This window comes from Paraburkholderia humisilvae (genome assembly GCF_902859855.1).
In the GTDB taxonomy this organism is placed as follows: domain Bacteria; phylum Pseudomonadota; class Gammaproteobacteria; order Burkholderiales; family Burkholderiaceae; genus Paraburkholderia; species Paraburkholderia humisilvae.
In genome coordinates, this window is the sequence record NZ_CADIKH010000010.1 from 1 (window position 1) to 57671 (window position 57671).

43 protein-coding genes (1 of these 43 running past the window's edge) are annotated in these 57671 nt (G+C 62.8%); 21 read left to right on the plus strand and 22 right to left on the minus strand.

The annotated features are described in order from the left end of the window. Both HV796_RS12310 and acnA read left to right on the plus strand, forming a co-directional pair. On the plus strand, positions 1-700 hold a 700-nt coding region (locus tag HV796_RS12310), incomplete at its 5' end, for an MmgE/PrpD family protein (protein WP_175226771.1). Positions 701-748: 48 nt separating this feature from the next. Then, positions 749-3466, plus strand: coding sequence for an aconitate hydratase AcnA (gene acnA / locus HV796_RS12315; protein ID WP_175226772.1), 2718 nt, complete (start codon positions 749-751; stop codon positions 3464-3466). Between the two features lie 82 nt (positions 3467-3548). Here acnA and HV796_RS12320 read toward each other — a convergent pair whose 3' ends face one another. After that, a complete protein-coding gene (locus HV796_RS12320; protein ID WP_175226773.1) occupies positions 3549-5750 on the minus strand; it encodes a response regulator in 2202 nt (733 codons plus the stop codon). Between the two features lie 21 nt (positions 5751-5771). Beyond that, on the minus strand, positions 5772-6380 hold the full coding sequence (locus HV796_RS12325) for a response regulator transcription factor (RefSeq protein ID WP_175226774.1): 609 nt from the start codon (positions 6378-6380) through the stop codon (positions 5772-5774). A gap of 208 nt (positions 6381-6588) precedes the next feature. Here HV796_RS12325 and HV796_RS12330 point away from each other — a divergent pair, with 208 nt between their 5' ends. Further along, entirely contained in the window at positions 6589-7173 is a 585-nt protein-coding gene (locus tag HV796_RS12330) for a response regulator (protein WP_175226934.1), read from the plus strand. Positions 7174-7315: 142 nt separating this feature from the next. Beyond that, positions 7316-7609: an Hpt domain-containing protein gene (locus HV796_RS12335; RefSeq protein ID WP_175226775.1), complete on the plus strand. Its 294-nt coding sequence runs from the start codon at positions 7316-7318 to the stop codon at positions 7607-7609. Between the two features lie 68 nt (positions 7610-7677). On the opposite strand, the gene HV796_RS12340 is transcribed toward HV796_RS12335, so the two are convergent. Both HV796_RS12340 and HV796_RS12345 read right to left on the minus strand, forming a co-directional pair. Continuing rightward, complete coding sequence (locus HV796_RS12340) at positions 7678-8754, minus strand: OmpA family protein (protein WP_175226776.1); 1077 nt, start codon at positions 8752-8754, stop codon at positions 7678-7680. A 98-nt stretch (positions 8755-8852) separates the two neighbouring features. Next, complete coding sequence (locus HV796_RS12345; protein ID WP_175226777.1) at positions 8853-16808, minus strand: ESPR-type extended signal peptide-containing protein; 7956 nt, start codon at positions 16806-16808, stop codon at positions 8853-8855. A 549-nt stretch (positions 16809-17357) separates the two neighbouring features. Between HV796_RS12345 and HV796_RS12350 the strand changes: the two genes are divergently transcribed. The 13 genes from HV796_RS12350 (at position 17358) to HV796_RS12410 (ending at position 29248) form a co-directional block, all read left to right on the plus strand. Continuing rightward, complete coding sequence (locus HV796_RS12350; protein ID WP_246355830.1) at positions 17358-17606, plus strand: pilus assembly protein; 249 nt, start codon at positions 17358-17360, stop codon at positions 17604-17606. A 22-nt stretch (positions 17607-17628) separates the two neighbouring features. Continuing rightward, entirely contained in the window at positions 17629-19155 is a 1527-nt protein-coding gene (locus HV796_RS12355) for a hypothetical protein (protein ID WP_175226779.1), read from the plus strand. 68 nt (positions 19156-19223) lie between these two features. Continuing rightward, positions 19224-20045 (plus strand): hypothetical protein, encoded by an 822-nt coding sequence (locus HV796_RS12360; RefSeq protein ID WP_175226780.1) that lies wholly within the window; start codon positions 19224-19226, stop codon positions 20043-20045. Then, positions 20042-20788, plus strand: a complete 747-nt coding sequence (locus HV796_RS12365) for a hypothetical protein (protein WP_246355831.1) — start codon at positions 20042-20044, stop codon at positions 20786-20788. Before HV796_RS12360 ends, HV796_RS12365 begins: the two co-directional genes overlap by 4 nt. A 1-nt stretch (position 20789) precedes the next feature. Continuing rightward, entirely contained in the window at positions 20790-20993 is a 204-nt protein-coding gene (locus HV796_RS12370) for a hypothetical protein (RefSeq protein ID WP_175226781.1), read from the plus strand. A gap of 25 nt (positions 20994-21018) precedes the next feature. Continuing rightward, positions 21019-22080 carry a Flp pilus assembly protein CpaB gene (gene cpaB / locus HV796_RS12375; RefSeq protein ID WP_175226782.1) on the plus strand — a complete coding sequence of 354 codons (1062 nt, stop codon included), beginning with the start codon at positions 21019-21021 and terminating at the stop codon, positions 22078-22080. Between the two features lie 21 nt (positions 22081-22101). Further along, positions 22102-23709: a type II and III secretion system protein family protein gene (locus HV796_RS12380; protein WP_175226783.1), complete on the plus strand. Its 1608-nt coding sequence runs from the start codon at positions 22102-22104 to the stop codon at positions 23707-23709. A 21-nt stretch (positions 23710-23730) separates the two neighbouring features. Beyond that, positions 23731-25659, plus strand: coding sequence for a TadA family conjugal transfer-associated ATPase (locus tag HV796_RS12385; protein WP_175226784.1), 1929 nt, complete (start codon positions 23731-23733; stop codon positions 25657-25659). 10 nt (positions 25660-25669) lie between these two features. Continuing rightward, entirely contained in the window at positions 25670-26518 is an 849-nt protein-coding gene (locus HV796_RS12390; protein ID WP_175226785.1) for a type II secretion system F family protein, read from the plus strand. Positions 26519-26521: 3 nt separating this feature from the next. After that, positions 26522-27400 carry a type II secretion system F family protein gene (locus HV796_RS12395; RefSeq protein WP_175226786.1) on the plus strand — a complete coding sequence of 293 codons (879 nt, stop codon included), beginning with the start codon at positions 26522-26524 and terminating at the stop codon, positions 27398-27400. Further along, a complete protein-coding gene (locus tag HV796_RS12400; RefSeq protein WP_175226787.1) occupies positions 27397-27747 on the plus strand; it encodes a DUF192 domain-containing protein in 351 nt (116 codons plus the stop codon). The genes HV796_RS12395 and HV796_RS12400 overlap by 4 nt, the downstream gene beginning before the upstream one ends. Next, a complete protein-coding gene (locus tag HV796_RS12405) occupies positions 27744-28565 on the plus strand; it encodes a TadE/TadG family type IV pilus assembly protein (protein ID WP_175226788.1) in 822 nt (273 codons plus the stop codon). The genes HV796_RS12400 and HV796_RS12405 overlap by 4 nt, the downstream gene beginning before the upstream one ends. Continuing rightward, positions 28562-29248, plus strand: coding sequence for a lytic transglycosylase domain-containing protein (locus tag HV796_RS12410; protein ID WP_217477900.1), 687 nt, complete (start codon positions 28562-28564; stop codon positions 29246-29248). Before HV796_RS12405 ends, HV796_RS12410 begins: the two co-directional genes overlap by 4 nt. A gap of 26 nt (positions 29249-29274) precedes the next feature. On the opposite strand, the gene HV796_RS12415 is transcribed toward HV796_RS12410, so the two are convergent. The 6 genes from HV796_RS12415 to HV796_RS12440 all read right to left on the minus strand — a co-directional run bounded on the left by HV796_RS12415 (position 29275) and on the right by HV796_RS12440 (position 35608). After that, positions 29275-29958 carry an Hpt domain-containing protein gene (locus HV796_RS12415; RefSeq protein WP_175226789.1) on the minus strand — a complete coding sequence of 228 codons (684 nt, stop codon included), beginning with the start codon at positions 29956-29958 and terminating at the stop codon, positions 29275-29277. 59 nt (positions 29959-30017) lie between these two features. Continuing rightward, a complete protein-coding gene (locus HV796_RS12420) occupies positions 30018-30659 on the minus strand; it encodes a response regulator transcription factor (RefSeq protein WP_175226790.1) in 642 nt (213 codons plus the stop codon). A 514-nt stretch (positions 30660-31173) separates the two neighbouring features. Beyond that, the gene (locus HV796_RS12425) at positions 31174-32013 is read right to left on the minus strand and encodes an ABC transporter permease (RefSeq protein WP_175226937.1); all 840 of its coding nucleotides are present in this window, start codon (positions 32011-32013) and stop codon (positions 31174-31176) included. 24 nt (positions 32014-32037) lie between these two features. Then, positions 32038-33300 carry an ABC transporter permease gene (locus tag HV796_RS12430; protein ID WP_175226938.1) on the minus strand — a complete coding sequence of 421 codons (1263 nt, stop codon included), beginning with the start codon at positions 33298-33300 and terminating at the stop codon, positions 32038-32040. Between the two features lie 93 nt (positions 33301-33393). Continuing rightward, positions 33394-34446: an ABC transporter substrate-binding protein gene (locus HV796_RS12435; protein ID WP_175226791.1), complete on the minus strand. Its 1053-nt coding sequence runs from the start codon at positions 34444-34446 to the stop codon at positions 33394-33396. A gap of 70 nt (positions 34447-34516) precedes the next feature. After that, positions 34517-35608: an ABC transporter ATP-binding protein gene (locus HV796_RS12440; protein ID WP_175226792.1), complete on the minus strand. Its 1092-nt coding sequence runs from the start codon at positions 35606-35608 to the stop codon at positions 34517-34519. Between the two features lie 195 nt (positions 35609-35803). On the opposite strand from HV796_RS12440, the gene pdxR reads away from it, so the two are divergent. Further along, a complete protein-coding gene (pdxR, locus tag HV796_RS12445) occupies positions 35804-37402 on the plus strand; it encodes a MocR-like pyridoxine biosynthesis transcription factor PdxR (protein ID WP_175226793.1) in 1599 nt (532 codons plus the stop codon). A 114-nt stretch (positions 37403-37516) separates the two neighbouring features. Here pdxR and HV796_RS12450 read toward each other — a convergent pair whose 3' ends face one another. Further along, positions 37517-41446: a DUF748 domain-containing protein gene (locus HV796_RS12450; protein WP_175226794.1), complete on the minus strand. Its 3930-nt coding sequence runs from the start codon at positions 41444-41446 to the stop codon at positions 37517-37519. A gap of 235 nt (positions 41447-41681) precedes the next feature. Next, positions 41682-43118 (minus strand): DUF1254 domain-containing protein, encoded by a 1437-nt coding sequence (locus HV796_RS12455; RefSeq protein ID WP_175226795.1) that lies wholly within the window; start codon positions 43116-43118, stop codon positions 41682-41684. 237 nt (positions 43119-43355) lie between these two features. On the opposite strand from HV796_RS12455, the gene HV796_RS12460 reads away from it, so the two are divergent. Then, the gene (locus HV796_RS12460) at positions 43356-43997 is read left to right on the plus strand and encodes an FMN-binding negative transcriptional regulator (protein WP_175226796.1); all 642 of its coding nucleotides are present in this window, start codon (positions 43356-43358) and stop codon (positions 43995-43997) included. A 44-nt stretch (positions 43998-44041) separates the two neighbouring features. Here the strand turns inward: HV796_RS12460 and HV796_RS12465 are convergent, their stop codons facing one another. Then, positions 44042-45577, minus strand: coding sequence for a Fic family protein (locus HV796_RS12465; protein ID WP_175226797.1), 1536 nt, complete (start codon positions 45575-45577; stop codon positions 44042-44044). Positions 45578-45862: 285 nt separating this feature from the next. Between HV796_RS12465 and HV796_RS12470 the strand changes: the two genes are divergently transcribed. After that, complete coding sequence (locus tag HV796_RS12470; RefSeq protein ID WP_175226798.1) at positions 45863-48436, plus strand: heavy metal translocating P-type ATPase; 2574 nt, start codon at positions 45863-45865, stop codon at positions 48434-48436. Positions 48437-48686: 250 nt separating this feature from the next. Next, positions 48687-50663: a methyl-accepting chemotaxis protein gene (locus HV796_RS12475; RefSeq protein WP_175226799.1), complete on the plus strand. Its 1977-nt coding sequence runs from the start codon at positions 48687-48689 to the stop codon at positions 50661-50663. A gap of 42 nt (positions 50664-50705) precedes the next feature. On the opposite strand, the gene HV796_RS12480 is transcribed toward HV796_RS12475, so the two are convergent. From HV796_RS12480 to HV796_RS12520, 9 genes are all read right to left on the minus strand, one after another. After that, on the minus strand, positions 50706-51320 hold the full coding sequence (locus HV796_RS12480; RefSeq protein ID WP_175226800.1) for a flavin reductase family protein: 615 nt from the start codon (positions 51318-51320) through the stop codon (positions 50706-50708). A gap of 185 nt (positions 51321-51505) precedes the next feature. Next, positions 51506-51775, minus strand: coding sequence for a hypothetical protein (locus tag HV796_RS12485; RefSeq protein ID WP_175226801.1), 270 nt, complete (start codon positions 51773-51775; stop codon positions 51506-51508). 426 nt (positions 51776-52201) lie between these two features. Further along, entirely contained in the window at positions 52202-52360 is a 159-nt protein-coding gene (locus HV796_RS12490; protein WP_175226802.1) for a hypothetical protein, read from the minus strand. A gap of 219 nt (positions 52361-52579) precedes the next feature. Continuing rightward, the gene (locus tag HV796_RS12495; RefSeq protein ID WP_175226803.1) at positions 52580-53809 is read right to left on the minus strand and encodes a hypothetical protein; all 1230 of its coding nucleotides are present in this window, start codon (positions 53807-53809) and stop codon (positions 52580-52582) included. Between the two features lie 150 nt (positions 53810-53959). Then, on the minus strand, positions 53960-54484 hold the full coding sequence (locus tag HV796_RS12500) for a YbaB/EbfC family DNA-binding protein (RefSeq protein WP_175226804.1): 525 nt from the start codon (positions 54482-54484) through the stop codon (positions 53960-53962). Between the two features lie 77 nt (positions 54485-54561). Then, positions 54562-55998, minus strand: coding sequence for a Do family serine endopeptidase (locus HV796_RS12505; RefSeq protein WP_175226805.1), 1437 nt, complete (start codon positions 55996-55998; stop codon positions 54562-54564). Positions 55999-56047: 49 nt separating this feature from the next. Continuing rightward, positions 56048-56437 (minus strand): hypothetical protein, encoded by a 390-nt coding sequence (locus tag HV796_RS12510; protein WP_246355833.1) that lies wholly within the window; start codon positions 56435-56437, stop codon positions 56048-56050. A 12-nt stretch (positions 56438-56449) separates the two neighbouring features. Next, positions 56450-57229 (minus strand): hypothetical protein, encoded by a 780-nt coding sequence (locus tag HV796_RS12515; RefSeq protein ID WP_175226806.1) that lies wholly within the window; start codon positions 57227-57229, stop codon positions 56450-56452. A 23-nt stretch (positions 57230-57252) separates the two neighbouring features. Further along, positions 57253-57671 carry the 3' portion of a peptidylprolyl isomerase gene (locus tag HV796_RS12520; protein WP_246355834.1) on the minus strand. Its footprint extends 472 nt past the window's final position, so the window shows 419 of its 891 coding nt (coding positions 473-891); its start codon lies off the right edge, out of view; its stop codon occupies positions 57253-57255.

The following is a 57671-nucleotide window of genomic DNA, read 5'->3' on the forward strand; positions in this document are numbered from 1 at the left end:
CGCGAAAACATGGGGCTTCTACGATGTGCTGTTCAAGGGCAATGAATTCAGGTTCCAGCGTCCGTACGGCTCGTACGTGATGGAGAACGTGCTGTTCAAGATCTCGTTTCCGGCCGAGTTCCATTCGCAGACTGCGGTGGAAGCGGCCATGACGCTGCACCGGCAAGTTGCCACGCAGGGCAAACGCGCCGAAGACATCACGAAGATCACGATCCGCACGCATGAGGCGGCCATCCGCATCATCGACAAGAAGGGGCCGCTGGACAACCCGGCCGATCGCGACCACTGCATCCAGTACATGGTCGCGGTGCCGCTGATCTTCGGGCGCCTGACCGCGGCCGACTACGAGGATGCGATCGCGCAGGACCCGCGCATCGACGCATTGCGCGCGAAGATCGAATGCGTTGAGGACCCGCAGTACACGAAGGATTATCACGACCCCGAGAAGCGTTCGATCGCCAACGCGCTGACCATTGAATTCAGCGACGGCACGAAGCTCGACGAGGTGGCGGTCGAGTACCCGATCGGCCACAAGCGCCGCCGTGCCGATGGCATCCCGCTGCTGGTCGAGAAATTCCGCACGAACCTCGCGCGGCGTTTCCCGGTGAAACAGCAACAGGCGATTCTCGATGTGTCGCTCGATCAGGCCACGCTTGAAGCAATGCCTGTCAATGAATACGTCGATCTGTACGTTATTTAGTTCAGAAACGTAGCAACGTCATTTCCTCGAAAACCCCAGGAAAATACCATGGCCCACAACCTCCACAAAACGCTCAAGGAATTCGACAGCGGTTCCGGCAAAGGCAAGTACTATTCGCTGCCGCAGCTTGGCAAATCACTAAACATCAAGATCGAGCGACTGCCCGTCTCGATCCGTATCGTGCTGGAATCGGTGCTGCGTAACTACGACGGCAAGAAGATCGCCGACGAACACATCGAGCAACTGGTGAACTGGAAGCCGAACGCGGCGCGCGTCGACGAAATCCCGTTCGTCGTGTCGCGCGTCGTGCTGCAGGACTTCACCGGCGTGCCGCTGCTCGCCGATATCGCCGCGATGCGCGGCGTCGCCAAGCGGGCGGGCAAGAACCCGAAGTCGATCGAGCCGCTCGTGCCGGTCGACCTCGTCGTCGACCACTCGGTGCAGATCGACCACTTCCGCGAGAAGGGTGCGCTCGACCTGAACATGAAGCTGGAATTCCAGCGCAACAACGAGCGCTACCAGTTCATGAAGTGGGGCATGCAGGCATTCGACACGTTCAAGGTCGTGCCGCCGGGCGTCGGCATCGTGCACCAGGTGAACCTCGAGTACCTCGCACGCGGCGTGCACAAGAAGACCGATAACGGCGACACCGTGTACTACCCGGATTCGCTCGTCGGCACCGACAGCCACACGACGATGATCAACGGTATCGGCGTGGTCGGCTGGGGCGTGGGCGGCATCGAAGCGGAAGCCGGCATGCTCGGCCAGCCGGTGTACTTCCTGACGCCGGACGTGGTGGGCGTACACCTGACCGGCAAGCTGCGCGAAGGGGTGACCGCGACCGACCTGGTACTGACGATCACCGAACTGCTGCGCAAGGAAAAAGTGGTCGGCAAGTTCGTCGAATTCTTCGGCGATGGCACGCGCTCGCTGTCCGTGCCGGACCGTGCGACGATCGGCAACATGGCGCCGGAATACGGTGCGACGATGGGCTTTTTCCCGGTCGACGAAAAGACGATCTCTTTCTTCAAGGGCACCGGCCGCACCGACGCGGAAATCGCCGCGTTCGAAAACTACTTCAAGGCGCAGGAACTGTTCGGCGTGCCGGGCGAAGGCGAAATCGACTTCACGAAGATCGTCAAGCTCGATCTCGGCTCGGTCGCGCCGTCGCTCGCCGGTCCGAAGCGTCCGCAAGACCGCATCGAAATCGGCAATGTGAAGTCGACATTCAAGGACCTGTTCTCGAAGCCGGTCGGCGAAAACGGCTTCGCGAAGAAGGCTGCGGACCTCGACGCGCAATACACGACCAGTAACGGCGTGAACGTCAAGAACGGCGACATCCTGATCGCCGCGATCACGTCGTGCACGAACACGTCGAACCCGAGCGTGCTGCTCGCCGCTGGCCTGCTCGCGAAGAAGGCCGTGGAAGCCGGTTTGACCGTCGCACCGCACATCAAGACGTCGCTCGCCCCTGGCTCGCGTATCGTCACCGAGTACCTGACGAAGACGGGCCTGCTGCCGTACCTCGACAAGCTCGGCTTCACGCTCGCCGCGTACGGTTGCACGACCTGTATCGGCAACGCAGGCGACCTGACGCCGGAACTGAACGAGGCAATCACGAAGAACGACATCGTGGCGGCCGCGGTGCTGTCGGGCAACCGTAACTTCGAAGCACGTATCCATCCGAACCTCCGCGCGAACTTCCTCGCGTCGCCGCCGCTCGTCGTCGCGTACGCAATCGCCGGCAATATCACGCGCGACCTGATGACCGAGCCGGTCGGCAAGGGCTCGGGTGGCAAGGACATCTACCTTGGCGACATCTGGCCGTCGAGCGAAGAAGTCAACGCGCTGCTGAAGTACGCACTCGATGCCGACGCGTTCCGCACGAACTATGCGCAGCTCACGAAGAAGGGCGACCTGTGGAGCAAGATCGAAGGCGCCGAAGGCCAGGTCTATAACTGGCCGAAGTCGACCTATATCGCCGAGCCGCCGTTCTTCGGCGACGACTTCTCGATGCAGCCGTCGTCGAGCATCGCCGCGGTCAAGGGCGGCCGTGCGCTCGGTATCTTCGGCGACTCGGTGACGACCGACCACATCAGCCCGGCAGGCTCGATCAAGGAAGACTCGCCGGCCGGCAAGTGGCTGAAGGCCAACGGCGTGCAGAAAGCCGACTTCAACAGCTACGGCTCGCGCCGCGGCAATCACGACGTGATGATGCGCGGCACCTTCGCGAATGTGCGGATCAAGAACCTGATGATCCCGGCGAAGGCGGACGGAACGCGTGTTGAAGGCGGCCTGACGATCCATCAGCCGACTGGCGAACAGATGTTTATCTACGACGCCGCGATGAAGTACATCGGCGAAGATACGCCGACGTTCGTGTTCGCCGGCGAAGAGTACGGTACCGGTTCGTCGCGTGACTGGGCGGCGAAGGGCACGCAGTTGCTGGGCGTGAAGGTCGTTGTCGCGCGCAGCTTCGAGCGTATTCACCGTTCGAACCTGGTCGGGATGGGCGTGCTGCCGCTGCAGTTCAAGGGCTCGGACAGCATTCAGTCGCTTGGCATCACGGGTGACGAGACGTACGACGTCGAAGGCCTCACGGACGACTTCAAGCCGCAACAGGAAGTCACGCTGGTGATCCATCGGAAAGACGGCGAAACGAAACGCGTGCCGGTCCTGCTGCGCATCGATACGCCGATTGAAGTCGACTACTACAAGCACGGCGGGATTCTGCCGTTCGTGCTGCGCTCGCTGCTCGCTGCGTAAGCGCCAAGCCAGTGTTTTGCAGGTGCTGCGTCCCGCTAACGGGACGCAGTGACTTTCAAGCCCAGCCATCGCTGGGCTTTTTTTATCGTTCAACGGCAACGGCGCCGGACATCGGCATGGCCTGTTCAGCCTCCGCCTGGTCACTCGCTTGATTTCCGCGTCGCAGTTGAGCGATCAACACGCGAATCCGCGAGACAAGACTGTCGAGCAAGACCGCCGGCGGCTCCGGCCGCATTGCACCAGACTGTCGCAGCGCGTCCATCAGCCCGGCTGCGCCGACCAGCCCGACCGCGCCGCTCAGGCGATGCAACAACGCACGCAATCCATCAGCATCGCGTCGCTCGCGACACGCGTGCAGTTGCATCAGGTCTTCTTCCATCGCCTGTTGCCAGCCGCTCAACACTTCGGCAACGTCGATGCCATGCTCGGACAACGCATCGAGATGCCGTCGATCTAGCCGCTCCTCCTGTTCGGTCCCGAGGTTCCGCGCGTTCAACAGGGGTTCGACGAACAGCGCCTGCAAGCATGCGTTAAGCGCGTCGAGACTTGTCGGCTTTGGCAGCACGGAATCGAACAGGGTGGGAGGCACCTCGACGCGATCGCCAATATCTGTTTCGCCTGTCATCAGCACGACCGGCATCTTGGGTGACGCGAGACGATTCATCGCGCGCACCCGCTTTGCAAGCTCAATGCCATTGGCGCCGGGCATATGGAGGTCGGTAATCAACACATCAAAGCTTTGCCGCGCCATTGCGGCCACTGCCGCTTCGGCGCCCGGCACGGCGACACAGCGATATCCCAGCACATCGAGCTGCCGCGCCACCACTTTGCGGTTAATCTCGTTATCGTCGACGATCAGCACTGCGCGCTGTGCGACGGTGGACGCCGGTGCTTGCGTGTCGCATGCAGGCACCCTCTGTGCACGCACGCGTCGATTGATGCCTCGCAACATACAGACGCGCTCAACTGCGCTCCACGACAGCGGATTCACCGACAGCGTTAAATGGCCATCCATTTCGCTCAGACCACCTGGAATGAATGATTCGGTTACCAAAACGATCCGCGTGACACGCGACAACCCGGGAACCGGCGCGTGTTCATCGGCGAACCAGAGATCGACATGCCCGGGTACGGGCATACCTGCCGGCACGACATCCACGCCAAGCTTGTCAAGCAAATCGCACAACGCACGGCGTTCATGGCACGCGGACAGTTCGACCACCGCCCGTCGCCGGCCGTCACCCGACGACGGTGGACGGGCGAAACGCTCAACGGTAAACGGCGCGTGGAATGCCATGCATACGCCAAAGGCCGAGCTATTGCCGATTTCGATATCGCCGCCCATGCGCTGGGCCAGCAAGCGGCACAGCCCAAGATCCGGGACGTCCGGCGTGCCGATGTGGTTCGACGCCTGGTCGTCGACGACCACCACCCGATCGTATGGCGTTCCGGGCCGCGCGCCGCTCACGCCGATGAACACGCGCTGCGAACCCGCGTTCAATGTCTCGGTGTTGGCGGCGACCGTGAGTCGGCCGACTCGAGTGGCCGAGATAGCCGCGTCCAGCAGATTGAACACGATCTGCCCGATCCGCTCGCGGTCAGCCAGCACCCATGCCGCGACCGAGCGGTCTGTGCAAACGCGCAACTGCAACCCCTTCGCAATCGCGCGCGGCGCAAGCAACGCCACTGCGCCATCGATCACACATCGCAGGTCCACCGGCGATTCTTCGAGCACGATCGCACACCTATCGGCCGGAGATGGATCGAACACATCGTGAACGTTCTGCGCGAACGTCGCGAGCGCCGAGCGAATCAGGTGTCCAACGGGCGCTCCGATAAGCTGCACCGGGCGTTGCACACCTTGTGCGCCGACCGCGTTCAACATTTCAACAATGGCCCGCGCCGGGTCGCAAACGATGCGTCGCACAAGCTCTGCGACGCGCGAGCATTCACGTTCATGGTCGACTGCCGCCGCGGCGGATCGCCGCTGTGCTTCGAGTTGCATGTTCACTGCGTGAGCTTGTGCGGCAGATGCTGTGCGACGCAGTTGTGCCAGTTCATCCTCGGCGGTACGCAAGCGGCATAGCGCGATCTCGAGCGCGGCACGCGCACGCGACGTTGCGATCAATGCGGCCACCACGACACCGGTCACGGGTGCGCCAAGCAACGCGAACGCGCATACGGACGCCAGCGCCGCCGCATGCTCTATCGCACATACGCGCGCGATATCGCATAGGCGACGCGCGAGCAGCGATGCACCCACCGGGATCACGGTCTGGCTCATATTTCCAGTTCAGGCTGCGGGTCAGTCGATCAGCTTGTGATGCACCGCGAAGTCGATCATGCCGGCAAGGGTCGACAAGCCGAGCTTTTCGCGAAGACGGGTTTTATACGTGCTGACGGTTTTATCGCTCAGATATAGCTTGCTCGCGATGTCCTTGTTGCTGACCCCGCGCGCGAGATACTGCAATACCTCGACTTCACGCGGCGACAGGCATTCGAGACCGCCTTCCCGATTCGCATTGCCCGTTTCCGCCGGAAAGCAGTCATAGCCGAGCAATACCGTACGTGCCGCCGTCAATAATTCGCCGAGTTCTCGCGCTTTGCTGACGTAACCATTTGCGCCGGCGAGCCGTGTATGGCTAGCCATCACCTGCTCCAGTTTCGCCGACAAGACCAGTATGCGAATGGTCTCATTTTGTTCGCGAATTTGACGGATCATCGATAATCCGTCGAGTTTGGGTAAATCGAGATCGAGAATGGCGAGGTCTGGGGTTTCGGAAAGAATCATATTCAGGCCGTGCTCGCCGTCACCGCACTCTCCGACGACCTGCATTTCAGGATCGGTGGCGAGCATACTTGCCACGGTTCCCCGTACCATTGGGTGGTCATCGACAATGACGATTCTTTTCATTAACAATCCTCATTTCCCGACGATTCAGAATCGGACCCGGCTAGAATCAGGTGGATAAATCATCAAAATCAGGTAGGATTATAGCAAACACATACGATATGCATTCCTTATCATAAAGCGCGACACATCGGCATTGCCCGTATGATTTTTCCTACAAACCGGCTTCGAATCTGACACATCTATTATGTCCATGCCGCGTTCCAGCATTATGGTCATCGACGATCACCCCGCAATGCGTCGCGCACTGCGTCAGGTGTTTGGCGAAACCGACGAATTTAACGTAGTCGCCGAAGCAGGAACGGCAGCACAAGCGCTGCGGTTGACCGAGAGCGCTGCGCCGCAACTGGCGATCGTCGACTTGCGCCTGCCGGACCTCGACGGCATCGAACTGATCCCCGCGTTGCGCCACGTGCGGCCTGAAATGCGGGTTCTCGTATTTTCGTCGGCCGATGAACGTATTCACGCTGCGCAGGCGAAAAAGGCGGGCGCCCACGGTTTCGTCAGCAAGGTACGCGAACCGTCAGAACTGCTTTCGAGTGCGCGTCTCGTTCTTGCGGGCTACACCTGCTTTGCCTCCGATACATCGAAAGAACGCGGCATTGTGCTCTCCGAACGCGAAACGGCCGTGTTGAGACTACTGATCCGCGGCATCAACAATATGTCGATTGCGATGTCACTCGGCATCAGCCCGAAAACGGTCAGCACCTACAAATCAAGGCTTTTGCGCAAGCTCGCGCTGCGCACCGTCGTCGACCTCGTCGAATACGCGAAGTCGAACGGCATCGGGCACTAACGGGTTTCTCGCCATGTCAGCCAATCGAGATGAAAAGTCGAGGCGTTGCGCCAACCCGCGGTCCGTCAAAAGGCAGCAGGACGCCGCGGGCTCGGATCGCTGGTCCGAACTGATCGACCATGGCCCCGCGGATCTACGTGAAATGCTGATCGAGACCACCTTGGTGGATCTTCACGACGCATACGCCACGCTGCGAGCAGGCGATTTCGTGCGAGCGGAGTTTGTCGCGCACCGGATGAAAGGAATCGCACGCATACTGGATGCGGACGAAACGGTTGCAGCATGCGGCGCGCTCGAGATGTATTGTCAACAACGTGATGCGATGCGAGCCGGCGCGGCATTGTCGCAAATCGAGCTCGGCTTCGCGGCCGTTTATCGGACCTTCGACGTATCGGACCAACCGGCACCTTCCCCGGCATCCGATCCGGATAGCTGATTGATGCGCCCGACGTGTACGCCCGGCGTGGCGGTTACCGAACGACGCCTCGCCCGGTAACCGCAATATCAACGCTCGGTTAGCGGCTCATGGTCGCCGCCGGCCGGACTCGTGCGCATGAAGTTCATCTCCACGCGGCGATTCGGCGCAAGACACTCGATGAGCTGCTGACGATCTCTCTCGTCACACTGCACGACCGGGTCGGCCTTCCCGTGCCCGCGCGCCGTCATCGGAACGCCGACGCCGCCCTGCTGCAGGTAGTGCCGGACCGAATCGGCACGCTGTTTCGACAGCTGCCGGTTGTACGCGTCGCTGCCGATACGATCGGTGTAGCCTTCGATGCCGATGGTGGTCACGTCATCGACACGCTTCAAGTCCTCAATCAACCGATCGAGGCGGGCGCGTCCATCAGGCAACATGCCGGCCACATCGCCGCGGTCGAACCTGAACGTCGTATCGCCTTGCAGCGTCATCTTCGGTTCGATCTTCGGCGGCGGAGGCGGCGGTGGTTTGCACGCATCGAGCGCCACGTCGATACCAGGCAGCGTCTGTGTCACCCGGTCGACGCGCTGCGCACTGCCGGTGAAATCGCGCGTCCACGCCTCGTGTCCCGCATGCATCATCTCGACTTCCGAACAGGCCGTCAGACGTTGTGCTTCGATGCATGTCGGAAACTGCGGTGCCGCCTTGGCAGCGAGGATTTTCTGCCAGACATCGGGACGCACGACGGTCGCCGTGCGCAATTCCGGATTATCCGCGACAAGACCGTTGCCTGTTTCAAGCGACGTGGTCAATCTGTCCGCCTCGCGCAACGCCTCTTCAATAAAGCCCCAGTGATTGAACTGACCGCGTTCCTGCTGGGCGGCATCGACCCAGCACTGCGCCTTCGCGCCGAAATAGTTGTCCTTGCGAGCGCCGAGCGCCTGCAGCCGCTTCTGCACGGTATCCGCCAACTGGTGGTTGTCAGCTCCGCGATAGGTGTCGAGCCATTGCGAGGTCGCGGCGCCGGCTGCATTGTCCTGCGTCGCCCCGAAACCGGTCTGCAAGACACTCGGGTTCTGCACTTGCAGTTGGTCGCGGGTTGCGGACGCCGAGCATCCGGCAAGCAGCGCCGCGCACGCAACGGTGATCAATGAATACTTCATGTTCGTGTTCCATCAAGAATGGGCCGCGCGGGAAACCCCACGCGGCCCGGTCAGCTACGCCGATGTATCGGGATTCAGATCAAGGCCTCGCGGTCCGCCTAGTTGCCGAATACGATGCCGACACCCGCGCGCACGATGGTGCTGTTGCCGCCCGCGCTCGATACACCGAGGTTGTAGTTGACCGTACCCTTCTCGTTCCAGCGCGACAGACCGATGCCGAGCGCCGCCGTGCCGCGGTAGCCGGCAACGCCGGCGTTGAGCGTCGTGCGGCCGGGCAGATAAGGCGTGACGATATTGAGCGCGGACGCCGATGCGATACCGCGGCGATTGTCGCGGTCCATATCGTTGATCCGACTCTGGATACCGTTTACCGCGCTGCTCAACTGACCGACATTGACTGCGTCGGTCGGTGCCGATCCGGCCGCCACGTTGGTGATCTGACGCTCCGCGCCGGGTGCGCCGACCGACACCGTGTTGTCGCGGTCAGCAACGGAGTTCGCGCCAAGCGCAACCGAATTCGTCGCAGGAGCGGAAGCGCCTACACCGAGTGCGACCGACTGGTCACCCGCCGTCACCGTGCGTGCGCCGATCGCAATCGCCGCGATCCCCGATGCGACCGAGCCGTTGCCGATTGCGATTGCGTCACCGGTAGCGGTGCCGGTCGGCAGATCGTTGACCACCACGTTCGGCGTCGGCGGCGAGTAGTTGCTGATCTGGTTCGTGACGTACGACTGCATCTGCCCGACGTTGACCGCGTCGAACGGATCGACGCCGTCAGCGACATTCTTCAGTTGCGTCGGAGACCCACCCGCATTGAAAGTCACACTGGACTTCGACGCGTTGTCGTACGCGACGAACGCGTTGGTCACGACACCGGTACCCGGGTCGACGGTGAGGCCGGCCGCTTTCAGTTGCTTCAGGTTGACCGCGTCGAGGTCGGACTTCGCGTCGGCGACGTTCGTCACCGTGACAGGCACGCTCGCACCGACACCGCCCAGCGTGACCCTGTCGCGATCCGACGAGTCGTAGACCACGCCGTCCGTGGAACCGGTCGCAATCGCGGAATTGACCGCTGCAAATGCGGTTCCGACGCTATCGTAGGTTTTCCCGTCGATCGAATAGGTCGGTCTGGATACCTTACCGTCCGCTCCGACCTTCGCGCTGCCGCCCAACGCACTCGCCAGCGAATCGGCTGCACCATACAACTGCGCGCCATTGATCGCATCCTTGCTCGACGCGGACACCGCGCCCGCCGCAAGGTTGGTCAGCGTGACCGGCACGCTCGCACTGACGCCTCCCAAGGTCACGCGATCATGTGCGGTGGTGTCGTATTTCACCGCGTCGGCCGCCCCCGCGCCGCCCGCCTGCGCCACGGCATTCAGCGCCGAACCCACATCGGTGTAGGTCGTGCCGCCAATCGCATACGCCGGCTTCTTGACCGCACCCGTACTGTCGACGGTCGCACCCCCACCGAACGCCGCGAGCGCGCCCTTCAGCTGGTCCACATTGACCGCATCAAAGCTCCCGCTGCCCGCGGCGACGTTGATGACCTGCCGCTGCAATGTCGCATTGCCGACTGAAACCGTGTTCGCCCGTTCCGCGACGGACGCCGAACCGAGCGCGACCGAACCGGTGCCGCTTGCAACGGTTGAGCTACCGAGGGCGAGCGCATCCTCATTTTCCGCACTAGCCAGATAGCCAATCGAAACGCTGTTTTTCGCCTCGAAGCCAGTCGATGCGCCGACACCAATGACCGTTGTATTGATGCCTAGCGCACCTGCTTTCGCACCGATCGCCGTGGAGCCGGTGCGCAGCGCTCCCGCGCCTGCGCCGACCGCCAATGCTTCCGGCCCGGTAGCCGCCGATGTCGGCCCGACGGCCATCGCATTCAGGTCGTCCGATGCATGCGTTGGCGCGCCTGCCGTCGTATTCGAACTCACCGCGATATAGTCGGTCACCGGCGCCGCACCGAGCAGCATCGACTGGACACCTGCTGTCTGCTTCACCACTTGCTGCTTCAGCGCGGCTAGCTGACCGACCGTCGCCGCGTCCGTCGCGTCTATACCGTCCGCGACGTGCGTGATGCGCCGTTGGCTAACGGAACTGCCGACGGACACGACATTGGCCGCATCCGTCTTCGCCCCCATACCAATCGCAATCGAGTTATCAAATTCCGCCAACGCCTTGTCCCCTATCGCGATCGAGTCGACGCCACGTGCTTTTGCGTTGCTGCCGAGCGCCATCGATCCATCCACATAAGCGGTTGCACTCAAACCGATCGCGACATTGCCCTTTCCTTGCGGCGTGCCCGCACCGGCGCCGATCGATATCGATTGATCGGCGCTTGCCAGCGCGCCACTGCCGATCGCAACCGCGCTGCCGCCGGTCGCCTTCGCCTCAGGTGTGGATACATCGTCGTTCGGGGCGGCCACACTGATGTATTTGGTCGCGGACGTGACGTTCGTATTGATCGTATCGACCGTATAACCCACCGCCGCAAGTGCCGAACCGACATCACCATACGTTTTGCCGCTGATGCTATAAGTCGGCGCTTTGATCTTGCCGTCGGCACCGGCTACGGCACCGCCTCCGAGCGCCGTTGCGGTGCTCGTCGCCGTATTGAACAACTGCGCGCCGTTCACCGCATCGCGACTGGCAGCCGCAAGCTGGCCGGCCCCCACGTTCTTCAACGCGACGGGCGCCACGGCCGCCGTGCCGCCGAGCGTCACTGCATCGTGCGCCGCCGTGTCGTAGAGCACCGCGCTCGCGAGGCTCGCGGACGAACTTGCGGCAACCGCCGACTTCAACTGGCTCACATTGACCGCATCCGTACCGGCCGAGCCCGCCGCAACGTTGGTCACACGGCGCTCCTTGCCCACTGAACCCACGGACACTTCGCCGGCCGGCGTGACGCCCGAGAGTTCGAGCGAACCGGGCTGGTAAGCGGACGCGCTAAGGTTGGCAACGGTAAGGGCGTTCGCACCGAGCGCAACCGAATTCGTGCTGGTCGCGCGCGCATTGCCGCCGATCGCGACGGAATCCGTGCCGGTCGCGGTCGCACCATCGAGCGTCGAGTTCGCGCTGAAGTATTTGATTCCGCTGCCGTTGGTGATGTTGTTCACGACGTTGGTCAGATTCGTCACGTTTCCGGAGACGTTCGCGACGTTCTGATTCGTCTGGAACAACTGCGCACCGTTGACGGCATCCGTGCTCGCGGCGTTCAGCGCACCTGCCTTCAGGCCCGTAATCTGCGTGCCACCGCTGCCTTTCAGCGTGATCGTGCTGCGCGTCGAATCGTCATAGGAGACGAACGCGGTCGTCACGTTGCCGCTCGTGTCGATGCTCGCGCCAAGATCCTTCAGTTGCTTCAGGTTGACCGCGTCCGAATCGGCCTTGCCCGCCGCGACATTGGCCAACGTCACCGGCACCGATGCATTCTTGCCACCGAGCGTCACCCGCGTTTTCGTCGTGTCGTCATAGGCCACGAACGAGCCAGTCACGCCGCCCGTCGTATCGAAGCTCGCGCCGAGATCCTTCAGTTGCTTCAGGTTGACCGCGTCGCTATCCACCGTACCGGCTGCGACATTGACAATCTGCCTCTCAGCACCGGCTGCGCCGACCGACACAGTATTCGCGCGATCCGCCAGCGCACCCGAGCCGAGCGCGACCGAACCGGACGCGCTCGCACGCGCATCGCCACCGATCGCTACCGAGTTCGCGCCGGACGCTGACGAATCCGCGAGCGCCGAATTTGCGTGGAAGTACTTGACGCCATTTCCGCCGCCCGTGATGTTGTTCACGACGTTGCTCAGGTTCGTGACGTTCTGATTCGTTTGATAAAGCTGCGCACCGTTGACGGCATCCGTGCTCGCGGCGTTCAGCGCACCTGCCTTCAGGCCCGTGATCTGCGTGCCACCGCTGCCTTTCAGCGTGATCGTGCTGCGCGTCGAATCGTCATAGGAGACGAACGCGGTCGTCACGTTGCCGCTCGTGTCGATGCTCGCGCCAAGGTCCTTCAGTTGCTTCAGGTTGACCGCGTCCGAATCGACCTTGCCCGCCGCGACATTGGCCAACGTCACCGGCACCGACGCATTCTTGCCACCGAGCGTCACCCGCGTTTTCGTCGTGTCGTCATAGGCCACGAACGAGCCAGTCACGCCGCCCGTCGTATCGAAGCTCGCGCCGAGATCCTTCAGTTGCTTCAGGTTGACCGCGTCGCTATCCACCGTACCGGCTGCGACATTGACAATCTGCCTCTCAGCACCGGCTGCGCCGACCGACACAGTATTCGCGCGATCCGCCAGCGCACCCGAGCCGAGCGCGACCGAACCGGACGCGCTCGCACGCGCATCGCCACCGATCGCTACCGAGTTCGCGCCGGACGCTGACGAATCCGCGAGCGCCGAATTTGCGTGGAAGTACTTGACGCCGTCCCCGCCGATCGCGATGTTGTTCACCACATTGGTCAGATTCGTCACATTGCCGGCGACGTTCGCGACATCCTGATTCGTCTTGAACAACTGCGCGCCGTTTACCGCGTCGGTGCTGTTCGCGCTCAGATTACCGGCGCTCAGGCCCGTGATCTTCGTGCCGCCGCTGCCCTTCAGCGTGACTTGCTGCTTCGTCGAATCGTCATATGCGACGAAGCCGCCGTTGACATTGCCCCCGCTATCGAAACTCGCGCCGAGATCCTTGAGCTGTTTCATATTCACGGCGTCGGAATCCGCCTTGCCGTCTGCGACGTTGGCGAGCGTCACCCGTTTCGTCGCGCTCGTGCCGCCCAGCGTGACCTTGTCGCGCGCGGTCGTGTCATATTTAACGGAGTCGGCCGCACCCGCTCCCGACAGAGCGGCGGCGTTAATTGCCGAGCCGACGTCCGTATAGGTCTGGCCGCCGACCGTATAGGTCGGCTGTTTGATCGTGCCGTTGCCGTTGACGCCAGCACCACCGCCGAGCGCAGTGGTGATGCCGGTCAACTGGTCAACGTTGACCGCGTCGTACTTCGCCGTACCCGCCGCCACATTGACGATTTGACGTTGACTGGTGCCGTTGCCGACCGATATGGAATTCGCGCGGTCCGCGACCGACCCGGCGCCTAGCGCAACGGTATTCGACGCATTCGCGGTCGCGCCCTTGCCTATCGCGACCCCGCTAACCGCCGCCTCCAACGTCACGGCATTCGTACCCAACGCCACCGAGCCGACGCCGTTGGCCACGGAAGTGGTGCCCAGGCTCAGCGTATCCTCGCTTTCCGCACTGGCGAGATAGCCGATCGCGACGCCGTTTTTCGCTTCGAATCCTGTCGATGCGCCCACACCGATCACCGTCGTATTGATGCCCAGCGCGCCCGCTTTCGCGCCGATGGCTGTGGAACCGGTGCGCAACGCGCCTGCGCCCGAACCCACCGCCACTGCATTGGGTCCGGTGGCCGCCGATGTCGGACCGACGGCCATTGCGTTCAGATCGTCCGACGCATGCGTCGCCGACCCTGGCGTGGTATTCGAACTGACCGCTATGTAGTCGGTCACCGGCGTGGCGCCGAGCAGCGCCATCGACTTCAAGCCATTGCTCGGCTGCGTCAGTTGCTTTTGCAGCGCGGTCAGCTGCCCGACCGTCGCCGCATCCGTCGCGTTGATGCCCGCCGCGATATTCGTGATGCGCTTCTCCGCGCCGACATGGCCGAACGAAACGGTATTCGCCTCGTACGCCTGCGCACCGGAGCCAATCGCGACCGAGTCGTCGAACTGCGAGCGGGCGCCGGTGCCGACTGCCAGGCTTCGATTGCCGGCGGCGAATGCGCCTCCGCCGATCGCGGTCGTTTCACTACCGAGTGACAGCGACTCGCTCGCATTCGACACGACCTTCACGTACTTCGCCGTTACCTGCACGTCCTTGCCGACCGCGCCGATCGCGTTCATCGCGGAGCCGATGTCGTTGTACGTCGTGCCGGAAATCGTGAAAGTCGGTGCGGTCACCGTGCCGTCCTGTTTGACGGCCGAACCCGCTCCGACGACCTTCGCCACGCTGTTCGCCGTTGCGAACAGCTGGCCGCCGTTCACCGCATCCGCGCTGCCCGTGTCGAGCCGACCCGCCGCGACGTTGGTCACCTGCACCGGCGTCGGCGCGGTCACCCCACCGAGTGTCACTTTATCGTGCGCACTCGTGTCGTACGTCACGCCATTCGCCGACCCCGAACCGATCTTCGCATTGACTGCCGACAATGCGGACCCGACGTTGCTGTACGTAGTGCCGTCGAGGGTATACGCGGTCGACACGCGACCGTCCGCGCCCACTGACGACGCACCGCCCAACGCACTCGCCACGCTCGACGACGTCTGATAAAGCTGCGCGCCGTTGAGGGCATCGGTACTCGTCGCGGACACGCCTCCCGCGGCGACATTCGTCAGCGCAGCAGGTACACCGGCCCCCACGCCGCCAAGCGTTACCTTCGTGTGCGACGACCCATCGTACTTCACCACGTCCGGCGAACCACTACCGCCACCGCTTGCCGAAAGCGCATCGAGCGCTGCTCCAACGTTGTGATAGGTCTTGCCCGACACCGTATACGACGGCGCGGTGATCGATCCATCGGCCGTATCGGCACTCGCACTCCCGCCCAGCGCATTCGCGGTACTTTGCGCAAGCGCGCCGAAGCCCTTGCCGATTTCCTGGAAACCTTGATTCGTCGCTGTCGCCAAAGCGAAGATCTGCGAACCGTTGACCGCGTCCGTGCTGTTCTGCGTGATCGCGCCAGCGGCGAGATTGGTTACCGTGACTGGCTGCGAAGCACCCACGCCGCCGAGCGTCAGCGCCGTATGCGCGGCTGTGTCGTATTGCACGAGGTTCGGCACGCCGCCGGTGATCGCGTTCTGCACCGTCGTGTTCAACTGACGCAGATTGACCGCGTCGGTGTCGGTCGTGCCCGCGGCAAGGTTCGTCAACTGACGTTCCAGACCTGGGCTGCCGATCGACACCGAGTTGGCCCGATCCGCCCGTGAGTTCGAACCGATCGCAGCTGAGTTATACGCAAGCGCCGTCGCGTTACCGCCGATCGCAACGGATTCCTTGCCCCCGGCTGTCGAATCGGCGAGCGTCGAATTGGCGTGGAAAAATTTGAGGTCGGTGGTGTCCGGCGGCGGCGGTGGCGGCGTGACACCGCCGCCACCCATACTGGCGATCGCCGCGTTCAGCTGATTGACGTTGACCGCATCCGTCCCGGCGCTACCCGCCGCGACGTTGACGATTTGCCGCTCGCCGCCTTGCCGGCCAACTGACACGGTGTTCGCGCGTGTTGCGACGGAATCGTAGCCGATCGCGACAGACTTGCTGCCAAGCGCCGATGCGTGTGCGCCGAGCGCCGTCGATCCATCCGCCGATGCGAGTGAGTGTCCGCCAAGCGCGGTTGTGTATGTGCTTGTGGCTTGCGCGTCACCGCCCAGCGCGACCGCGTGATACAGACCGTTCGCCTGCGCGTTGACCCCTACCGCAACGGTCGACGCGCCCTGCGCAAGCGACGCCGCGCCGATCGCCACCGGTCCGCCACCCGCGTTGCCGCCCTCCGATGCGTAAGTGGCGCCATCGGTGCTGGTACCGTTGGCACGCGCGCCACCACCGATCGAAATCGCGTCACTGCCGCTCGCCCAGGAGTCGGGCAATGCGGAATTCACGTGGAAGTACTTGAGGTTGTTGCGATCGTACGTATACGCGTAAGCATCCTGCGCACTCACACCGTTATATGTGACATTCGTCGTGCCGCCGCCGTCCCCGCCGCACCAGAACAGGAAACAGAAGAACCAGTCGTTGCTCGGCTTGGGTGCGGCCGCGCTGTTCGGGCCGTTCGCGCTAGCCTGACTCGTCGGGACCTTGGGCACCACCGTTGTATCGGCCGCATAGGACATGCCGACCGCCCCGAACGTCGCCGCGGAGGCGAGCGCGGCAGTCGCGATGTTGCGCGCGCGGCGACTCGATTTCTTGCCCGCCGATCGAGCGGTTTCCGCCGCTGCGACATACGTGCCGGTTGACTCGTTCCACACTGACTTGTACGCCTTGTTCATTCCTCTTGCCTTCCCACAAATAACACAGGTGAATTTCTCGTGCGTGCGCTTTTAACTGCGACAGACGGCTCCCGATAAAGCCTGACAATCGTTTTATTCGATTGATCCAGACTTCTCGCGTGATCAATTTATATTTTCGAGAAACTTTTAAAAATCAGGGAAAGATGCGTGAGCGTAGGATTTTTCCGAAAATGCAAAGGGAAAGAGGAATTCGTGACACGCAGCACATATCGGATCGACTTATCCGATCGACTAAAGGACGGACCAGCGGGAGCACGCGAGAATGCGCGTACTGCATCGGGATCGCTTTGGGAAACATGCGGCCCACGCGAAGAAATTTCTCACATTCCAAAGCGTCAGTCTTCTTTATACTTCGACTGCACGTGATCGAATATATATTTATTGCAGGTCACGTTGCATCGATTGATTTCAAATCAATAACCAGATTAATGCTGGAAAAATCCTCAATTCACTCTCTTATTATTTTTTATGAGAAAACCTGTCAAACATTGCCTTGCTCTCAAGAAAAGCAGGCAGCGCGGTCAAGGTATGACCGAATACATCATTATTGTGGCGCTGATTGCGGTATCCGCAATCGCTGTCTATGCGTCGTTCGGTAAAACGATTCGCCAGCAGACTGCCGGGCTGGCGCATGAAATGTCCGGTACCGATTCGGCGAATGATGTGAATGACGCGAAAACTGCCGCCAGCAATGCGAAGTCCGATGCTGGCAAAAACAAGGGCATGGGTGCGTACGGAAGCGGTGGCAATATGGACGCAGGCACGGACGGCAAGTAACGCTTAGCATTCCAGAACGATCATGCAACGCTCCGCCCGCAAGGGCAGGGGCCGCCCCGCCCGCTCTCGCGGACAGGCGCTGGCTCCCGCCCTCCTCTTTCTGCTGATCGGCGGTATCGGCCTGTACGTCGCATTCGGCTCGTTTCAGATGACCGGCGCGAAAATCAAGCTGCAGAACACCGCCGATGCGGCCGCGTATAGCGCCGCCGTGCTGCAGGCACGCGACTACAACTTTTCGGCTTACACGAACCGCGCGATGGTCGCCAATCAGGTCACTGCAGCGCAAGTGGTCGCGTTGAAATCATGGATCGACGAACTCGACGCGACCTATACGGGATACACCGACACAGAAGATCTCATTCGTACGCTCGCCGCTCATCCGGCATTGTGGAGCATACCGAACCAGCGCGGCCGGATCGATATTGCCCCGGTGCGCAATACGCTTGACGCGTTGCTGCCCTCTGTTGAGCAAGGCATCGGCTCGATCACACGAGCGCTAAGCACCGCCCAGCTCCACTATCACATGGCGCTTATCACCGCGATACCCGACACCGTAGATGCAGTCGCGCGGCAAAACCAGCCCGATACTCATGCAACCGCCGGTTTTTTCACGAGCACACGCAACGCCACGCAACTCGTCGCCTGGCAATCCTATACGACGATTATCACGCCGGCCGGCACGCTGGATCGCGACCGTTTCGCCGACGTCGTGACAGATGCGCAAACGCTCGATGGTTTCGTCAAACAACGCGCATCGTCGCGAAGTGTTGCGCCCAACTACCAGCAACTCGATGACCAGGCATCGCCGCAATGTCGGCCTGCCGGCCGTATCACGATCAACGTGTCGCATATTGGCGGGACACAACTGCGTACCGACAAGAAAGGCTGGCAATCGATCGACGCAAGCACCGCGCACATCATGACCCCGTGCACGGGGCCGATCGACGCAATCGCCGGCCACGGTGGCAGCACCAACGGCAACACGCGCGGCTATATGACAAACCCACCATTCGTGTCATGGAGCGACTGGAAGGGATACGGCGGTTACTACAATTTTGGCGATCACACCAGCCCGACACCCGGCCTCCTGATCCCGGATGCGATGGCCGAGCAATTTACGCTCGGTCCCGGGCCATCGCTCGACGCGAACAATGGCGGCCTGCTCCCCTATCAGGACATTGCCGGCACCCCGAGCGCCGACGACGCGCCGCGCATCACAATCGAAGTCGAACGCGACATCGGTACGCTCACCCCGACGCGACAGCTCGGTGGCGCGGCACGCATGCAGGTCGATAACGGCGGCGCACGCGGCGTCATGCGCGCGCTCGCGAGCGCTCAGGCGTACTTCGTGCGTCCCTCGGGAGATCCATTCGGCGCGGGCGCACTGTTGCATGCGAGCGAATGGCTGCGCGAAGACGGCAAGGTCGAATATCCGAGTACTTTTAGTCCCTACTGGCAGGTCCGTCTCGCGCCTGTCAGCGATGGCGAACGGACCGCTGCAAGACAGGCGCAGATGCCGGTCGCCGCCGGAACGCGGGGCCGACCATGACATCACGCGCTTGCTCAAGTGTGAAGCTTCACGGACCGCGTGCCCGGCATGCGCCCACCGGCCAGGCGATGCTGGAGTTTCTCGTGGTAACGTGCCTCGCCACCGGCGTTCTGTTCACCGCGTTGGCGATGCTCGGCAAATTCAGCGACGTCCGCAACAAGACACTGCTCGGATCGCGCTACGTCGCGTGGGAACGCTCCGTATGGCTCTCCTCCGACGCGAATGCCTCTGCGGATGCGACGCGCAGCGAGCGCGACTGGTTCGCGGCGTACGGTAGCGGCGCTTTGCAAGTAACGAAAAGCGACCGTGACATTCAGCACGAGTTTCTACAAAGGACCTTCGCCGCAAACGGCGGCCAGCTCCTGGCCACCGATCGAGACGTGGATCGCCTGCCCGCCGCCGGTCAGGCGATGTGGCGCGACCACAGTGGTCAGTCGCTGCTTGCTGCCGCACAGGACGTCGCCGCGTCCAGCAGCGCAGCACCGATCCCGTCTGCCGCGCTTGCGTCGTACACCACGGCACCCTATGGCACGGTCCTCACAGCGGATGGCGCGACGTTCGCCGCGACGCTGGATTTACCGACTCGCAACCTGCAATCCGGCACGCTCACCGTTGCCATCGGTAAGCAGAGCGACGCACTCAAGCGCTTATGGCAAGACTTCGACGGCCTCACCTTTGTCGACACCAATGCGTTGCTCACCAACACGTGGTTGCCCGAAGGCTCGGCGAACGGCCGGACGCTGTTCACGCGCGCCGCGCCCGCAGCGCATGTCGAGCTGGTCTCGCCGACACTGTACAGGGGCCTGCGACGCTATGCACCGGAAATCGACACGCTGGAATTCGGCCGCATCCAGCAAGACGTTTTGCCGGGCGATCGCGTTGCCCCATGAAACGCTCATCTTTCGTCGCCTGGCGCTTTGTGCGTTGCGCCGTCCGCTGGTCTGTCCGATTCAGGTGGCTGGCCTGCACGCTACTGCTGCCGGTTGCGGCCGCTGCCGAATGCGATCGGCGACCCGTGCAGCCCGAGCGCATCCAGATCATCGGCCGCGACATGCTGGTGAACGGAGTTCCGGCAACCGTCTATGGCCTTGAGTTCGCGCAGTCCGCTGATGAGGTATCCGAATCGTTTCGTGCATTCTGGGCGCGCGAAGGGGTGCCGGCCAAAGCACGGCTCGAGTTCTCGGGCCTACTGTTGTCCGCGCTCGATGGAGCATGCCACTACGTGCTGCTGATCGCGCCGGTACGCAAAGGCCTGCACGCGAAGGGAGTGATGAGCGTGGTGCGTCTGAACGGGGGCAGCGCACGGCACCTCATCCCGGACTCGGCGGTGCCGTTGCCACCTGGCAGTAAAACGGTTTCCGACATTGAAAGCCATGATCCGGGCCAAACCGGCCGGACATGGATCGTGCGTCTGAACGGCGATGCGGTGAATCAGGCGCGCGGCTACGGCCGTATGCTCGCCGCGCAAGGCTGGACGACGGTTGCATTCATGCCCGTCTACCCGCTCGACAGTACGCGGCAGGCGGTCGGTGGCGCGATCGGGATGCAGCGCGGCACCGACCGCGTCGACGCTGTTTTCTCCGACCGCCAGGGCCAGACGCAGGCGGTCATTCACATAACAAGGGATCGCTGACATGCACCGACATGCCATCACCCGTGCGACCCGCAGCACGTCGCCATCCCGGCAGTGCGGCCAGGCCAGCGTCGAATATCTGGTCGTCGCCTGCGCGCTCGTCATCGCACTGCTGGCCGGCGATCAGGTGCCCGCAGTCACCGCGCTGATCGCCGCGCTCAAGTCCTGCTTCAGCGCGTATAGCTTCGCACTGTCTCTTCCCTGATGGACCTGTATCTCTTTGTTTCGTCATGTTAAAGAAAATCAGATTTCGTTCGCTGTTCGGCAATGCGTGGATCGTGCTGCTCGTCGCGGTCTCGATCGCCGGCGCGCTGACGTTCTTTGTCTACCGGTATCTCGTCGACCACGAAGCGAAGCTCAAGGCCGAAATGTCCGGCAGGCAGACACGCCCCGGCGTTGCGGTCGTCGTGCCGAATCGCGATGTCCCGGCAGGGACGGCGTTGTCGAGCGGCGATTTCGTCTCGCGCGACATAGCCGCCGATCTCGTATACGACGACATGATTCGAGTCACGGACTTCGATGCGTATCGCGCGTCGAAGCTGGTGCGCCCGGTATTGCATGGCCGCCCTTTGCGGACAGGTGACATCGATGCACTGCGCGGGCGTGACTTCTCCGACATCCTGCCGGCCGGGCAACGGGCGCTGACGCTCGAAATTGACACCGTTAACTCGACTGCGTCGCTGGTGCGGCCGGGCAATCGCGTCGACATCTACTGGGTCGGCACGAGCCTCGACCCAGCTGCGGACGCGTCCAGGCAGCCCGACGAGCACAAAGTCATCAGGCTGCTGATGGCCGATGTCCTGATTCTCGCGACAGGCCAGGACGTCCGTCCACGCAATGCGGATGACGCACAGGATCTGGCCGACAACCTGCACACCAATGTGAACTACAACACCGTCACTGTGCAGGTGCCGTCGACGCAAGCGGCGCGTCTCGCGCTCGCTCAGCGTGTCGGCTCGCTACGCCTGATCTTGCGCAATAGCGACGACCGGCAATCCAGCTTGCCCGCGAGGCTCGCCGAAGATGACCTGTTCCCGATAGCGGCAGGACCCCGCGATACGCCTGTCGTCGAGATCATTGCAGGCGGCGGATCGTCTGGCTTGACGAGGATCGCACCGGGTGTTGCCGGCTCCGACCTCACGATGTCCGATACACGCACTGCGCCGCCGGCCGCTCCCGCTGCATCGGATCCGCCGGCGACGGGCGTGCCCACAAGCCTGTACGACGAAGCAAACGCGATCGCACGACAACTTCAGCAACGCGGCTCGCGCAATGCGTCGAACCGGAATTAAAGCACCCCGCACGAGTTTCCGATGAAAGTGAGTCACTGCATCATCCGCCGCGCGGCGTGGTACCGCGCGTTCGTTCGCCTTGTTTTGAGCGCCGTCAGCACGCTCTCGCCGTGTGACGCCGCGCAAGCCGCGCTTGCACAGACGCCCGTCGCCGCTCACGGGATCGACGCTGTATCCGCCACTGACGGAATTCTCGAAATGTACCGAGGCGAAGTCAGAATGGTCGACGTGCCCGGCACGATCAAACGCATCGCAATCGGAAACGGCAAACTGATCACCGCGAACGTCGTCGACGGCAGACTGATGCTGCTTGCGGAAAGCGCCGGCGTCACGTCGCTCATTGTCTGGAATAACGCCGGCGTTGCGCTACAGACCACCGTACGGATCGCAAAAGGCGACGTCGCTGCAACGGCCACGCAATTGCGCGACGTGCTGGCCTCGGTCACTGGACTTCGCGTGCAAACGATAGGACCGAACATCGTGCTCTCCGGCGCCGTGCATCGAGACATGGCGCCGGTCGTCAAAGCCGCGATTGCCGATCTGGGCAACGTCATCGACACGACGACTGTCGACGAGGGCGATGCATTGAAGAAAACCGTCCATTTCAAGGTGCAGATCATGGAGATCACGCGCACCGGTCAACGGGATCTCGGTATCGCATGGGACAGCCAGTTCAACGGCCCGCAACTCACCGGCCAGGGCTTTACGGGCAGCGGCATGCCAGGCACGAACTTCTTCTTTGCCGGACTCGCGTCGTCGCTCACGTCGAAGATCAACTTCGCGATCAACAACGGCGATGCGTATATTCTCGCGGCTCCCGAATTAAACGCAAAAAGCGGCGGGACCGCGACCTTTCTGGCCGGCGGCGAAGTGCCGATCCCGAAGGCGGGCGCGCTCGGCACCACCGACGTCGACTACAAGCCATACGGGATCAAGCTGAACATCAAGCCGGTGGTCGATGCGAACAACGTTATCTCGGCCAATGTGCAGACCGAAATCAGCCAGATCGACCCGTCGGTTTCATACGGCGGCTTTCCGGGATTTCTTACACGCAGCGCGACGTCGGACATCTCGATTCGCGCGGGCGAAACAATCGCGATTTCCGGACTCGTCAGCGCAGATGCGCTCGACGCGTCGAATGGCATGCCATTTCTCGCCGGGCTGCCGATCATCGGTCAACTGTTTCGTTCGGACAAGTTCCGCTCGAAAAAGAGCGACCTTGTCATTTTCGTCACACCGCTGATTTCGGACCCGACGCTCGCACCGAATACGGATTTGCTCGCACGGTCGGACAAAGGCGCGAACCTCTATCGCGAGCGATTCGGCGATCCGAGTCCGCTTGGCGATAGCGCGGCTCCCGCAGCCACGCCGGCCGCCGCGCGGGAGCGCGCCGTGCCGCCCGCCGTGTCGGACACTTCGCACGACGCCGGCACACCGACACCGACCGTGCCGTTCGAAGGCGCCCCCCGCGCTGCCGACATCACGCATGCGGCGCGCGCTTACGCTGCGCCAATCGGGCTCGCTGAAGCCATCCAGATACGCAACGCCCAACTGCCGACGATCAGCGAACCGACGGTCGCTACCGCGCCGACCCTGCAACCGGCTGTGCGTCCCGGCGAAAGCAACTGATCACTCGATGGAGCCCGACCCATGTTGAAGCTGCAGATCCATACGCGAAACGCGCCGGTACGGACGATCGAAATCGAGCGAAGCTGCACGATCGGCAAAAGCCCCGACGCTGACATCGTGATCAAGGGCATGTTCATCGGCAAGACACACGCTCGCCTTGTGAACGAACATCACGCGTGGTATGTCGAGGATCACGGCGGAATTGTCGCGACATTGGTCAATGGAACACCTGTGAGCCGCTATGGGCCGCTTGGCGGTGCCGATCTGATCGAAATCGGCACGACCTTACTGAAGGTCGTCCCGGTTACGCACTCGTCACCTATCGCGGCGGGTGCCGCGTTGAGCATGGCCATACCGCTTGTCCCGGCCGCCTCCGCGCTCAGCAGCGGCAAGCCGGAGCCGTCTCCTCAGCACGGGTCGCTCACGAATGCGCGTGCCGCCGCCGCAGCGGGATCTCAGCGTCACGATACGCATGCGGTGTGCAATCAGGCCGATGCGTCGGCGTCGCTGGAGCGCGACCATCTGCATCTGTCACAGAGCACCGCAGCACCCGGCGTCGCCGCAAGCCGGGCCGGCCAGCGCCCGCCGGCCACGCTCACCAACGTGACGCATCCCTTCGAGGAACGGGCTGCGCAACGCGCAGCTGAGGTCGCAATGGAGGGCGCGCCGATCAACAGCCCGATCGGCGTCGGATTGCGCAAGCTCGCGCATATGAAGGTCATCGCAGCACTGGATCTGCGTCGCCTGAACGTATCGCGGATGGCCGACGACGAACTGCGCGCGACCGTCAGCGATGCGCTGGATGAGCTTCTCGCGCACGATGTTGCATTCAGGCACACCGACGTCGACATCCCAACGCTGAAGAAGAGCGTCTTCGACGAGATTATCGGGCTGGGTCCGCTCGAGGCACTGCTCGCCAATCCCGACATCTCGGAGATCATGGTCAATTGTCACGACGAGATTTTCGTTGAACAGAATGGGTGCCTCTCCCGGTCGCCCGTGATCTTCACCGACGACCGCGCCGTGCTCGGCGCGATCGAACGGATCGTTGCACCGATCGGCCGGCGCATCGACGAAAGCTCGCCGATGGTGGACGCGCGGCTCAAGGACGGCTCACGCGTGAACGCGGTGATCCCGCCACTCGCGCTGAAAGGGCCCAGTATCACGATTCGCAAGTTCTCGCGCCACAAACTCGCGGGCGCGGATCTGATCGGCTTCGGCTCGATGTCGCCGGACATGCTCGAGTTTTTGCAGACCGCCGTGCGGCAGCGTGCCAACATCGTGATTTCGGGCGGTACCGGGTCGGGCAAGACCACGCTGCTCAACGTACTGTCCAGCTACATTCCCGACGAAGAGCGGATCGTCACTGTCGAGGACGCAGCGGAACTTCAGCTGTTGCAACCCAATCTGGTTTCTCTCGAAGCGCGCCCTGCGAACATGGAGGGCAAAGGCACGATTTCGATTCGCGACCTCGTCAGAAACTGCTTGCGGATGCGCCCGGACCGGATTGTCGTCGGCGAATGCCGTGGCGGCGAAGCGCTCGACATGCTACAGGCGATGAACACCGGACACGACGGCTCGCTTACGACCGCGCACGCAAACTCACCGCGCGACTGCATTGCGCGGCTCGAAGTCATGACGCTGATGGCCGGCCTCGACCTTCCCGTCCAGGCGATTCGTGAACAGGTCTGCTCGGCGGTCGACATCATCGTCCAGCAATCGCGCTTTTCGTGCGGCTCCCGGCGCGTCACTCACATCACAGAAGTCAGCGGGATGGAGTCGGGCGTGATCCAGTTGCAGGACGTATTCGTGTTCCGCGAGGTGGGCTTTGGCGAAAACGGCAAGATTCAGGGTGACTTCGTGCCGACCGCCTATATACCCGATTTCTACCAGGACCTGCTGCGCCGGCACATTCCGGTGAACACCGAAATCTTCACACGCGGCGAATGAGGGAGTCGACATGAACCTGTTAGTCATCCTCACGCTGACATTCGCCGGCAGCGTCGTCGCGATAGGGATGCTCGCGCGCACCGGCAGTACGGCGCTCACGCAGCGGACCCAGCGTATCGCCCACGATGTCGAACAGTCGCTTGCGGACGCTTTCGTATTCGTCAACCGCCAGCGCGTCATCGCATGGACGTTGCTCACCATGCTGCTGTTGCCGTGCTTCACGTTCGTACTGAGCGGCAGCGCGATCGTTGCGCTTGCAACGATACCGGTCGCGCTGGCCGTGCCGCGACGCTATCTGGCATGGATGCGCGGCAAACGCGTCGTCACGCTGGAGCGCCAGTTGCCCGATGCGCTCCTGATGATGGCCGGCGCGCTGCGCGCGGGCGCAAGCTTTCCAATCGCACTCGAGAGCACCGTCGAGGAGACCCGTGCGCCGATATCGCAGGAGCTTGAACTGCTGATGCGTGAAATTCGTCTGGGCATCGATCTCGACTTCGCGATGCGCAATGTCGAAGCGCGCATTCCCGTGCCCGATTTGTTGATGGTGACCGCCGCGGTCACCATCACCCGCGAAGTGGGCGGCAACCTTGCCGAAGCATTCGAATCGGTCGCGAGGACGTTACAACAGAAGCTGCAAATGGAAGGCAAGATCAAGGCGCTTACATCGCAAGGCCGCATGCAGGGCGTCGTAATGACCTGTCTGCCACTCTTTCTCATGATCGTGCTGCGTTTCATGGAACCCGTTGCGATGGCGCCGCTTTTCACCGAGCCGGTCGGGTGGTGCACGCTCGCCGTGATCGCCGTGATGGAGTTCCTTGGATATCAGGCAATTTCCCACATTACCGACATCGATGTGTGACACATGCTACTCATTTCGATCATCGCGGGCGCCGGTACGACGCTCGCCACATTTCTCCTGTTGCGCTCGCTTGGCCGCCTCGGAAACGCGGTGCCGAACGAGGATCGGACATGGCTCGATCCGCTGCCGCTGTTGCTCAGACTGATCTGGCCGCTCGTTAACTTCATTGCGCACCATGCTGCGCCGCAGTTCAGTGCGACGCTCGTCGAACGCACCGAAACCCGGTTGCGCGTGACCTCGCTGACATTTCTGATGAACGCGCAGCAGTTCATCGCGACGTCGCTGATCTGCGCCTGTGCCGCCACGTTTGTCGGCTCTCTGGTGACAGCGGCGACCGGACTTTTCTACTGGTGGATGCCGGCCGGTTTCGCTTTGCTCGGATACGGCTATCCACGCCTATGGACGCGCCGTGTGAGGCAGCGCCACGTGGCGAAGATCCAGCGGCATCTGCCGATCTACCTCGATTTCCTGACCCTCGCGGTTGAAGCGGGACTAAACATCAACGGCGCGCTGCAGAAGGCCGTCGAGAAAGGACCCGACGGCGCGCTGCGCCGCGAACTCGAACATGTGCTACGCGATCTGAAGTCCGGCTTGAGCCGCACCGAGGCACTGCGCCGCTTCGACGAGCGGCAGAGCATCAAGGAAATTTCCAACCTGGTCGGCGCGATTCTTCAGGCGGAGCGTATGGGTTCGGGACTCGCGCGGACCTTGCGTTTCCAGTCGGAACAGCGCCGCGCCGAACGCTTTCAGCGCGCCGAAAAACACGCGATGGAAGCGCCCGTCAAGCTGGTGTTTCCGCTGCTGGTCTTTATTTTTCCGGTCACGTTCATCGTGCTGGGCTTTCCGATTGTGATGAAGTTCGTTCAGGAAGGGCTGCTTTGAAATCCGCAAGCCTGATGATCGACGGCCGTGCTTGCGGCATTCGCGTGAAGATCGCCGCGTCGGCACCCGAACGCATGCGCGGACTGCTCGGACGCGGACAACTGGCCGACGACGAGGCGCTGCTGCTCGTGCCGTGCCGTTCGGTGCACACGTTCGGCATGCGCTTTCCGATTGATGTGATGTTCGTCGACCGGTTGTGGCGCGTGGTAGCCATTCATCGCCGGGTGCCGCCTGCGCGGATGCTGTTCAGCCTGCGTGCGGCACGCACGCTCGAGATGTCCGCCGGCATGACAGACGTACTATCGATCACAATCGGCGATCAGCTTGGCCTGGAGACTCATGCATGACTTGGCGTGATTCGGTGCGGTCGGCGGGTTCGTTGCGTACACAACGCGGGCAGGCAATCAGCGAATTTATTGTAATTGCGCCTGTGATGCTCTTTCTCTCCTTTGCGGCGGTGCAGTTCGTTCTGCTGTATCAAGCAAAGGCCACGCTGGATGTGGCCACACTCGAGGCGGCTCGCGCCGGTGCTGTGTCGCACGGTTCGATGAAAGCGATGAAAGAGGGGCTCGCGCGCGGGCTAGCGCCGCTTTATGCACGCCACGCAGATGGCGATGGCGTACAAGCCGCGCTGAAGCTGGCGCAATTCGACACGATCCAATCCGGTTTGATCACGATTGTCAGTCCAACTCGCGAAATGACCGAAGATTTTGCGCGCCCTCGCTTCTACCCAGCCGAAGGCATACGCTACAACGAAATTCCGAACGACACGCTGATGTACAGGAATCCCGCTGCTGGGCCACGTTCCCGAGTCGGCATTCAGGATGCCAATCTGCTCAAGATTCGCGTGCACTACTGTTACGACATGTATGTTCCGCTCGTCAACAAGGTGCTGTATTACGCGGTGAACGTGATCGGCAACGTCGCGCCCAATGGGCTTTTCTCACATGAGCCTGCCGATGCGGAGAGTGATCCTTACGGCGCCCCACGCCGTCCCGATACCATTTGCAGAACGAAGCTTGCCGACGGCGTGGAGACTAGCCGTTGGTCGCTCGCGCTCGAATCGGAAGCGCTCGTGCGCATGCAATCGTCCTATCGCGCCGATGCCGCACACGATATGAGCGAATTGCCGGGGACACTAGACCCGCGCGCTGCACACCGATGACACAGCAACCGTGCCGTGCGTGGCAAGCGCCCGTCCATGCGCGCATGCTGATCGCAGCGGCTGCGGCGCTATGCATCGCGGCCCCGCACCCGGCCGCCGCACAGGCTGCGTCCGTCAATCCCCCGCGCGTCATGATGATCATCGGCGGCTTTGCGGAAGATCGCGCTGGCGACGCCGTCGCTCGCAACCACAAGGAACGCTTGTCGCTCGTGCTTCAACTGGACACGCCACCGCTCGCGGCGAGCGTCAAAGCGCGGGTCGTGACACTCTTCCCGTTGATTGAAGAAGCAGCGCGTACGGTCGACATCGACAGCGCACTGCTGATGGCGGTGATCGACGTGGAATCAGGAGGCGATCCGCAGGCGATTTCGAAACAGGGCGCGGCCGGACTCATGCAACTGATGCCGGCCACCGGCCGATTATATGGCGCCATCGATCCATTCGACCCGCGACAAAATGTCGTGGCGGGCGCGCGCCTTCTGCGCAGATTGCTCACGCGCTTCGGTAGCCTCGAACTCGCACTCGCGGCCTACAACGCTGGCGAGGACGCGGTGCGCCGCTCCGGCGGCGCCATTCCGCGCTATCGCGAGACGCAGCGCTACGTCCCGCAAGTGGTCGAACGATATGAACACTATCTGCAAGCCGTGCAGTCCATGCGCGAACAACCGTACCCGGCCCGCTGACGAGGACGACGGCCGCAACCGCCGCGCTAGCCATGCACGGCGCCACTCCCGGTGCATCCGAGCATCTTTTCGAGCACGGCGTTCAGGCTCTGTACGACACTGGCGAAAACGGGCAGTATCGCGCGCGCCTTGGCCGCGTCACCATGACGGGCAGCCTGTTCCATACGCGCCGCGAGCCTGACGATATTGCTGCAGCGGAACAACCTGAGCGATCCACTGAGCCGGTGCGTAACGTTTCCGAGCTCAGTCCACTGTGCGCGGCGCGCGGCGTCGTACAACGCACCCAACGCCTCGCGATTGGTGTCGACCAGTATTCGCATGAATTCGGTCGCAATAGCGTCATCGCCGCAAGCCAGCGTGTCGACCTGGGCTTTCAGTGGACGGCGGTCGCTCACGATCAGCACGACACCGTGCCGTCCATGCTTTCGCGCACTGCCACCAGTAAGTGGCAATGGCAAGCCGTCGGCAAACGAACTGTGCCACTCGGCCGCAAGGTCGTCGTGCTCACGCCCGTTCACCAGCGCAAATCGCACATCGTGCGTATCGGACGAAATGCCCGAGTGCGCGAGTATGGATGCGATCTCTTGCGGTTCAAATGAAAGCAGCGCCATCTGAATCGGCCGGTATCCACGCTCGCCGCATTCGTCGGATCGAGCCTGTTCGTGGCCGCCACCGTCAATGTGCCGGCGATCGGAGCCCAATCCACTCATGGATACCGTCCGGCGCTCCGCGACTTGCGTCGGCTCGCGGCGCTCGCCATACCGGCGCATCATTGTTGCGTCGACGCAATGCCGCAGCGCCGCGCGAAATCGACCAGATCGACCAGCGTCTCCACGCCGAGCTTCTGCAGAATGCGCGTCTTATGGCTGCTGACAGTCTTGTTGCTGATGAAGAGCGCCTCGCCGATCGTCTTGTTTGACATGCCCTTCGCAAGCATCTGCAACACAACCAGTTCCTTATCGGACAACAGGTCGAGCTTGTCGTGCTCGCCCAGCTCGCCGACGAGCGGCGCGACAATCGCGCCCGACGTCACCGGAAATACGCTGTATCCAGACAGGATCGCTTCAACGCCGCGTATGATCTCGCGAATATCCTGCGTTTTACTGACAAAGCCCTGTGCGCCCGCGCGTACCGCGCGCTGCACGAATGTCGACGTGTCGTGGCCGGACAGGATCATCACGCGAATGTCCGGATGTGCGAGCCGCAGGCGCGGAATGACATCGAGGCCGTTGATGCGCGGAATATCGAGGTCGAGAATGGCGAGATCCGGCAAATGCTGGCGGGTCATCTCGACAGCCTCCTGGCCGTTGTCGGCCTCCACAATGTCGGCAATGTTCGCTACTTGCGTCAGATGCGTCCGGATCACTAAACGCAGTGCCGGATGATCGTCCACAATCATAACCGTAGTCATATTCGTTCTCCAAAATTATGATTTTATGAATGCACGAATCGATGAAAATTCAATGACACTTATCGTCGCCACTTATTCGACACTATTTTCAAGTGGCTCACGTTCGTGATCCTGATCATTCGGCACATTCATGCGTTCGTCTGAATGTTTAACATGTACGATGCGTCGGGCTGTCATATAAATTCATTGCGGTCTTTTCATGCCGTATGCATGCCGCTACATCAGCTCCGCATGCCCCCGCTTCGTCATTTCCTACGCCGAGCGCTTTGCGCTCACACAGCGTCGAGCATAAACAGGTTGACGCGCACAAAGTCCAGGAAATTTCCCCGTACGTCGTCGGATTCGTCAGCCGTTGAAATTTCGCAATGAATGGCGCGCCGAAGGAACAGGAACGGGCCCGCAGGCGTTGCGGCCGCGTGCGGCACGGCGATCGGGATCACGTGAGGGAGAACCGGCGCAGCGCAACAGGCTACGCCGTGCGTGACACGCGGTTAGTGCAGGTCGGGAGAGGGAATCATGCTCGCACCGCGCGTGCCGCATTGCGGCCGCGCAGCCACTCGAGGGCAAGCAGCAGGCAAGTTGAAAATACGATCAGAATGGTCGCGAGCGCGGCGATCGTCGGACTGATGTTCTCGCGAATACCGGTGAACATCTGGCGCGGCAGCGTCGTCTGGTCAGCGCCCGCGAGAAACAGCGTGACGACCACTTCGTCAAACGACGTCGCGAACGCGAACAGCGCGCCGGAGATCACGCCGGGCGCGATCACCGGCAGCGTGATGCGGAAGAAGGTCTGTAGCGGGTTCGCGCCAAGCGACTGGCTCGCGCGCACTAGGTTGTAGTTGAAGCCTTGCAGCGTCGCTGCGACCGTGGTCACAACGAATGGCACACCGAGCGCCGCGTGCGCCATGATCAATCCGGCATACGTGTTGGCGAGTCCGAGCGGCGCAAAGAACAGATACATGCCGACGCCGACCACGACGACCGGCACGATCATTGGCGAGATCAGCACGGCCATCAGCAGCGCTTTGCCACGAAAATTCGCTTTCGTGAGGCCAATGGCGGCGAGCGTGCCGAGCACCGTCGCGAGTACGGTGGCCGAAGGCGCGACGATAAAGCTGTTTTTCGCCGCCATGCGCCATTCGTCGGCGCCGATCAGGTTCTGATACCACCGCAGCGACCAGCCCGGAATCGGATAGACCAGAAACGTGCTCGACGAAAACGACAACGGCACAATCGCGAGCACCGGCAGCACCAGATACAACAGCGTGAGCACCGCGAGACCACGCAATGCGAAGTACCACACCCGTTCGATCAGCGAAGTGTGCGGCGCAAACATCGGCTTGGCGAATTTCATTGTCATCGCAGCGGTCCCCAAGCGTCAGCCAAGGCTGACTTGCGAGCGCGTGAAGCGTCCGTAGACCATATACAGCACGAGCGTCGCCGCGAGCAGCAGGGCGCCCAGTGCGCAGGCCATGCCCCAATTGATCGTCACATTCGTGAAGTACGCGACGTAGTAGCTGACCATCTGATCGTTCGGTCCACCGAGCAGCGCAGGCGTGATGTAATAGCCGATCGCGAGAATGAATACCAGCAACGCCCCCGCGCCGATACCCGGATAGGTCTGCGGCACGTAGACGCGCCAGAACGCGGCAAACGGATGGCTGCCGAGCGATATCGCCGCGCGCTGGTACGAAGGCGGAATCGACTTCATCACGCTATAGAGCGGCAGGATCATGAACGGCAGCAGAATATGCGTCATCGAGATGTAGACGCCGGTCCGATTGAACAGCAATGCGAGCGGATCGTGAATCAGGCCGCTGCCGATAAGCGCCTTGTTGACGAGCCCTTCGCTTTGCAGAATCACGATCCACGCGGCAACGCGCACCAGAATCGATGTCCAGAACGGGATCAGCACGAGGATCATCACCAGATTCGCGCGCCGCTCGGACAGCGTCGAAATCCAGTACGCAAGTGGATAACCGAGTAGCAGCGCGCAGACGGTCACCACTGCGCCGATCACGAACGTGCGCTCGAACACGGCCAGGTAAATCTGCTGATCGGGGTCATTCGGCACGATGCGGCCGAATGCATCTTGCCGGTGATCAAGCGACGCGAGCAGGTAGAACGGCGAAAGCGTTCCGCGGTTCTTCGCGATGGCGTGCCAGTATCTGACATCGCCCCAACGTTCATCGATCTCGAGAATCTTTGCGCGAATGTGTGCCGCGGGCAGCGCGTGGCCGGCGTCGTCCGTCAGCGGCATCGCGCGAGCGGTTTTCGCGACCAGCGAGCGATAGCCCGGTATCTCCGTGTTCAGCCGCCGCGCGAGCGCGCCCATCGCTTCGCCGTCTGCGACCGCGGTCAGGTCGGCGGCGAGCGCCTCGTAAGCGGCGTCGGCCGGCACGGACTTCAGGTCCCAGTCACGCAGCGCGCCGACGGTACGCGGCAACGCAGTGGCAATCTCCGGGTTTTGCACTGCGCGCGTCAACAACGTGCCGATCGGCACGACGAAGATCAGGAGCAGGAAAATCGCCAGCGGTGCGATCAGCAACAGCGCCGTCAGCCGCTTGCGCGACTCAACCGCTTTCAGTTCACGCTTGAGCCTACCGGCGGATTCAGCGGTCGAATCCGCAGCGATCGTCATCGTGGTCACACTATGTCTCCGACTTGAGCAAGCAGCGGCGGCACGGCACCCGCTGGCGAGACCGCGCCGCCTCAAACCGCGACGGCATGCCGCCTACTTCGACGCCCACGAAGCGAAACGCTGCTCGAGTTCGTCACCGTGGTCGGTCCAGAACGTCAGGTTTTGCAGCACCGCGTTCTTGCCGTTGGTCGGCGAGTTCGGCAGATTGGCGAGCGTCTTCGAGTCGAGCGCCTTGATCGCCGCCTCGTTGACCGGGCCGTACGCGATGTGCTTCGCGTATTCCTGCTGCGGCTGCGACGAAATCGAGTAGGCAATGTACTGCTCGGCCAGCGCCTTGTTCGGCGTGCCCTTCGGCATCGCCCAGTAGTCGAGGTCGTAGATGCTGCCGTTCCACACCACCTTCAGGTTTTTGCCTTCTTTTTGCGCGGCGTCGATACGGCCGTTATACGCGGTCGACATCACGACGTCGCCCGCCACCAGAAACTGCGGCGGCTGTGCTCCTGCCTCCCACCACTGAATATTCGGTTTCAGTTCATCGAGCTTTTTGAATGCACGGTCCTGGCCTTCTTTCGTGGCGAGCACCTTGTAGACGTCTTTCGGCGCGACGCCGTCGGCCATCAGCGCGAACTCGAGGTTGTAACGCGCGCCTTTGCGCATGCCACGCTTGCCGGGAATCTTCTTCACGTCCCAGAAGTCCGCCCAACTCGCCGGCGGCGTCTTCAGCATGTCCGCGTTGTATGCCATCGCGGTCGACCACACGAAGATGCCGACACCGCAAGTCTGCGGCGCTTCAGGAATCAGCTCGGACTTCTTGCCGAGCTTCGACCAGTCGAGCTTTTCATAGAGACCTTCGTCACAGCCGCGGCCGAGGTCGCCCGACTCGACTTCGACGACGTCCCAGTTCACGTGCTTCGCTTCGACCATCGCCTTCACTTTGGCCTGCTCACCGTTGTATTCGACCGCCGTGACTTTCGCGCCGCTCTTCGACTCGAATGGCTGGTTGAACGCGGCCTTCTGCGCGTCACCGTTTGCACCGCCGAAATTCACCACGGTCAATTCCGCCGCGCCCGCCTGTGCAGCGATACCGAATGCGGCGATGACCGCGCCAATAACGACCGCACTACGCGTTTGCCCGCTTCTTTTCATCACATCCTCCTCATTTATTGATGGTCTGCTTGACTGAGCCTGGTATGAATGAGCCCTTTCTCCGATGCGCTCATGCAAATACGCGCAGATGCTCGGGCGCGAATTCCAGCGCGACGGGTGCGCCTGGCGCAAAGCGTTCGATCGCGTCGGTGCCAAGCGGCACCTTCACGAAACACTCGTCCTGCTGCGGTAGACCACAGCGCATCCGCACGTGATCGCCGAAATAGATGAGGCCGCGTGCCTCGCCGGCAAGCGCGTTCGCGCCGGGCCGCAAGCCGTTTGCAGCAAGCTTCATCCGTTCGGGACGGATGCACGCGACGGCGGGCGTACCGGCCTGCGCGCCCCCGATATTGCGTCCAACAAGTCGCGTGCCGTCGACCAAATGAAACTCGCAGTAGTCGCCGTCGACGTGCGCGATCGTGCCGCGCAAGCGATTGCTGTCGCCGATGAAGTTCGCAACGAACTCGTTGCATGGCGACTCGTACAGCCGGTCCACCGTATCGAGCTGCTGCACGACACCTTTGTCAAAGACCGCGACGCGATCCGACATCGTCAACGCTTCGCCCTGATCGTGCGTCACGTAGACGAACGTCACGCCGAGCTTTTCGTGCAGCGATTTCAGTTCGTACTGCATGTGTTCTCGCAATTGCTTGTCGAGAGCGCCGAGCGGTTCGTCCATCAGCACCAGCTTCGGTTCGAACACAAGGGCACGGGCCAGTGCGATGCGCTGCTGCTGGCCGCCGGATAGCTGTGCCGGGTAGCGTTTCGCGAAGCTCTCCATGCGAACCATCCTCAGCGCGTGATTGACGCGCTGCGCGCGCTCGGCGGCGGACAGCTTGCGCACAGTCAGCGGATACGCGACGTTCTGCTCGACGGTCAGATGGGGAAACAGTGCATAGTTCTGAAACACCATGCCGATGTTGCGCTTGTGCGGCGGCACAGTATTGAGCAGTGTGCCGTCGAGCCAGATTTCGCCGCCAGTGGGAAATTCGAAGCCCGCGAGCATCATCAGGCAGGTGGTTTTCCCTGAGCCCGATGGCCCGAGCAGCGTGAGAAATTCACCCTGGTAGATATCCAGATCGAGTTGCTTGACGACCAACGTTTCGCCGTCATAGGTCTTGCGCACGCCTCGAAAACTGACGATCACGTCAGCAGTTTTCATTGTGGGTGTCTCCATTGCGCACCGTCCGCCTGGTTATCCGTACGGTTTTATGGCCTCGGCTGATTTCCGGGTTTTCTGAGTCTAATCCCGGCTGTGGCTCCGTCTCCAGCAAGGGATTGCATTGATTGCGTGACCCACTATAGCCGGTTACGGTTCTACCTTATGGAACCATTTCATTATTCCGGATAGAACCATTTGGACACCGTCATTCTGTCGGATTGGCTTGCCACGCGGCTCGATCGCGGTGATGCCGAGCCCGTCTATCGCCAGTTGCTGCGGCTGTTGCAGCAAGCCATCCTGACGAGCCAGTTGCCGCCAGGCACGAAGCTGCCGAGTTCGCGCACGCTTGCCGCCGATCTCGGCATCGCGCGCAATACGGTGCTGCATGTATACGACCAGTTGACGGCCGAGGGCTATGTGCTCTCCACCACCGGCAGCGGCACTTATGTTGCGGATACGCGGCCGGACCACCGCGCGGTGAATGCACGAAAATCGCCAACGCCAGGCCGTCGCGGCGAAGATGCGGCGCGAGCCGCCGACGTGACGGACACTGATTTGCGTCGCAGCGCGGCCGGCCACTCACCGGTTACGGCGCACACGGCGCGGTGCATCGAAGCACGTGACCTGTCCGTGCGTGGACGCCGGCTGATTCTCGAGGCGGGAGTATCGGCAAAACAGTGGGGCGCGTTCATGCCGGGCGTGCCGGACGTCTCGGAGTTCCCCGCGCGCACCTGGAGCCGGCTACAGGCGAAACTGTGGAAGCAGGCCAATCCGGACCTGTTGACCTACGCACCCGGCGGTGGCTACAGGCCGTTGCGACGCGCACTATCCGACTACCTGCGCGTCGCCCGTTCGGTGAACTGCACGCCGGACCAGATCATCATTACGACCGGGATTCATCAGTCGATCGATCTCGCAGTCCGCCTGCTGACCGACGTCGGCGATCGCGCATGGGTTGAAGAGCCTTGCTACTGGGGCGTGCGCAGCGTGTTGCAGTCGTCGGGGCTCACGCTCGCGCCGGTGCCGGTCGACGATGAAGGACTCAACCCGCGGGAATCCGATTTGCGCGCACCCCCGCGGCTCGCGCTCGTTACGCCGTCGCATCAATATCCGCTGGGCATGGTGATGAGCCTCGCACGCCGCCGCACATTGCTCGAGTACGCGAAGCAGCATGGCGTATGGATCATTGAGGACGACTACGACAGCGAGTTCCGTTACGGCAGCCGCCCGCTCGCATCGCTGCAAGGTCTCGATGACGCGGGCCGCGTCATCTACGTGGGCAGTCTCGGCAAGATGCTGTTTCCGGGGCTGCGGATCGGCTACATGATCGCGCCGGAAGATCTCGTCGAAACATTCAGAACCGGCATTGCCGAACTGTATCGCGAAGGCCAGTTGATACAGCAGGCCGTGTTGACCGAATTCATTATGGATGGCTATCTGACGTCGCATGTTCGGCGCATGCGTGCGTTGTACGGTGAACGGCGGCAAATATTGATTGACGCGATTACTGCGCGTTTCGGCGACATGCTTCCGGTGATGGGCGACGAGGCCGGTCTGCATTTCGTGCTCGGCCTGCCGGCCGATGCAAACGATCGAGCGGTGACGGCGGCTGCGCACGACGCTGGCGTGATCGTGCGGCCGCTCGCCGGATACTATAGCGGCGAGATCCCGGCGCGGCGCGGAATGTTGCTCGGCTATGCGTGCGTGCCAAACGAGAAGATCGGGCCGGCGTTTGACACACTTGCACGCGTGATCGAGGACACCGCGCTACGGGTGTCTTCGCGCGCGGCGTGAACGCGGCGCGAAATAAACTCACAGGTACGCAACCCGTGATATGCGTCGCGATCGCGCACCGGACCTGCATGGATAACACCACCGGCGTGCAGCCATGCCGGCGCAACGTGCCGCTTACTTCAACCCGAAATCCACCCGCGTCGTCGCACCTTTATCATCGATGCCCTGCGTGTCGAGCTTCGGCGCAACGATAAACACACGGCTGCTGTCGATCTTGCCTTCGAAGTACTGCTGCACGGACTGCGCGCGCCGCTGCGCGAGATCGCGCAAGCTCGCGTCGTTGATCGGCGCATGTTCGGCGAGCGCGGTCTTCATGTCGTCGTCGGGTACCGTTTTGGTCATGCCGATAAAGTTGCTCGGCTTCTTGAAGTCCGCGTCCTTGTAGGCCTTCGTCAGGTACTTGCGATACTCGTCCGGACTCACCGTCACGTTCGACGTATCGACGCTCTCACCGTTGCCAACCACATCCTTCAGCTTCTCCTGCTTGACGAGCCGCTCGACATAACGCGTCCGCAGTGCCGGTTCATCGACCGCCGGATCGACGCGCCCGATCAGATCGATACGCACCGACGGTTTGTCGGCCAGTGCCTTCGCGATCGTGTCGAGCTTCTGGCCCGCTGCATCGGATAGCTTCGCCGAGCCTGCCGCGAATTCGACGTAGCCGTAGTCCGCGCCGCCGCCGCCGCCGAACGCATGCGCAAGCAGCGTGAACGGCGCGGTCACCGCCTTTTGCAGCAGGTTCAGCACCGCATGCCAGATCAGCCCGCCGATACTGAACTCTGGATTGTCGAGCGACCCCGACACCGGAATGTCGACATCGATCTCGCCACGCGAATTCTTCAGCAGCGAAATCGCGAGCTTCACCGGCAGCTTCGTTGCGGTGTCGTTCTCGACGCGATCGCCGAAGGTCAGCTGATCGATGAACAGGTGGTTGTTTGCCGACAGCTGATTGTTCTCGAGCTTGTAGTGCAGATCGACGTTCAGCTTGCCCTTCGTGATCGGATAGCCGGCGTACTTCGCCGAATACGGCGTCAGATTGGTCAGTTCGATGTCGTGCGCAGTCGCGGTCAGGTCAAGCGCCGGTTGTGCAATCAGTGGATTGATCGTGCCGCGGATCGATAGTGGGCCGTTCGCGGCGAGCTTCGCGGCAACGTCGACCGGCGCGGGCGTCGTCGACTGCGTGCCGAACGCGCCAACCGTGCCGTGGATCGAGACGAGGTTCGCCGTGTAGTTCGGCTTGACGAAGTTGTCGGTGTAGGTCACGCGGCCGTTTTGCAGCACCAGTTGGCCGAAGTGCAGCTTCACCGGCGCGCTCGATGCGGTCCGCGTGGCCCGCGTTTTCGCGGCTGCGGCAACCGAGGTGCGTGGCGCCGAAGCGGGTGCGGACGCGCTCGCGGTGGCCGGCGCGCTTGCCTCACTTGCGGCGGCGGGCGTGCGGATCGTCACGGCGGCGCTCCCCGCACCCGCTTCGCTGGCCGCTACGGCCTCCGACACCGCGGGCGGAGTCAGAGGAATCGGCTCCTTGCCACTTTTGCTTTGTGTTAGCGAGCGCGGGCCGCGGTCGCCCGGCTTCGCCGTGATGTCACTCAGATTCAACCTGCCCTGCGCGTCGAGCAGCACGCGGCCATAGAAGTCGGAGAACGTCACGCGCGATGCATCGACGTCGGTGCCGTGGTCGTCGTAGTTCGCGTTGAGGTTGGTCAACGCGAGCGACCCCCAGCCCGCGAACGGCGCGGACGTTACCTTGTCGAGCATGCGCACGTCCACGAGCGCCGCATCGCCGCGATACGACGCCTTCAGTCCGCCCGCCTTGCCGTGCTGTTCCTCTTCGGCAAGCGCGACGTCGCCCTTCGCGTTGACAAGCGCGCTCGCGATCGTCGCATTCAGCTGGTTGCCGAAGTACGGTTCGAACGCGGCCGCGTCGAGCCGGTTCGCATCCAGCTTCAACGCGAGTTTGAGCGGCGACGCGGTCACGTCGCCGCTCACGCCGAGCGTGCCCTTGCGATTGACCGTCGCTTGCAGATCGATCGGCAGCGGGCGAGACATATCGTCGCTGATCTGCTGCACTTTCAGTTGCAGCGGCGCAAACGCCACCTTGACCGGACGCGCGGTTGTTTCGTCGGTAAACGTCGCCGAGCCGTCTTTCAGGTTCAGCGCGCCGATCGTGTAGTGCCATGCGGGCCCGGTTTCCTGCGCCTTCTTCACCGCGTGGATCGCGGTGCGCTCCTGCGCCTCCTGTTGCGGCGGACCGGCCAGTGCGAGCAGATCGATCTTGCCGTCTTTCAGCCGCGTCGCGTCGACCGACAAGCCGGCCGCATCGACGCTTTCGATGTCAGCCCGACGCGCGCCAACGTCGACGCTCTTCACGGCCACGTGCCCTTGCGCAAGCACAATAGCGGGCTGCTTCTCGCCCGGCCCGGCGAGCTTCAACGATTGCACGTCAAGCGTGCTCGCACCGACTTGCATCGCGGGCGGCGATTGCGCCCAGTTCGCGCTCAGGTTGACGCTCGCGTCTAACTTCCCATCGAGTACCTGCGCGGCGGTCGCAGTGTCGAGATACGGCTGCAGCGGCGCAAGCGCCATCGACTTCAGATCGAGCTTCACGTCGGCGGTCCTGGTCACCATGCCGAACGAACCCGATGCGTTCAGCGTGCCGCCGTCGTTCTTCGATGTCAGATTGAGCGTGTAGCGCGCCGGCGACTTCGAGATCGACGAAAAGTCCGCGAGCGACATGCCGATGTTCGTCAACGTCGCCGTCACCGGGCGCGATGCCGCGGCGTCGGCCGCTTCGACCGTGCCGTCGCTCAGCGTGAACCGTTTGATCGCCAGATCAAGTGGCGGCGCGGCTTCGGCCGCTGCAGGCGCGCTGGCCGCGGCCTGCGGCACGGATGCGGGCGGCGCCGCGCCCCCGGGTGCGCTCGCCGCGCTGCTTGCCGCGCTGCTTGCCGCGCTTCTGGCCGCCGCATTCGCGCCGGGTTGCGCGGCCAACATGCGCTCGACGCTCAATACGCCATCCTTATCGCGCGCCAGGTGCATCGACGGCGCGTCGACGCGAATGTCGTTGAAGTGATACACGCTCTTCAGCGGCTCGAGCAGATCGGCGTCGACGTGCACCTGATGCGCGGCAAAGAACGGCGCCTTGTGCTCGTCGAGCACGTCGAGGTCGGCGAGGTCGGTGGTGCCCGACACGCGCAACGTCGGCGTATCGCCGGACATCACGAAATTGAGTTTCAGGTCGCTCGACAACTTGCCCGACTGCACGGTCACCGGCAGTTTCGACGGCGCATACGACAGCAGACGCGGCACGTCGAGCCCGTCAAAACGAAGCGACATTTCCGATTCGCGGGACTGCGCAAACGGCTTGGTCTTGCCATCCAGTGCGAGCGGGCTGCCGTCGATTCGCATCCGCAAGACCGGCTCGACAAAGATGTCGGTCTTCGACGGCAGCGTCGCGATAAACGGCACACCGAGCTTCCACTGATCGATCACATGCTTTTCGTCGAGCAGCCGGTCGTCAAACGTAATCGAACCATTTTCGAGATGGATGTTCGATACCGAGAACAGCGTGGGCTTGCTTTCGGGCTTCGCCGGCTGCTTCGAGAACTTGTCGATCAGATCGCTGAAATTAAAGCGCTGCGCATCGTAGCGGATGATATGAAAGCGCGGCGAATCGATTTGCACCTCGTCGACGATCGGCGCCGCGCGAAACAGCGATGTCCACGACGCACGCACGATCAGCCGTTCGATATCGATGAAATCGCCAGCGCCGCCGCGCTCGCCAATATGGATGCGATCGGCTTCGAGATTGAGCGTGTAGGGATTGAGCGCGATACGGCCGATCGTGACGGGGCGGTCGAGCTGTTCGGAAAGCTGCTGTGCGGCGATATGGCGAATCAGCGGCGGCGCGGCGAAGAAGCCGAGCAAGCCGAATACCACGATGAAGATCAGCACGCCGATGATGACACGGCGAGTGCGCTGCGCGCGTGCAACGTTGCGTGCAGCCTGGAGAGACGATGCGAGCGATGCTTTATTAAGGCTTGCCATTCTCGGTCGCGGATCATGCGGCGGCAAGCCCGCCGCGGTGACGAAAGTCAGGGTTGCCGGAAGTATACGTCCTGCACCGCGGGGTGCACATCAAATGTAAGGGCATTGTTACTCATTGCCCGCAGCGTCAACGCCCATCGCGCGCTCACGCCCAATGCGCGATTGACCAGACACGGTCAATCCGGCCTGGGACGTGCGACATGATGCTTCGCGCGCAGTGCAGCTCCGCTACTCGCTACTGGCGCTCGATCGGTGGCGGCGCCCAGCTGCCGTCGGTCGCCTGCGGTTTTGGCGCATAAAGTCGCATCACGAGCTGGAAGGCGCCGCGTGGCGCCGGCAGCCAGTTCGAGACCTTGCGCCGTACTGACGACACAGTCACGTCGACTGAACCGTCACGGTTGCGGCGCAAGCCGTTGCGGTCGCCGACCGCGACGTGCGCGGTTTCGCTATCGTCGAGCGAGCCTTCCTTTGTGTAGGCGGTGATCGACCAGAAGCCGCGCACCGGCGGCAACTGATCTGGCGCGAAATGAATGACGTAGCGATTTGCGCCATTCAGCAGATGTCCATCGCTGTCGAGCGTCGCGGTCGCGCGTACTTCGTCATCCTTTGTGCCGATGCCCGGCTGCGTGTATGCCGCGTACGCGCGCAATCCATAGTCGGGCCCGTAGTTTCCGACGCCATCGCCGAACCAGCTCCAGCCGTTCGCGGTCAGCACATTCGACGGCGCGGTCTGGACGCGCGTGCGGCCATCGGCCAGGCCCGCGGCCAGCGCACCGCTCGCACCGGACGGAAACTGCACCGGTTCGTCCGGCGTCACGCCGAGGTCCGACAGAATGCTGAGCGCGTGAGGATCGGCCGGCGACGGCGGGGCATCCGGCAGCAGTTGCGCGACATGGTCGAAAAAGCCTTTCGCGTCGAGCGCCGCAACCTGCGAATCGGGCGTGCCGGCGGTCGGCGTGTCGCCGGCCGGATAGCTGCGCGGCAAATCGGGCGGCTGCGCCGCGCCGGTATAGACGTCGAGCGGCGCGATACGCATGGCCTTCTGCAGCTTGCGGATCGCGGCAAGATCCCGTCCGCCGTTCGACTGCACACGAATGTTGAGCCACACGTAGCGGGTCGACACATCGACGCGCTTCACCCCCTTCGGCAAGTCGCCGCTCCAGCCTTCCGGCACGAACGCGACCGTCTGAGCCTTGATGCCGGTCACGCGCGCGCCCGTTTGCGCGCTCGGCGTCGACCACAGCACATTGGTCCACATGTCGAGCGCGCGTGCATCGACGTAGCGGTTATGCGAGTCGGGCAGTGAGACGATCACCGGCTGGCCGGCGACATCGAGCCATGCGGACGAATCGATCGTATCGACGCTCGGCGTCGGCCGGTTCGCAGCCCCGACCGGCGGCAGCGCCTGCGCGTGGCGCAGCGTATTGAACGGCGCCTGCCCCGGGCCGGTGCCGACCGCCGCGTCGCGCGCGACGCCCATCAGCACGAGCGGATAGGCGAACACGTACGAATCCGTGACTTCGTCCTGAATCCACCCGGTTGGCTTCGGTGTCGAAATTGGGGAAGAACTGCAGCCGGCAAGCAACGCAAGGGCTGCCAGTGAAACGCAAACGGCGGACCGTGAATAAAAGCGTGAATTCAGCGAATTGGGTTCTTGACGATTTTTTGTCATTCGACGAACAGGCGTCCGAAAGGTTACGCGTCAGGTCCACGCGGGCTGCCGGTCCGGCCCCCCCTACGCCTGTCGCATTTTCCTGGTTCTGTGGATTATGTAGACGGGTTGTATCGTATCCGTGACACGCAAGCAAGCATATCCGCGATGAGGACGAGCGCATCCACCGTTTTCGCGGTACGTTTGCGCTTTTCCGCATAGATTTGCGGGATACCTTCCCACTACCGGAGCGATTTTATGTATATGCCCGCGCACTTCGAAGAGCAGCGCGCCGATGTGCTCCATCGACTGATCGACGAATACCCGCTCGGCGCGCTCGTCACGGTCGGCCCGAACGGGCTCGACGCAAACCATCTGCCGTTCGAGTTCGATGCGGCAAGCGGCCCGCACGGGACGCTGCGCGCACACGTCGCGCGCGCGAATCCGGTATGGCGCGAGGCGGTCGAGCGGCCCGACGCGCTGGTGATCTTCCAGGGGCCGTCCGCGTATATTTCGCCGAACTGGTATCCGAGCAAGCATGAAGCGCATCGGCAGGTGCCGACGTACAACTATATGGTGGTGCACGCGCATGGTCGCATCGCGGTGCGTGACGACGAGCGTTTCCTGCGCGGCCTTGTCGCCCGGCTGACGCGCAAGCACGAAGCGGGTGAACCTGTGCCGTGGAAGATGGGCGACGCACCCGAAGACTTCATCTCGCAGATGCTCGGCGCAATCGTCGGCATCGAGATTGAGTTAGCGAGGCTCGTCGGTAAATGGAAGCTCAGTCAGAACAAGGACCTCGCGGACCGGCAAGGCGCGCTCGACGCGCTGCGTGAACGCGGCAGCGATGCGCGACTGGCGGTCTCGGAGGCGATGGAGGGCGCGCTGCGAAAAGGGTGAGAAAGGAACAAAGCGCTGCGTCACTCGCAGGCACACTTCACCTGTCAGTTATCAGGCGCGGCAGCCTGCACGGCATCCAGATAGTGGGCAAATTCCTCAGCGATCGCCTTCTCCGCCCGTTCCACGTCCTCATCGGTCAATTCAGCGAAGTGCGCCCGCTTGCGCTTCGACAGTTCGCCGTGGCCCTGCACGACAATATCGACGAGGTTAGCCATCTTCGATTGCCGGAGATCCAGCCACGTTTCGAGCCGGGCAACGGCTGCATCGTACGCGTGCAGGTAGCGGACTTCGAGCGCGAGATCCTGCTCCACGCATTGCTTGCAGCACTCCAGCACGAACTCGCAGATTGCGGTCGCATCGAATGACGCATACAGCCAGGCCGGCTGCCCGGTACGCACGTGAATGGTGTCGCTGTCCGCGTCGAGGCGGTAGTCGAGCAACGCGGTGCGCGGCCGTGAATAGCTTTTCAGCAAGTCCGAATAGCGTGCGACGTTCTTCAACATACGGGCCGAAATCGGCAGGACGATACCCTTGGGCGTGAAACCGGACTGACGCAGCACGTGGTGAATGAGAAACCGGTGCAATCGTCCATTGCCGTCGTAGAAGGGGTGAACAAAAACGAGTCCGAACGACGCACAACTTGCGGCAACGACGGGATCGACCTGATTGGTCGCGCCCCATGCCGCGACTTCGGCCACCCCTTTCATCATTGATGAAACAAGCGCGGGTGGGGGCGGAATGTAGTCCGCAATATTGCGCAGGCGGCCCGCACGGGAGAGCCAGTTCTGGCCACCACGAAAGCCACCCTCTGCCGTTAGCGGATTGACGATCTGGTGCTGCCAATCAGTCAGTTGTTCTTCAGTCAGTCGACCCGGCGCACCGGCTTCCTCAAGCAGGCGCCGGAATTTCGCGGCGCGCTGATTGTCGGGAATCTCCTGCTCAATTCCGTAGGTGGAACGCGTTTCGGCGAGGTATAGATAGTCGACTGCGCGCGCGAGAACCTCGGGTTCGATCATCGCCATTGCTTGCGTCACCTTGCCAGACAGGTTTTCGGCGAGCAACGCATTGAGCCGCTCGGTACGACGTACGATCGGCACAAACGCGCGCGTGCCCAGCAGGTTGTTGACCACGCCAAACTGCGTATCGGATCGTGACGGCCCGACCACGTACTGCTTGTCCGACAGAATACGGACGCGGGCCGCACCAGGCGGCACGCTGAAGTCGAAACTGACGCCGTTCAGCCATTTGGCGAGGAACGCTGCTGTGCGGGCATACGCCGATGAAGGCGAGACGCGTAGCCACTCCCTCACCGTGTAGACGGCTTCGCCCTGCTCGAACAAGGCGCCCAGCACGGTCGGATTGAGCGTTTCGCGTTTTAGCGCGAAGGTCAATTGATCAACGATCGAGTCGGGATTGCCTGAATACCGATGCTTTGGCAGGGTTACCCGCTCGCTACCGTCTGCCGACGTAAACGTGGACATCACGCCGGATTTGTCCGACAGCCCGAAAACCTTGAGCGGTTCCGGCACTTTCAGGCGGAAGCGGTCGATGAGCGCTTGATAGCCGAGTGGAGTAGCCATCGATTCCTGCTGATTTCCCCGAGGGATCTACAAAAACACCTACAGTGTATACGAAAACGACTATTTATGGCAATTTTTACACATAAATGGCTATATTTAACCTGGTCACGTCAATGTAGTATGTTATGTAGGTTGATCCTCTAAAAATAGTCGATTTGGTACACGGAGTAGTTGTTTTGGTGGACGAGCGCCTCGCCCCAATAATTCCTTGACCTTCCCATCATTGGAACGTCGATACTGGGTTTCATCGAGCGGTCCATCGGCCGCCGCAGGAGCCTGAACATCATGACTGACCTTGCCACGCGATCGGCCACCGACGTGTCGCGCCCCGCCGCGCCGGGGGCCGAGCTCGAGATCCACGGCATGACGTGCGCGTCGTGCGTGATGCGCGTCGAGAAGGCGCTTGCCAAAGTGCCGGGCGTCGCCCGCGCGACAGTCAACCTCGCCACCGAAAAGGCGACTGTCGACGCCGACGCGTCGGTTTCCGTCGATACGTTGCTCGCGGCGGTGGGCAAGGCCGGCTACGATGCGTCCCCGGTTGCGCAAGCCGCCGACGCCGCGACCGCGTCCGCACTGCCGCCCGCGACAGCTGAGCTGGCGATCAGCGGCATGACGTGCGCGTCGTGCGCAATGCGCGTCGAGAAGGCGCTGTCGAAGGTATCCGGCGTCGCGTCGGCATCGGTCAACCTCGCCACCGAGAAGGCGCGCGTCCAGCTGAACGGCGAATCGGACATCGACCGGTTAATCGCAGCCGTCGAAAAGGCCGGTTACCATGCGACGCCGCTGGTGGCCGAAACAGCCGTCCCAACCACGGCCACCGCCGCCGCGCCGCGCGACAGCGCGCGCCGCGACTTCGCCGCGGTCCTGATCGCCGCGCTGCTGACACTGCCGCTTGTCGCGCCAATGGCAACCGAACCATTCGGCTGGCACGCGATACTGCCCGGGACGCTGCAGCTCGCGCTCGCCACCCTCGTCCAGTTCGGCTTCGGCGCACGCTTCTATCGCGCCGCATGGCGCGCGGTCCGGGCCGGCGCCGGCAATATGGATCTGCTTGTCGCGCTCGGTACGTCGGCTGCGTACGGCATTAGCGTCTATCAACTGGTGATGCATCCGGGCGACACGATGCATCTGTACTTCGAGGCGTCGGCGGTCGTTATCACGCTGGTGCGCTTCGGCAAGTGGCTCGAAGCGCGCGCCAAACGCCAGACCACTGATGCGATCCGAGCACTCAATGCATTGCGGCCGGACCGTGCGCGGATCGTCATCGGTAGCGAAGAGCGCGAGGTGCCGCTTGCGCAGGTGCGCGTCGGCATGATCGTCGCCGTGCGGCCGGGCGAACGGATTCCCGTCGACGGCCAGGTTTTGCAAGGCCGCACGCATATCGACGAATCGCTGATCACCGGTGAAAGCATGCCGGTCGCCAAACAGCCCGACGACCCGGTCACCGCCGGCTCGATTAACGGCGAAGGCGCGCTCACGATCCGCGCCGCCGCGATCGGCGCGGAAACCCTGCTCGCTCGCATCATCCGCCTGGTTGAAACAGCGCAGGCGGAAAAAGCGCCGATCCAGCGCCTCGTCGATCGCGTGAGTGCTGTGTTCGTGCCGGTGATCCTCGGCCTTGCCGTCCTCACACTGATCGGCTGGCTGTTCGCCGGGGCCGGCGTGGAGGCCGCGATCCTCAACGCGGTCGCGGTGCTCGTGATCGCGTGCCCGTGTGCGCTCGGCCTCGCGACGCCCGCGGCAATCATGGCCGGCACGGGCGTCGCGGCACGCCACGGTGTGCTGATCAAGGACGCGCAGGCGCTCGAAACCGCCCATCAGATCGACGTGGTCGCGTTCGACAAGACCGGTACGCTGACGGTCGGCCAGCCGTCGGTGACCGCGTTCGAGGTGGGCGATGGAGTCGATCGCATCGACGCGTTGCGCGTCGCCGCGGCTGTGCAGCGGCATAGCGATCATCCGCTGGCGCGCGCGGTGGTGAAGGCGTTCGAAGACGCCGAGCCGGCGCCGTTTGCGACGGCCGAAGCCGACCGCGACGCACTTGCCGGCGCCGCCGGCATCGCGCTCGCCAGCCCGTCCGCGTTGAGCGCGCGCTCGGCACGCGCGATACCCGGCCGCGGCGTCGAAGCAGATGTCGACGGACGCACAATCGCGATCGGCAGCGGCCGGTGGCTCGCGGAACTTGGCATCGCGTTGCCCGAACGCCTCGCGTTGCGCGCTCAGCAACTCGAGCGGGCGGGCAACACCGTGTCGTGGCTGACGACACGCGGCAGCGCAGGTACGCCGCCAGCCGTGCTTGCGCTAATCGGTTTCGGCGACACGGTGAAGCCGACGGCGCGCGCGGCGATCGAGCGCCTCAAGCAAATGGGTATCCGCAGCGTGCTCGTGTCCGGCGACAACCGCGGCAGCGCGGCGAGCGTCGCAGCGGCGCTCGGCATCGACGAATTTCACGCGGAAGTGCTGCCTGCCGACAAGGCGCGTGTGATCCACGACCTGAAGATCCGCAGTGCGGGTGTCGTCGCCATGGCCGGCGATGGCATCAACGATGCCCCCGCGCTCGCCGCCGCCGATATCGGCATCGCGATGGCGACCGGCACCGACGTCGCGATGCATGCGGCCGGCATCACGCTGATGCGCGGCGACCCGGCGCTGGTCGCCGACGCGATCGATCTCTCGCGCCGCACGTGGCGCAAGATTCAGCAGAACCTGTTCTGGGCGTTCGTCTATAACCTGATCGGCATCCCGCTTGCCGCGTTCGGGTTGCTCAACCCGATGATCGCGGGTGCGGCGATGGCGTTCTCGAGCGTCAGCGTCGTGACCAACGCATTGCTGCTACGCCGCTGGCGCGCGCGCCACTGAGACAAGCCAGCCGGCTCCGGTGAACTGGCGGAGCCGGGTCGCTTCGCGGATCGCCGGCCGCTGGATGGCCGGCCCCCGGATCGCCGGATCGCCGGCCGCCGAAATTACATATTGCTTTCGAAAGATTAAAGAAATCTGCCAGCGCCGCCGATAATCCATGTCAGGTCGCGAGCACCTCCAATCTGGGCACATCACTCGCGACACGGAACTGTCCGAGCAGTCCCGTCCCCCCATTACCACCATTACAGTCATGGAACTCCTCACATTGCGCCGCGCCAGCGTCGGCGCCAGGCTCGCCATGCTGTCGTGCGCACTGGTGGCGTTGATCTTCGCGGCCTTCACCTGGGCGGTCACTCGCGCGGCCGGCGAGCAGATCAACGAACAGGTGCTCACGCGCATCGCAGAAAAAGACCGCTCGATCGCCGACACGATTTCGCTGTTCGACAAAGCACTCAATGCTGAAGTCGGCCGCTCGATGACGCAATTCGAACATTTTCTGCCAACGGACTTTGCGCTCGACGAAACGCAGAAGATCGACATCAACGGTGTCGCGACGCCCGTCTTCAAGGCTGGCGACAAAGTGCTGAATCTCGACTTCTCGGTGCCCGACGACTTTCTCGCGCGTAGCGGCGCGATTGCGACCGTGTTCGCGCGAACCGGCGACGACTTCGTGCGCGTGACGACATCGCTGAAGAAACAGGATGGCTCGCGCGCGATCGGCACGCTGCTCGATCGCAAAGGCCCCGCCTATGCGCCAATCGCCGCGGGCAAGACGTATACCGGTCTTGCCGGGCTGTTTGGCAAACGTTACATCACGCAGTACAAGCCGATCCTCGACGCGAACGGCCGCGTGATCGGCGCACTGTTCGTCGGTGTCGACGTCGATGCGCAGATCCATTCGATCGAAGAGGGCATCCGCAAGCTGAAGATCGGCGACAGCGGCTATTACTTCGTGCTCGATGCGTCCCATGGCGCCGAGCGCGGCAAGTTCATCGTGCATCCGGCGGCGGCCGGTCAGAAGGCCGACGATGGCAACGCGCCCTATCGTCAAATGCTCGACGAGAAAGAAGGCCACCTCGCATTCAGGTCCGCGGACGCGGCACTCGGCGAAACGGCGGCGTCCGACAAGTACGCGTCGTTCATCACCGTGCCTGAATGGCAATGGCTGCTCGGCGGCATCGCGAAACGCGATGAAGTGATGGCCGAAGTCAACGCGACGCGCAACCGCTTCCTGCTGATCGGTTTCATCCTCGTTGCGGTGTTCGTCGCGGTGTTTCTGATCGTGGTGCGCCGCCTCGTGAGCCGCCCGCTCGAAGAGGCGGCGAAAGCGTCCGAACGCTTCGCGGCCGGTGACCTCAGCGTGCGCGTGGCCGATGCGGGCCGCGGCCGCCGCGACGAAATCGGCCGCCTGATGCACGCGATCGACGGTATCGGCGAAGGTCTCGCGCGCATCGTCACGCAGGTGCGAAGCGCTTCGTCCGACATGACGCACGGCACCGCGAAGATCGTGGCCGGCAGCGGCCATATCGCCGCGCGTGTCGCGACACAAGCGAGCAGCCTCGAACAGACGGCAGCGAGCATGGAAGAACTGACGTCCACCGTGCAGCAGAACGCGAACCACGCGGCACAGGCGAACACGCTCGTCACGAACGCATCGGCCGCGGCGGTCGACGGCGGCCGTGCAGTCGGGCGTGTCGTGTCGACCATGGGCGAGATCAGCCAGTCGTCGAAAAAGATCGCCGATATCACGTCCGTGATCGAAGGAATCGCATTTCAGACCAACATCCTCGCGCTAAACGCGGCCGTCGAAGCGGCGCGCGCCGGCGAGCACGGCAAGGGGTTCGCGGTCGTCGCCTCGGAGGTGCGCGCGCTCGCGCAGCGCAGCGCCGCGGCGGCGAAGGAAATCGACGGACTGATCGCCGCGTCGACTGCGCAAGTCGAGAGCGGCTATCGGATCGCCGAGGAAGCGAGCGTCACGATGCGCGGCATCGTTGAGCGCGTCGGCCAGGTGCAGACGATCATCGGCGAAATCAGCGTCGCGTCGCGCGAGCAGTCAGGCGGCATCGAGCAGGTCAATCTCGCGGTTACGCAGATCGGCGAAGCGACGCAGCAGAACGCGACGCTCGTCGCCGAAGCGGAACGCGCCGCCGCCGAACTGCGCGAGCAAGCCGACCGGTTAAGCGACGCGGTGAGCGTGTTCAAGGTGAACGCGGATGCGCAGCACTGAGCCACGCATCGTGCGGTTTGCGGCCGGGGTTCGCGGACTGACTTACGCCTTCGGCCGGATCAACTCGAACATCGCGCCGGCTTCCACGTAGTCGCCGCGATACCCTGCGCGCATGATCGGCTGCGCGGCCAGCGTGTCGAACCGGCCGTCCTTCAGATACGCGTTCTGGATGTGCACGCCGACCACCTGGCCGATCGCAAGCCAGGTGTCCAGCGGCTTGCCATCGAGCGAATGCAGTTCCGCCACGTGCACCAGTTTGCATTCGAGCGCGGCGGGCGATTCGCCGACATGCGGCACCGACACATTGCGGCCCGCGACAGGCGTGAGTCCAGCCAGTTCGAACTCGTCGACTTCGGGCGGCACTGGCGCGGAGGTGCGGTTCATCTGCTCGGCGAGCGCTTTCGATGTCAGGTTCCAGACGAACTCGCCGGTTTCTTCGATATTGCGAATGCTGTCCTTATACGATTCGCTGGAAAAACCGATCATTGGCGGAAACGTCGAAAATGCGCCGAAAAAGCTGTACGGTGCGAGATTGCATCGGCCGTTCGCGGCGCGCGTTGAGATCCAGCCGATAACGCGCGGCGCGACGATCGCCTTGAACGGATCGTGCGGCAAACCATGCCCGACCAGCGGGTCGTAGAAGTGCACATCGCTCATACGGTATTCCTTCACTGCTGCTGGGGACCGAGTCCTTTGACGAGAGTGTCCAGCATAACGCAGTGCGCATTTTGATGATTTGCCGTAAACGCAACCGGCCTGCCGCTCAGCTCGCGACAGGCCGGTTGATGGACTGCGGGACGGGCGACACGGCAAAGACCGCGGCCGCCCAGATCAAAAGCTCATTAATCGTGATGCGGACGATGATCGTCGTGATGATACGGATCGCGGTCGTGCGGATGGTGGTGCATCCACTCGTCGTGCGACCAGTAACGATGGCCATCCCAGTAGCGGCCATCATGCTGCCAGCCGAGCTGGATCGAGATGCCGACCGGAATCATGTGCGGTTCACCGTACACGACGTCTTGTGCAAACGCGCTGGTCGCGCCGAGCAATGCGCCGCCTGCGAGCAGCGTGGCAATCAGGGTGCGCGACGTCTTGTTCAAGCCTTTCATGTTGATTCTCCCATTGAGAATGTTGTTGCGAGGGCCGTGATGTTCAGGAGCGTCAGCTTCGGCCCCGCGCTTGAGAACCACTGTAATGGCGACGCCGATACATAAACGTGAAGACTTGTAAGCACACATTTCACAGAACGGCGGATCATGCGGCCCCGCTATATGCGAAATGCCTGTCGATTCAGGACACATCCCAGGGTGGGCACTAACGGATAGCTGCGACGCTGTCAGCTTACGTTACATCCCTTTCGATACGGAAAGTGTGCGAAAGAAAATTGAAGGCGTAGCTGATGTGGCAGCGCGTGGGTTTAATGCGTTTTAAGGGTCTTGCCTGAAAGCAAAGAGCTCGGCATTTTTAGCCGAGCTCTCGATACTGCGCTTTCACTTGACGACTTCGCGCAAGCTTGCGCGTTGGGACTCGCCCAATTAGTCGGTGAGACGGACGCCGAACAGCGTCGCCTGCGCGCGGCGCATACGCTCCGCTTCGCGGTGACGAGCTTCGTACGAGTAATCCGAATCCAGCGGCAGGTACGGCGACGCGAAGAGGTCGCTGACCTTTTGGTACAGAGCAAAAAGAAAGTTCATGGCGACTCCCGTTGATGATTGATTCAGGGTTTTCCCTTAGAAGCAAGTATAGGGTTTTCCCTAGATCAAGTCTAGTGCGCCGCACAAAAATTATGTAAATAGGCGTGCGCTCGATCGTCGCATCGGTTGATGCGTTGCATCATTGCAACAAAGCAAACGATGAAAAAAGGGAGCGATTGAAGACCAGACACACGCGCCACCGGCGCGCGGCCTGAATAGTCAGTGCGCGTGAGTCGTCGACGGTTTGTGCTTACGCGCGGGCTGTGCCTTAGCGGACGAATGCGCGTCGGCAGGCTGCCGCGGCGCGACGGCCGCCGGCGCATCCGCATTGGCCGCCGGTGCCGCGGGCATCGCTGCTGCAGGCGACGATTCCGTCTGCAGCAGCGTCGCGAGTGTCGCCTGCTGGCCGAGCAGCATCTGCTCGATGCGTTGCTGGTGAAGGATCGAGTCTTGCGTCAGGTGCACCAGCAGCAGCATCTGCGCGACGCCAATCGCCACCGTCACCAGCAGCACGCCGACGACGATCGACAACATCCGCTTCATCCTGCGCGAATGGTCGGCTGCGGCGCGGCGCTGGTCTGCAATCACGCCGTATAGCGCATCGACGGTATCGGCGAACGCGGCCGCGCGCGCGTGATCCAGCTCGGGCGTCGCGCGGGGCGCAGTCTGCGTCGCGGCCGCCGCACTGCTTGCTGCTCCAAACGGCATGCGGGCGGTCGAAGCATATGAATGCGGTTGCGGTTGCGCCGGACGCGCGGTAGCCGCGGCGCCCGCGCCCATCGACGCGCCTACGTCGCGCGATGCGGCACTCGTGTCGTCAGCTGCAAAACGTGACGGGGCGGTCTCGCGAAGCGCGGCAACTGCCACCATCGGCTGCGCGACCGGCGAGACTTCCGCCAGCGACGTGTGACGTGCCGCGCCCTTGTCGTCGACATTCACTTGCGACACGTCGGCACCCGCTGCCGTTGTCGCCGGCTCGCCCGAATCGACGCCAAAGCAGCTGCGCGCCGAGGTTGATGCAGCCTTCTGCTCGACCTTCACCGTCGATGTTTCCGCCTCCGGTTGCGCCGTGCGCGCCGCATCGGCCGCTTGCGCCGCGCGCGCGTTGCGGCGTACGACCTTTGTCTCCGGTCGCGTCTCTTGCGCGTCGTTGCCTTCCGTTGCCACCTCGACTGCGGCCAGCACCTCATCGGGCAATTCGAAACCGCTCAGCGTCCCCTGCCGCACATCGATGTTCATCGCCTGCAATGCCGCGCGCGTGGGGTCGTCGGGAAACAGCTCGAGCGTGCTGTCGTCGGCCGGCACGTCGCTGAGTTCGGCGAGGCGCTGTGCCGAACGCGCGGCACGCGCAAGCTTGTTTTCGGTTTCGGTCGACACGGCGGCGGTGCGCGGCTCTTTCGAGCCTGAGCGGGATGAACGGGAAGTGCTGGGTGCTGCGGGATCGGCCATGTTGTGTTCCAAAGTGTTCCCGGGGGAGTCGGGTCGAGCGCCGCTATTATGGACGACAAGCCGCAGCGATTCGATCCCGCCGATGAAGGATCACCGCTCACACGTTGTGGAAATGCGTCATCCCGCCATCATTCGCCGATCCCTCTTTGGTTACGAGGTGCTCGCCGCGCTGCGCGGCGCCGCTTGCGGTTTCGCGTTCGGATCACCGTCGGGTTGTGCGTCGGGCTTGGGCTCCAGTTCCAGCCGCACGCGCAATGGCTGACGCATATCGGCCGGCGGCGCGCTGCCGATCGCGTGCGCCATCAACAGCGCGCGCAGATCGTCATTCGCCTGCGCATCGCCAAGCGAGTCGAACGCAACGCGCGTCACCGCGCCATCGGCGCCGACCCACGCGCGGACCTCAATCATCGATGGCACCGCGTCGCCCTGCGGATGCTGCAGCCGGTCTTCGAGAAACGCATGAAGTTCATTAGCAGTGTCGTCATACGCCTCGAGCGAATGCTGGAACTGCTCGCCGACGAGCTGCGCGTAAGCGATCCACGCTGGCGGCACGCCGGTAGTTTGCGCGTGACCGGTGATGCCCCATGCAAGCGCACCGACGCCGATCGTGCATCTGATCGCGCGGCCGATCGCGCAGATGAAGCGCGGCGACGCGCTTCGCTTGACGTTATTCATCGATTCTCCCCAAGCCCCGGTTGCAAACTGAACACGACCAATCGGATGCGCATGCCCGCATCCCGAGCGCCCCCCGCTCAAGCCGGATCGAACGGCAAATAGACACGTGCGTTGCCGCGCTGAATCAGCAATGCCGCGTTGTCATGCAGCTGGCGCAGCTCGACGACCAGCTGATCGAGCGACGCGACCGGCGTCCCATTCACCGACAGGACGATATCGCCCGCCTTCAAACCGATGCGCGTCGCCCGCCCCGTCACCTGTTCGATCAGGAGTCCATGATCGAGACCGAGGCGCTGCTGCTCGACGGTCGACAACGGCCGGACCACGATACCGAGCCGCGAAGGCGGTGCAGCGGAGGCATTGGCGGCCGAGCCACCATTGCTGTCCAGTTCGCCGACCGCGACGCTCATATGCATCGCATGGCCATCGCGCCACACGAGCAGATCGGCGTTCTTCCCTGGGCGAATCTTTGCAACCGTCGTCAACAGATCGACGGAGTCGTCGATATCGTGACCATCGACCGCAAGCACGACGTCGCCCGCCTGCATGCCGGCCCGCGCCGCCGGGCCGCGCGGATCGACGACGCTGATCAGCGCGCCGTCGGGTTTCGCGAGGCCGAATGATCGTGCGAGCGCCTGACTCACTTCCTGCAGGCTGATGCCGAGCCAGCCGCGGCTCACGTGACCGGTCTTCAGCAACTGATCTTTCACGTCAAGCGCAACGTCGATCGGGATCGCGAACGATAGCCCCTGATAGCCGCCGGTCTTCGAATAGATCATCGAGTTGATCGCGACGACGCGGCCGCGCAGATCGAACAGCGGCCCGCCCGAGTTGCCCGGATTGATCGGCACGTCGGTCTGAATAAACGGCACGTACGCCTCGCCGGGCAGCGAACGCGATTTCGCGCTGACGATGCCCGACGTCACGGTATTGGCGAAGCCGTACGGCGAGCCGATCGCCATCACCCAGTCGCCGACATCGACCCGCTGCGGATTGCCGGTGACGACAACCGGCAGATCGTCCGCGTCGATCTTGATCAGCGCAACATCGGAAAGCGCATCGGTGCCGACGACTTTGCCTTTGAACTCGCGCTTGTCGGTCAGCTTCACATCGACGACGTTCGCGTCGCCGACCACATGGCGATTGGTCAGGATATAGCCGTCCGCGGTGACGATAAAGCCGGAGCCGAGACTGACCTCCTCGCGATTGCCGATCACACGGCGCGCGAGAAACGGCGCAAGCGGATTGCCGGGCGCGATGCCGGGCGGCAGTTGCACGCCCATCTGCGTGACTTCATGCGTCACGCTGATGTTGACGACCGCCGGCCCGTAGCGCTTCGCAAGCGACGCAAAATCAGGCAGCACGATCTGTGCGGCGCCGGTGGGCGGCACCGCGCCGCCCACCGCATCGTCACTCACAGCGGCGCTCGCCGTACTCACGCAAAACGACGCGGCCACGACACACATGGCGACCCGCGCTCCACCCCGTTCAAGACCTCGTTTTGCGGTTGTCATCAATTCGTTTGCCTGTTTTCAGACCCGCGCGCGGTGCCGCGCCGCGGCATTATTTCACCGGCGCGGCAGACGTCGGCCGTTGCGGCGTCACCGAATTGCCCCACGCATTGCCGAAGCGGATACTTTCCGCCGAATAATTGAATGTGCCGACCTGGTTCGACGGCGCCTTCGCCTGCGCTTCGGCGGCGCTCACGCCGCTGGACGCGGCAGTCGGCGTGGGTGCGAGCTGCTGGCTCAGGCAATCGTATGAAAGCGCCTGCACGCCGTTCATTTCCGCGTTCACGCACACACGCTTGCCATTGTTCGGCGAGCCCGCCTGCGCGGCGCCCGCGCTGGCGCCAGCAGGCGCACTCTGCGCCCACGCTGCGTCGCCCATCATTGCCGTGCCGACGATCGATAACGTCACCGCGATTCGAAGGACATGTCTATGCTGTTTCATCGCAAGACCCTCTCATGATGTCCCCGTGTCGGCGCGCCCCGGGTCGGCCGACTGGCGGCCAGACGCCACGAAGCGCTGGAACTCCTTCACATCGGCCCGTTTCATCCAGGGTGGCGGAGTCTCGAGGAAGGAGGTATCGCGTCGCACCGTTTCATAGTGGATCAACTGCCTTGACGTCGGAAACGGTGTTTCGCGCGGTGCGTTGTACATCATCTTGAAGAACCGCGCCTGCGGCCCACGATGCGTCCATAAATCGCCTACGTCGCGCACGGTCGCATCGAAGCAGAAGCGCACCCAAACCGGCCTGCCGCCCATTGCTCCCGCGCGCATGAATTGGGCCAGCGTCAGCAGCACATAAGGCAGGTCATGTTGTTCGAGCGCCGGATAGGACCAGAGGTTCATTACATCGGCGTAACCGACGAGATAGATGAAACGCCGCACCGTCAGCGACGGCGCCGCGCGCCGCATCACCTGGAAATGACGCTGCCAGTTCTCGATGAAGACGCCGCGCTGCTCCCGCTCGAGCGCGACATCGCGCCTGCGGTGCACGCCCGGCACGTCCGGCTGATACGACAGCGTCGAGAGCGGGCAGCGCGCCTCGTCCTGCGCGACAAAGTGCCGAAAGCGCCGACCCGCGTCGTCGGCAACGGGGACGAGTTCGCCGAAGCAGACTGGACAATACAAGCTCGCCTTGTCGCCGATCCCATAGTGCGCGCCGACGACGTGAAAACCGTAGGCGCCGGCGTTCAGGTCGTCGAGCTGGAGCGCGGTATCGGACGAGGTTCCGGTCATAGGCATCGGCTCTGGCGGGTCGATCAGTGGACCGCGGCGAGCGCCTTCTTCAGCGCATCTTCGTCGATCGTCGCGGCCGACGGGTCCGCGAGTTTTGCCATATACGCCTGCGCGTTCTGCGCTTCACGCTGCTGGCGCAGTTGTGCGCGCAACTGTTCTTTCACGTCAGCGAGCGGCCGCACACTTTGTGCGCGCGTATCGGTCAGCTTGATCACATGAAAGCCCGCTTTGGTTTGCAACGGTCCTGCAACATCGCCCGGCTTCATGCCGTCGACCGCCTTGCGGATTTCCGGCATCAGCAGCCCGTCCGGTACGAAGCCCATATCGCCGCCGTTCGCCGCGCTTTGCGACTCCTGCGAATTGGCCTTCGCGAGCGTAGCGAAATCCGCGCCCGAGGCACGCGCCTGACGCGCGAGATCCGCAGCCTGCTTGCGCGCCTTGT

Bases quoted from the DNA above. Each gene is read 5' to 3' on its own strand.
- HV796_RS12475 (WP_175226799.1), top strand. From the start codon at position 48,687: ATGGAACTCCTCACATTGCGCCGCGCCAGCGTCGGCGCCAGGCTCGCC.
- HV796_RS12355 (WP_175226779.1), top strand. From the start codon at position 17,629: ATGCAACGCTCCGCCCGCAAGGGCAGGGGCCGCCCCGCCCGCTCTCGC.
- HV796_RS12335 (WP_175226775.1), top strand. From the start codon at position 7,316: ATGCTGATCGAGACCACCTTGGTGGATCTTCACGACGCATACGCCACG.
- HV796_RS12500 (WP_175226804.1), bottom strand. From the start codon at position 54,484: ATGAATAACGTCAAGCGAAGCGCGTCGCCGCGCTTCATCTGCGCGATC.
- HV796_RS12330 (WP_175226934.1), top strand. From the start codon at position 6,589: ATGGTCATCGACGATCACCCCGCAATGCGTCGCGCACTGCGTCAGGTG.
- HV796_RS12510 (WP_246355833.1), bottom strand. From the start codon at position 56,437: ATGAAACAGCATAGACATGTCCTTCGAATCGCGGTGACGTTATCGATC.
- HV796_RS12325 (WP_175226774.1), bottom strand. From the start codon at position 6,380: ATGAAAAGAATCGTCATTGTCGATGACCACCCAATGGTACGGGGAACC.
- HV796_RS12390 (WP_175226785.1), top strand. From the start codon at position 25,670: ATGAACCTGTTAGTCATCCTCACGCTGACATTCGCCGGCAGCGTCGTC.
- HV796_RS12385 (WP_175226784.1), top strand. From the start codon at position 23,731: ATGTTGAAGCTGCAGATCCATACGCGAAACGCGCCGGTACGGACGATC.
- HV796_RS12465 (WP_175226797.1), bottom strand. From the start codon at position 45,577: ATGGCTACTCCACTCGGCTATCAAGCGCTCATCGACCGCTTCCGCCTG.
- HV796_RS12515 (WP_175226806.1), bottom strand. From the start codon at position 57,229: ATGACCGGAACCTCGTCCGATACCGCGCTCCAGCTCGACGACCTGAAC.
- HV796_RS12435 (WP_175226791.1), bottom strand. From the start codon at position 34,446: ATGAAAAGAAGCGGGCAAACGCGTAGTGCGGTCGTTATTGGCGCGGTC.
- acnA (WP_175226772.1), top strand. From the start codon at position 749: ATGGCCCACAACCTCCACAAAACGCTCAAGGAATTCGACAGCGGTTCC.
- HV796_RS12370 (WP_175226781.1), top strand. From the start codon at position 20,790: ATGCACCGACATGCCATCACCCGTGCGACCCGCAGCACGTCGCCATCC.
- HV796_RS12470 (WP_175226798.1), top strand. From the start codon at position 45,863: ATGACTGACCTTGCCACGCGATCGGCCACCGACGTGTCGCGCCCCGCC.
- HV796_RS12395 (WP_175226786.1), top strand. From the start codon at position 26,522: ATGCTACTCATTTCGATCATCGCGGGCGCCGGTACGACGCTCGCCACA.
- HV796_RS12460 (WP_175226796.1), top strand. From the start codon at position 43,356: ATGTATATGCCCGCGCACTTCGAAGAGCAGCGCGCCGATGTGCTCCAT.
- HV796_RS12420 (WP_175226790.1), bottom strand. From the start codon at position 30,659: ATGACTACGGTTATGATTGTGGACGATCATCCGGCACTGCGTTTAGTG.
- HV796_RS12450 (WP_175226794.1), bottom strand. From the start codon at position 41,446: ATGGCAAGCCTTAATAAAGCATCGCTCGCATCGTCTCTCCAGGCTGCA.
- HV796_RS12440 (WP_175226792.1), bottom strand. From the start codon at position 35,608: ATGAAAACTGCTGACGTGATCGTCAGTTTTCGAGGCGTGCGCAAGACC.
- HV796_RS12505 (WP_175226805.1), bottom strand. From the start codon at position 55,998: ATGACAACCGCAAAACGAGGTCTTGAACGGGGTGGAGCGCGGGTCGCC.
- HV796_RS12490 (WP_175226802.1), bottom strand. From the start codon at position 52,360: ATGAACTTTCTTTTTGCTCTGTACCAAAAGGTCAGCGACCTCTTCGCG.
- HV796_RS12485 (WP_175226801.1), bottom strand. From the start codon at position 51,775: ATGAAAGGCTTGAACAAGACGTCGCGCACCCTGATTGCCACGCTGCTC.
- cpaB (WP_175226782.1), top strand. From the start codon at position 21,019: ATGTTAAAGAAAATCAGATTTCGTTCGCTGTTCGGCAATGCGTGGATC.
- HV796_RS12365 (WP_246355831.1), top strand. From the start codon at position 20,042: ATGAAACGCTCATCTTTCGTCGCCTGGCGCTTTGTGCGTTGCGCCGTC.
- HV796_RS12345 (WP_175226777.1), bottom strand. From the start codon at position 16,808: ATGAACAAGGCGTACAAGTCAGTGTGGAACGAGTCAACCGGCACGTAT.
- HV796_RS12455 (WP_175226795.1), bottom strand. From the start codon at position 43,118: ATGACAAAAAATCGTCAAGAACCCAATTCGCTGAATTCACGCTTTTAT.
- HV796_RS12410 (WP_217477900.1), top strand. From the start codon at position 28,562: ATGACACAGCAACCGTGCCGTGCGTGGCAAGCGCCCGTCCATGCGCGC.
- HV796_RS12430 (WP_175226938.1), bottom strand. From the start codon at position 33,300: ATGACGATCGCTGCGGATTCGACCGCTGAATCCGCCGGTAGGCTCAAG.
- HV796_RS12350 (WP_246355830.1), top strand. From the start codon at position 17,358: ATGACCGAATACATCATTATTGTGGCGCTGATTGCGGTATCCGCAATC.
- HV796_RS12415 (WP_175226789.1), bottom strand. From the start codon at position 29,958: ATGAGTGGATTGGGCTCCGATCGCCGGCACATTGACGGTGGCGGCCAC.
- HV796_RS12320 (WP_175226773.1), bottom strand. From the start codon at position 5,750: ATGAGCCAGACCGTGATCCCGGTGGGTGCATCGCTGCTCGCGCGTCGC.
- HV796_RS12340 (WP_175226776.1), bottom strand. From the start codon at position 8,754: ATGAAGTATTCATTGATCACCGTTGCGTGCGCGGCGCTGCTTGCCGGA.
- HV796_RS12480 (WP_175226800.1), bottom strand. From the start codon at position 51,320: ATGAGCGATGTGCACTTCTACGACCCGCTGGTCGGGCATGGTTTGCCG.
- HV796_RS12405 (WP_175226788.1), top strand. From the start codon at position 27,744: ATGACTTGGCGTGATTCGGTGCGGTCGGCGGGTTCGTTGCGTACACAA.
- HV796_RS12380 (WP_175226783.1), top strand. From the start codon at position 22,102: ATGAAAGTGAGTCACTGCATCATCCGCCGCGCGGCGTGGTACCGCGCG.
- HV796_RS12495 (WP_175226803.1), bottom strand. From the start codon at position 53,809: ATGGCCGATCCCGCAGCACCCAGCACTTCCCGTTCATCCCGCTCAGGC.
- HV796_RS12425 (WP_175226937.1), bottom strand. From the start codon at position 32,013: ATGAAATTCGCCAAGCCGATGTTTGCGCCGCACACTTCGCTGATCGAA.
- HV796_RS12360 (WP_175226780.1), top strand. From the start codon at position 19,224: ATGCTGGAGTTTCTCGTGGTAACGTGCCTCGCCACCGGCGTTCTGTTC.